At 60.8% G+C, this 56,372-nt stretch carries 55 protein-coding genes (2 of these 55 only partly in view); 26 read left to right on the forward strand and 29 right to left on the reverse strand.

What is annotated here, in order from left to right:
* Window positions 1-887 carry the 5' portion of a Gfo/Idh/MocA family protein gene (locus tag AKG12_RS13545; protein ID WP_052819197.1) on the reverse strand. 148 nt of this gene lie to the left of the window's left edge, so the window shows 887 of its 1,035 coding nt (coding positions 1-887); its start codon is at window positions 885-887; the stop codon falls past the left edge of the window.
* 139 nt (window positions 888-1,026) lie between these two features.
* Between AKG12_RS13545 and AKG12_RS13550 the strand changes: the two genes are divergently transcribed.
* Window positions 1,027-2,061, forward strand: a complete 1,035-nt coding sequence (locus AKG12_RS13550; protein WP_046800996.1) for a LacI family DNA-binding transcriptional regulator — start codon at window positions 1,027-1,029, stop codon at window positions 2,059-2,061.
* A gap of 25 nt (window positions 2,062-2,086) precedes the next feature.
* Here AKG12_RS13550 and AKG12_RS13555 read toward each other — a convergent pair whose 3' ends face one another.
* Together AKG12_RS13555 and AKG12_RS13565 are read right to left on the reverse strand one after the other, a co-directional pair.
* Window positions 2,087-2,965, reverse strand: coding sequence for a hypothetical protein (locus tag AKG12_RS13555; RefSeq protein WP_052819198.1), 879 nt, complete (start codon window positions 2,963-2,965; stop codon window positions 2,087-2,089).
* 185 nt (window positions 2,966-3,150) lie between these two features.
* Entirely contained in the window at window positions 3,151-3,924 is a 774-nt protein-coding gene (locus AKG12_RS13565) for an SDR family oxidoreductase (RefSeq protein WP_052819200.1), read from the reverse strand.
* Window positions 3,925-4,061: 137 nt separating this feature from the next.
* Here AKG12_RS13565 and AKG12_RS13570 point away from each other — a divergent pair, with 137 nt between their 5' ends.
* The 4 genes from AKG12_RS13570 (at window position 4,062) to iolG (ending at window position 8,281) form a co-directional block, all read left to right on the forward strand.
* Window positions 4,062-4,961 carry a LysR family transcriptional regulator gene (locus tag AKG12_RS13570; protein WP_052819201.1) on the forward strand — a complete coding sequence of 300 codons (900 nt, stop codon included), beginning with the start codon at window positions 4,062-4,064 and terminating at the stop codon, window positions 4,959-4,961.
* A 135-nt stretch (window positions 4,962-5,096) separates the two neighbouring features.
* Window positions 5,097-6,146, forward strand: a complete 1,050-nt coding sequence (locus AKG12_RS13575; protein ID WP_052819202.1) for a LacI family DNA-binding transcriptional regulator — start codon at window positions 5,097-5,099, stop codon at window positions 6,144-6,146.
* A gap of 127 nt (window positions 6,147-6,273) precedes the next feature.
* On the forward strand, window positions 6,274-7,290 hold the full coding sequence (locus tag AKG12_RS13580; protein ID WP_052819203.1) for a Gfo/Idh/MocA family protein: 1,017 nt from the start codon (window positions 6,274-6,276) through the stop codon (window positions 7,288-7,290).
* 1 nt (window position 7,291) lies between these two features.
* On the forward strand, window positions 7,292-8,281 hold the full coding sequence (gene iolG / locus AKG12_RS13585; RefSeq protein ID WP_052819204.1) for an inositol 2-dehydrogenase: 990 nt from the start codon (window positions 7,292-7,294) through the stop codon (window positions 8,279-8,281).
* A 49-nt stretch (window positions 8,282-8,330) separates the two neighbouring features.
* Here iolG and AKG12_RS13590 read toward each other — a convergent pair whose 3' ends face one another.
* The 3 genes from AKG12_RS13590 to AKG12_RS13600 all read right to left on the reverse strand — a co-directional run bounded on the left by AKG12_RS13590 (window position 8,331) and on the right by AKG12_RS13600 (window position 11,539).
* The gene (locus AKG12_RS13590; protein WP_052819205.1) at window positions 8,331-9,326 is read right to left on the reverse strand and encodes a LacI family DNA-binding transcriptional regulator; all 996 of its coding nucleotides are present in this window, start codon (window positions 9,324-9,326) and stop codon (window positions 8,331-8,333) included.
* 75 nt (window positions 9,327-9,401) lie between these two features.
* On the reverse strand, window positions 9,402-10,346 hold the full coding sequence (locus AKG12_RS13595) for a sugar phosphate isomerase/epimerase family protein (protein ID WP_052819206.1): 945 nt from the start codon (window positions 10,344-10,346) through the stop codon (window positions 9,402-9,404).
* 17 nt (window positions 10,347-10,363) lie between these two features.
* A complete protein-coding gene (locus AKG12_RS13600; RefSeq protein ID WP_052819207.1) occupies window positions 10,364-11,539 on the reverse strand; it encodes a Gfo/Idh/MocA family protein in 1,176 nt (391 codons plus the stop codon).
* Window positions 11,540-11,880: 341 nt separating this feature from the next.
* Between AKG12_RS13600 and AKG12_RS13610 the strand changes: the two genes are divergently transcribed.
* Entirely contained in the window at window positions 11,881-12,819 is a 939-nt protein-coding gene (locus AKG12_RS13610) for a sugar ABC transporter substrate-binding protein (protein WP_052819209.1), read from the forward strand.
* Window positions 12,820-12,876: 57 nt separating this feature from the next.
* On the opposite strand, the gene AKG12_RS13615 is transcribed toward AKG12_RS13610, so the two are convergent.
* From AKG12_RS13615 to AKG12_RS13635, 5 genes are all read right to left on the reverse strand, one after another.
* Window positions 12,877-13,878 carry an ABC transporter ATP-binding protein gene (locus tag AKG12_RS13615; RefSeq protein ID WP_052819210.1) on the reverse strand — a complete coding sequence of 334 codons (1,002 nt, stop codon included), beginning with the start codon at window positions 13,876-13,878 and terminating at the stop codon, window positions 12,877-12,879.
* Window positions 13,875-14,669, reverse strand: coding sequence for an ABC transporter permease (locus AKG12_RS13620; protein WP_046800985.1), 795 nt, complete (start codon window positions 14,667-14,669; stop codon window positions 13,875-13,877). The genes AKG12_RS13615 and AKG12_RS13620 overlap by 4 nt, the downstream gene beginning before the upstream one ends.
* Window positions 14,666-15,490: an ABC transporter permease gene (locus tag AKG12_RS13625; RefSeq protein WP_082178845.1), complete on the reverse strand. Its 825-nt coding sequence runs from the start codon at window positions 15,488-15,490 to the stop codon at window positions 14,666-14,668. Before AKG12_RS13625 ends, AKG12_RS13620 begins: the two co-directional genes overlap by 4 nt.
* Window positions 15,487-16,293, reverse strand: coding sequence for an alkaline phosphatase family protein (locus tag AKG12_RS13630; protein WP_052819212.1), 807 nt, complete (start codon window positions 16,291-16,293; stop codon window positions 15,487-15,489). The genes AKG12_RS13625 and AKG12_RS13630 overlap by 4 nt, the downstream gene beginning before the upstream one ends.
* A gap of 109 nt (window positions 16,294-16,402) precedes the next feature.
* Entirely contained in the window at window positions 16,403-17,446 is a 1,044-nt protein-coding gene (locus AKG12_RS13635; RefSeq protein ID WP_052819213.1) for an ABC transporter substrate-binding protein, read from the reverse strand.
* Window positions 17,447-17,572: 126 nt separating this feature from the next.
* Here AKG12_RS13635 and AKG12_RS13640 point away from each other — a divergent pair, with 126 nt between their 5' ends.
* Window positions 17,573-18,334 (forward strand): UTRA domain-containing protein, encoded by a 762-nt coding sequence (locus AKG12_RS13640; protein WP_082178846.1) that lies wholly within the window; start codon window positions 17,573-17,575, stop codon window positions 18,332-18,334.
* Between the two features lie 22 nt (window positions 18,335-18,356).
* Here AKG12_RS13640 and AKG12_RS13645 read toward each other — a convergent pair whose 3' ends face one another.
* Window positions 18,357-19,403 carry a GlxA family transcriptional regulator gene (locus tag AKG12_RS13645; protein ID WP_052819214.1) on the reverse strand — a complete coding sequence of 349 codons (1,047 nt, stop codon included), beginning with the start codon at window positions 19,401-19,403 and terminating at the stop codon, window positions 18,357-18,359.
* Window positions 19,404-19,488: 85 nt separating this feature from the next.
* Between AKG12_RS13645 and AKG12_RS13650 the strand changes: the two genes are divergently transcribed.
* The 5 genes from AKG12_RS13650 (at window position 19,489) to purU (ending at window position 25,625) form a co-directional block, all read left to right on the forward strand.
* Window positions 19,489-20,742 carry a sarcosine oxidase subunit beta family protein gene (locus tag AKG12_RS13650; protein WP_052819215.1) on the forward strand — a complete coding sequence of 418 codons (1,254 nt, stop codon included), beginning with the start codon at window positions 19,489-19,491 and terminating at the stop codon, window positions 20,740-20,742.
* A gap of 66 nt (window positions 20,743-20,808) precedes the next feature.
* The gene (locus AKG12_RS13655; RefSeq protein WP_052819216.1) at window positions 20,809-21,129 is read left to right on the forward strand and encodes a sarcosine oxidase subunit delta; all 321 of its coding nucleotides are present in this window, start codon (window positions 20,809-20,811) and stop codon (window positions 21,127-21,129) included.
* Complete coding sequence (locus AKG12_RS13660) at window positions 21,126-24,116, forward strand: sarcosine oxidase subunit alpha (protein ID WP_052819217.1); 2,991 nt, start codon at window positions 21,126-21,128, stop codon at window positions 24,114-24,116. Before AKG12_RS13655 ends, AKG12_RS13660 begins: the two co-directional genes overlap by 4 nt.
* Window positions 24,117-24,129: 13 nt before the next feature.
* A complete protein-coding gene (gene soxG / locus AKG12_RS13665; protein ID WP_052819303.1) occupies window positions 24,130-24,684 on the forward strand; it encodes a sarcosine oxidase subunit gamma family protein in 555 nt (184 codons plus the stop codon).
* 56 nt (window positions 24,685-24,740) lie between these two features.
* On the forward strand, window positions 24,741-25,625 hold the full coding sequence (gene purU, locus AKG12_RS13670) for a formyltetrahydrofolate deformylase (RefSeq protein ID WP_156316052.1): 885 nt from the start codon (window positions 24,741-24,743) through the stop codon (window positions 25,623-25,625).
* Window positions 25,626-25,652: 27 nt separating this feature from the next.
* Here the strand turns inward: purU and AKG12_RS13675 are convergent, their stop codons facing one another.
* From AKG12_RS13675 to AKG12_RS13690, 4 genes are all read right to left on the reverse strand, one after another.
* The gene (locus tag AKG12_RS13675; RefSeq protein ID WP_052819218.1) at window positions 25,653-27,746 is read right to left on the reverse strand and encodes a mechanosensitive ion channel domain-containing protein; all 2,094 of its coding nucleotides are present in this window, start codon (window positions 27,744-27,746) and stop codon (window positions 25,653-25,655) included.
* A complete protein-coding gene (locus AKG12_RS13680) occupies window positions 27,743-28,360 on the reverse strand; it encodes a ParB-like protein (protein WP_046800975.1) in 618 nt (205 codons plus the stop codon). Before AKG12_RS13680 ends, AKG12_RS13675 begins: the two co-directional genes overlap by 4 nt.
* A complete protein-coding gene (locus tag AKG12_RS13685; RefSeq protein WP_052819219.1) occupies window positions 28,344-29,975 on the reverse strand; it encodes a SulP family inorganic anion transporter in 1,632 nt (543 codons plus the stop codon). Before AKG12_RS13685 ends, AKG12_RS13680 begins: the two co-directional genes overlap by 17 nt.
* Window positions 29,976-30,217: 242 nt before the next feature.
* Entirely contained in the window at window positions 30,218-30,613 is a 396-nt protein-coding gene (locus AKG12_RS13690; protein ID WP_052819220.1) for a (R)-mandelonitrile lyase, read from the reverse strand.
* A 306-nt stretch (window positions 30,614-30,919) separates the two neighbouring features.
* Between AKG12_RS13690 and AKG12_RS13700 the strand changes: the two genes are divergently transcribed.
* The 11 genes from AKG12_RS13700 to AKG12_RS13750 all read left to right on the forward strand — a co-directional run bounded on the left by AKG12_RS13700 (window position 30,920) and on the right by AKG12_RS13750 (window position 42,586).
* The gene (locus tag AKG12_RS13700) at window positions 30,920-31,942 is read left to right on the forward strand and encodes a substrate-binding domain-containing protein (RefSeq protein WP_052819221.1); all 1,023 of its coding nucleotides are present in this window, start codon (window positions 30,920-30,922) and stop codon (window positions 31,940-31,942) included.
* 103 nt (window positions 31,943-32,045) lie between these two features.
* On the forward strand, window positions 32,046-33,539 hold the full coding sequence (locus tag AKG12_RS13705) for a sugar ABC transporter ATP-binding protein (RefSeq protein ID WP_052819222.1): 1,494 nt from the start codon (window positions 32,046-32,048) through the stop codon (window positions 33,537-33,539).
* Window positions 33,536-34,480 (forward strand): ABC transporter permease, encoded by a 945-nt coding sequence (locus AKG12_RS13710; protein WP_052819223.1) that lies wholly within the window; start codon window positions 33,536-33,538, stop codon window positions 34,478-34,480. Before AKG12_RS13705 ends, AKG12_RS13710 begins: the two co-directional genes overlap by 4 nt.
* Window position 34,481: 1 nt before the next feature.
* Window positions 34,482-35,450 (forward strand): ABC transporter permease, encoded by a 969-nt coding sequence (locus AKG12_RS13715; protein ID WP_052819224.1) that lies wholly within the window; start codon window positions 34,482-34,484, stop codon window positions 35,448-35,450.
* 3 nt (window positions 35,451-35,453) lie between these two features.
* Entirely contained in the window at window positions 35,454-36,476 is a 1,023-nt protein-coding gene (locus AKG12_RS13720; protein WP_052819225.1) for a LacI family DNA-binding transcriptional regulator, read from the forward strand.
* Window positions 36,477-36,509: 33 nt separating this feature from the next.
* On the forward strand, window positions 36,510-37,559 hold the full coding sequence (locus tag AKG12_RS13725) for a sugar phosphate isomerase/epimerase family protein (protein WP_052819226.1): 1,050 nt from the start codon (window positions 36,510-36,512) through the stop codon (window positions 37,557-37,559).
* 10 nt (window positions 37,560-37,569) lie between these two features.
* Window positions 37,570-38,739, forward strand: a complete 1,170-nt coding sequence (locus AKG12_RS13730) for a Gfo/Idh/MocA family protein (RefSeq protein ID WP_052819305.1) — start codon at window positions 37,570-37,572, stop codon at window positions 38,737-38,739.
* Between the two features lie 129 nt (window positions 38,740-38,868).
* A complete protein-coding gene (locus AKG12_RS13735; RefSeq protein ID WP_052819227.1) occupies window positions 38,869-39,723 on the forward strand; it encodes a sugar phosphate isomerase/epimerase family protein in 855 nt (284 codons plus the stop codon).
* 151 nt (window positions 39,724-39,874) lie between these two features.
* Complete coding sequence (locus AKG12_RS13740) at window positions 39,875-41,560, forward strand: GMC oxidoreductase (RefSeq protein ID WP_052819228.1); 1,686 nt, start codon at window positions 39,875-39,877, stop codon at window positions 41,558-41,560.
* Window positions 41,560-42,120: a gluconate 2-dehydrogenase subunit 3 family protein gene (locus AKG12_RS13745; protein ID WP_046800963.1), complete on the forward strand. Its 561-nt coding sequence runs from the start codon at window positions 41,560-41,562 to the stop codon at window positions 42,118-42,120. Before AKG12_RS13740 ends, AKG12_RS13745 begins: the two co-directional genes overlap by 1 nt.
* A 70-nt stretch (window positions 42,121-42,190) precedes the next feature.
* Window positions 42,191-42,586: a c-type cytochrome gene (locus AKG12_RS13750; RefSeq protein ID WP_052819306.1), complete on the forward strand. Its 396-nt coding sequence runs from the start codon at window positions 42,191-42,193 to the stop codon at window positions 42,584-42,586.
* Between the two features lie 72 nt (window positions 42,587-42,658).
* Here the strand turns inward: AKG12_RS13750 and AKG12_RS13755 are convergent, their stop codons facing one another.
* The 3 genes from AKG12_RS13755 to nirK form a co-directional block, all read right to left on the reverse strand.
* Window positions 42,659-43,360 carry a Crp/Fnr family transcriptional regulator gene (locus AKG12_RS13755; RefSeq protein ID WP_046800962.1) on the reverse strand — a complete coding sequence of 234 codons (702 nt, stop codon included), beginning with the start codon at window positions 43,358-43,360 and terminating at the stop codon, window positions 42,659-42,661.
* A 149-nt stretch (window positions 43,361-43,509) separates the two neighbouring features.
* A complete protein-coding gene (locus tag AKG12_RS13760; protein ID WP_052819229.1) occupies window positions 43,510-44,427 on the reverse strand; it encodes an SUMF1/EgtB/PvdO family nonheme iron enzyme in 918 nt (305 codons plus the stop codon).
* Between the two features lie 111 nt (window positions 44,428-44,538).
* Window positions 44,539-45,681 (reverse strand): copper-containing nitrite reductase, encoded by a 1,143-nt coding sequence (gene nirK / locus AKG12_RS13765; protein ID WP_052819230.1) that lies wholly within the window; start codon window positions 45,679-45,681, stop codon window positions 44,539-44,541.
* A 236-nt stretch (window positions 45,682-45,917) separates the two neighbouring features.
* On the opposite strand from nirK, the gene AKG12_RS13770 reads away from it, so the two are divergent.
* On the forward strand, window positions 45,918-47,150 hold the full coding sequence (locus tag AKG12_RS13770; RefSeq protein ID WP_052819231.1) for an NnrS family protein: 1,233 nt from the start codon (window positions 45,918-45,920) through the stop codon (window positions 47,148-47,150).
* 85 nt (window positions 47,151-47,235) lie between these two features.
* On the opposite strand, the gene AKG12_RS13775 is transcribed toward AKG12_RS13770, so the two are convergent.
* From AKG12_RS13775 to AKG12_RS13810, 8 genes are all read right to left on the reverse strand, one after another.
* Entirely contained in the window at window positions 47,236-47,769 is a 534-nt protein-coding gene (locus AKG12_RS13775; RefSeq protein WP_052819232.1) for a DUF2249 domain-containing protein, read from the reverse strand.
* A gap of 78 nt (window positions 47,770-47,847) precedes the next feature.
* A complete protein-coding gene (locus AKG12_RS13780) occupies window positions 47,848-48,153 on the reverse strand; it encodes a DUF2249 domain-containing protein (RefSeq protein WP_046800958.1) in 306 nt (101 codons plus the stop codon).
* A gap of 146 nt (window positions 48,154-48,299) precedes the next feature.
* A complete protein-coding gene (locus tag AKG12_RS13785) occupies window positions 48,300-50,198 on the reverse strand; it encodes a nitric oxide reductase activation protein NorD (RefSeq protein ID WP_052819233.1) in 1,899 nt (632 codons plus the stop codon).
* A gap of 67 nt (window positions 50,199-50,265) precedes the next feature.
* A complete protein-coding gene (locus AKG12_RS13790; protein ID WP_052819307.1) occupies window positions 50,266-51,078 on the reverse strand; it encodes a CbbQ/NirQ/NorQ/GpvN family protein in 813 nt (270 codons plus the stop codon).
* Between the two features lie 65 nt (window positions 51,079-51,143).
* Window positions 51,144-52,490, reverse strand: coding sequence for a nitric-oxide reductase large subunit (locus AKG12_RS13795; RefSeq protein ID WP_046800956.1), 1,347 nt, complete (start codon window positions 52,488-52,490; stop codon window positions 51,144-51,146).
* Between the two features lie 24 nt (window positions 52,491-52,514).
* Window positions 52,515-52,967: a c-type cytochrome gene (locus tag AKG12_RS13800; protein WP_046800955.1), complete on the reverse strand. Its 453-nt coding sequence runs from the start codon at window positions 52,965-52,967 to the stop codon at window positions 52,515-52,517.
* A 179-nt stretch (window positions 52,968-53,146) separates the two neighbouring features.
* Entirely contained in the window at window positions 53,147-53,437 is a 291-nt protein-coding gene (locus AKG12_RS13805) for a hypothetical protein (protein ID WP_052819234.1), read from the reverse strand.
* A 5-nt stretch (window positions 53,438-53,442) separates the two neighbouring features.
* Complete coding sequence (locus tag AKG12_RS13810; RefSeq protein ID WP_052819235.1) at window positions 53,443-53,976, reverse strand: cytochrome c oxidase subunit 3; 534 nt, start codon at window positions 53,974-53,976, stop codon at window positions 53,443-53,445.
* A gap of 137 nt (window positions 53,977-54,113) precedes the next feature.
* On the opposite strand from AKG12_RS13810, the gene AKG12_RS13815 reads away from it, so the two are divergent.
* Window positions 54,114-54,269, forward strand: coding sequence for a hypothetical protein (locus tag AKG12_RS13815; RefSeq protein ID WP_003504656.1), 156 nt, complete (start codon window positions 54,114-54,116; stop codon window positions 54,267-54,269).
* Window positions 54,270-54,281: 12 nt separating this feature from the next.
* Window positions 54,282-54,959 (forward strand): NnrU family protein, encoded by a 678-nt coding sequence (locus AKG12_RS13820; protein WP_052819236.1) that lies wholly within the window; start codon window positions 54,282-54,284, stop codon window positions 54,957-54,959.
* Window positions 54,960-54,963: 4 nt separating this feature from the next.
* Here AKG12_RS13820 and AKG12_RS13825 read toward each other — a convergent pair whose 3' ends face one another.
* Window positions 54,964-55,554, reverse strand: coding sequence for a UbiX family flavin prenyltransferase (locus AKG12_RS13825; protein ID WP_052819237.1), 591 nt, complete (start codon window positions 55,552-55,554; stop codon window positions 54,964-54,966).
* On the reverse strand, window positions 55,551-56,372 hold the 3' portion of the coding sequence (locus AKG12_RS13830) for a UbiD family decarboxylase (protein ID WP_052819308.1). Its footprint extends 705 nt past the window's final position; the window shows 822 of its 1,527 coding nt (coding positions 706-1,527); its start codon lies beyond the right edge, outside the window — the gene reads right to left on this strand; the stop codon is at window positions 55,551-55,553. Before AKG12_RS13830 ends, AKG12_RS13825 begins: the two co-directional genes overlap by 4 nt.

Here is a 56,372-nt window from a genome sequence, read left to right on the forward strand (position 1 = left end):
TGGCCGCGCGTATCCCGTTCAGAAACAGCATCGGAAACGTTTACGGTCGTAGAGCCTCGTAACAGGCCCTGTTCATCACCCGCCACGGAGGCCGAAAAACCGTCTTCTCCATCCCAGAGGATCATTCCCTTCGAACCGATCAAACGCCAGCGGGCTTCCCAGCTGGTTCTTTCACCCTCGGCGCACCAGGAGCCACGATAGGTGAAGACCACATCGTTGGAGAATTCGAAAATTGCATTTGCGCTTGCCCCATGGGCATACCAGGAACCAGCTGGATTCTTTTCCACGCAAAAGACGGAGAGGGGCTTTTCATTGGCAACAAAACGGGCGGCGTCAAAGGTATGGATCGCCATGTCGAGAAGCAGGACGTTCTTCATCTCCTCACGGAAACCACCGAAATGAGGACCAAGGAAAAAGTCGCAATGAATGGCCGTTAAGTCGCCGATGATGCCGTCTCCCACAGCGTGTCGTAGCCGCCGGATACCCGCCACAAACCGACGATTTTGCACCACCGCATGGACTTTACCGGCATTTTTGGCCAGTTCCACCAGGCTCGCAGCCTCTTCCATCGATGCCGCAAGCGGCTTTTCGCTGAGCACGTGGCACCCGGCCTCAAGGCCTGCTGCGACCACGGTAAAGCGCGCCTGCGGGATGACGACGTCAAATAATATGTCTGCTTTTGTTTGCGCCAGCACCTCACGGAGATCGGTGCCGATGACCGCGTCTGCCAGCCCGAATTCTTTGGCAAGCCCGCGGGCCGTGCTCTCATTCAGATCAACCAGCCCGGCGATCCTGATCGCGCCGGCAATTTCCGGCGTGGATTGAATGGCGCGCAGCCAGCCTTTGGCCATGGCTCCGCACCCGCATAAAACGGCATTGAATGTCATCTCATCTCCCCGGACTCTTTCGCAAACTCCTCTTTGCGCAGAGTATCGTAAACGTTTACGAGACTATGACGATGATGTTAGATATGTCAAGACCGTAGAGGGGCGCGTTGATGGCGCGCCGGGCTTTGGAGGGGATTGCATGAAAGGAATTCGTCAGCTTGCCGATTATCTGGAGATATCGATAGGCACCGTTTCCCGTGCCCTGAACGGCAAGCCCGATGTGAACGAGGAAACGCGCCGCCGTGTTCTGGAAGCGGCGGAAAAGCTTGGTTATGTCGCCAATCAATCGGGCCGCAGCCTGCGGCAAGGTACCACCAATGTTATCGGCCTGATGACCGGCAGCGACGCGCAGACGGTGGAGAATTCCGACAACTTCTTCATGGGCGTGACGGATGGTCTGCAAAGCGTGTTTTCCGGCCACAATCTCGATCTTATCGTTCTTCCCTGTCCGGGGGAGGAAGATCCGGACGAATATCTAAAGCGCATGGTGGCGCGCCGCATGGTTGACGCGATGATCATTTCCTCGACCCGTCGGATCGACAAGCGTGTGGATTTTTTGAAGCAGACCCGTCTACCTTTCGTCGCGCTGGGCCGCACCTCGTCCAGCACGGATCATGCCTGGATCGATCTCGATTTCGAAGGCGTGGCGAAAAGCGCCGTCGACCGGCTGGTGGCCGCAGGTCATCGTAGCATTGCGGTGGCGGCCGCCGATAACGACATCAATCTCGGTTATGTCTTTCTGGAGGCATATAAACGCGCCCTCGAGGAAAAAGGCATAACATACGATCCGTCTCTGGTTATCCGGACAAAATCGAGCGAGCAGGGCGGATATCATGCCGCCAGTGAGTGGCTTCAGATGCGCCCACGGCCGACGGCCATCGTGCTGATCTATGAGTTGATGGCTGTCGGTCTTTATCGGCGGCTTGCCGAAGTCGGCCTCAAACCGGGGCGCGATCTCGCCGTCATCGGCTTTCGTGATGGTCCACGCGGCCAGTTTCTGGAACCGCGCCTGACCAGTTTTCGCATGTCCCTGCATGATCTTGGCGTGACGGTTGCCCAGACGCTTCTATCGACCATGCCGGCCTTTGCGCCTTTCTATCCCGATCAGGCCCGCCATTGCATATGGCCGATGCTGCTTGTGGCGGGAGAGAGTGACCTTGCACCTGCACCTTAGGCGCCAGCGGCGGCTCGCCCTTATGTCAGAGTTTGTAGTCTTGAATGCTCACGACGCCGAACGGATTGAATTTGTAGCTATCGTCCTCATACCGCATGTCATTGGACAGGGTGGCCTGATGAGCCGTTACTGTCGTTTGCACACCATCGCGCGCCATCTGATCGGCAATATCGTCCATCAGCGCGGCGATCTTCAATTGCTCCGGATTGGTTGACGGCAGGTTTTCGTCTTTTCGGATGAAGCCCACCTCGACATCAGGCAGCCCGACCAGATGAAATCCGACGCTTGCCATGCCCTTGGCATCGTCGCCGATGGGGCGGCGTGCAAAAGCGAGACGGCAGGTTTTGGCGAGCGCCAGCAGATCACCGGAGGCGGCGTCGCTGCGCGACTGTTCGAAAAGCTCTTTCCAGCGTCGTGCTCCATGCGCGACGCCTGCGCTTTCGCCTTTGACGGCAATGGCGCCGTGGTCAAGCATATGTTGCACGAACTGCAAGGCCGTGGCGGATGTCATGACCGCGTTTTCTGCGGCCATCGACGGGCCAAGCACGTAAAGAACCGAGCCGTGTCCGGCGACAGCCTCTTCGTCAGCCTCCTGATAGGTGTCCGGATCAACACGGTCCCAGCAGACATTGAAGGAGCGCTCCATCCGGTCGTCCGGTTCATCCTGCGAATATTCTTCATCGATACTGAAATCGGCAGCAAATGTGTCGACTGCGGTGCGAGCGCTTTGTTGGAGCGCTGCCAGACCTTTTTCTGTTCCGAGGAAACACAGAACATGCCGGGGTTGGTACTCGGACCGGGATTCGGCAAAGGCCGAGGATTTGCTTGCCGCTTTGCTGAGGGATGGCGCTCCCAGAACAAGGCTGCCCAAAAAAGCGAGAACACCGCGACGCCCTGAATTCATCCGCTCCCCCTAAATGGCTCCGTGAACAGGATGGGGAGTTTTATATCGGTATATTCATTCAGGCCATATGACATATGTCTTTTTATGGTCCCGCGGCCGTCGAAATTGGTCATGCCCGCCAAAAGAAAGGTGGCGAAAACGTCTGCACGCTTCGCCACCACACCATCGAAGAAGATCAATCGAGATTATTTGGTGGTGTAACCGCCATTGACCAGAATGGTCTGCCCCGTCATCCACCAGCCGTCAGTAACGAGAAAGCGGATATAGGGAACGATGTCCTCGATATCGGTAAGGCCGGTTTTCGAGAAGCTGGAGAGTGCCGCGGCGCTCTTGTGATAGGCCTGCGCTTCCGGCGTCTCCTGCCCGTAGAAAAACGGTGTATCCATGGGGCCGGGGCCGATCGCCGTCACCGAGATGCCACGTTCGCCGAACTCCTTGGCGGCGGCGCGGGTGAAGTGCTCCACCGGCGCCTTGGTGCCGGCATAGCTGGCGTAAAACGGCGTGAATGCTCCAAGCAGGGAGGTAACGAGAGTGCAGATCTTGCCATTGTCATTGACGTGGCGGCCGGCCTGCTGGAGGAAAAAGAAGGCCGACTTGGCGTTGACGGCGGTCATCTCGTCATATTCGGCTTCCGATGTTTCGAGGATCGGTTTCTTCAGCACCTTGCCGACCGTGTTGATGGCGATATCCGGCCGGCCGATGGCGGCGACGGCATCGGCAAACAGTTTTTCGACCGCGCCTGCCGTGGTGAGATCGGCCTTAAGGGCAACGCCCTGCGCGCCGGCTGCCTTCACGGCCGCCACGGTTGCGTCGGCGTCGGCCTTTGTGGCGGGGCTGTTATAGTGGATGGCGATTGCGCCTGCGCCCTGGCTGGCGAAATCGCGTGCGATCAGCCCGCCGAGGTTTTTTGCGCCGCCGGCGATGATGATTGTTTTACCTTTGATGGAATGATCGGTCATGGGGTTGGCCTCCTTCTGTCGGTACACAGCGATGCCTGCTGCGCTTTCATGCAGCAAAGATATCGTCTAGAATTGCGTGATAAAGTCCGTCATTCTGACATGACTTGTCAGAAAATCCGCACAGTAAAGGATGTCCATTGGATCGCATCGACCTGTTCCGTATCTTCGCGCGTGTCGTAGACTGTGCGAGCTTCACGCGGGCCGCCGATACGCTTGGCATTCCGCGCTCCTCGGTTTCGGCAGCGGTGCAGGAACTGGAGGCGCGCGTTGGCGCACGCCTGCTTAACCGCACCACGCGCAAGGTCTCTCCGACCGAGGATGGGTCGGCTTTTTACGAGCGGTGCCAGCGGCTTATCGCCGATGTCGAAGATGCGGAAAACCTGTTCAGGCAAAGCGCGGCGCAACCCTCGGGGCGGCTGCGGATCGATGTGCCGGGCCGGATCGGACGCCTTGTCATCGCACCCGCCTTGCCGGAATTTCTCGACCTTTACCCGCAGATCGACATCAGTCTCGGCGTGACGGACCGGGCAGTCGATCTGGTGGAAGACAATATCGATTGTGTGCTGCGCGTCGGTGCGCTCAGCGATTCCGGTCTCATCGCAAGGCCGATCGGCAAGCTGCCGCTGATCAATGTCGCCAGCCCCGCCTATCTCGAGCGTCACGGCATGCCGCAGCTTCCCCATGATCTTTCCCGCCACTGGGCCATCAATTACGCTTCTCCTTCCAGCGGGCGCGTGGAAAACTGGGAATGGCTCGAAGGCGAGGCGCTGCATTCGGTTTCCATGCGCGGCCGCGTCACCGTCAATAGTGCCGAGGCCTATATTGCCTGCTGTCTGGCCGGTCTCGGCTTGATCCAGATACCCGCTTACGATGTCAGGCCGCATATCGAGAGCGGTGAACTGGTCGAGATCATGCCTGCCTATCAGGCCGAACCGATGCCGATGACGCTGCTTTATCCGCACCGCCGGCATCTGTCGCGGCGATTGCAGGTCTTTGCGGACTGGCTGGAAGCTCTGTTGCGGCAACGGCTTCTTTAGCCTGCCGGCACCATATTATTCGCGCGAGATTGTGCTGAAACAGTTGATTGATTTCCATCAGGAAGACGATAGTCGTTATAGCCGTGCGGGCGAAAATAATGACCGCACAGGCGGGCGATGCGGAGGAGCTTGGGGATGGTGTCGAAACGGCAGGGCAGGCGTGTCACGATCACGGATGTTGCCGAACGGGCAGGGGTCGGCACGGCAAGCGTCGACCGGGTCCTCAATGATCGCGGCAATGTCAGCGAGGCGGTCAGCAAACGGGTCCTCCAGGCGGCGAAGGAACTTGGCCTGCGTCGCATGTTGCCGCAGGCGCATCGCAGGCTTATCCGGATCGACGTCATCCTTGCCCGGCCGGAACTGCCGCTCATCGCCCGCATGGGGTTCGAGTTCCGGCGGATCGCAACCTCGCTCGACAGATCGATCGTTATTCACCGGACGGTGCTGGAGGATGAGCGGCCGGAAACCCTGGCGAAGGCGCTGGCAAAGACCGGCTGCGATGCGGTGGTTTCCTATATGCAGGATCGTCCGCTCGTTCATGCGGCGGTGGAGGAGTTGAGCGCGCGGGGCATTCCCGTCGTCACCGTCATCTCCGATGTTCCCGGCTCGGCGCGGATCGGTTATGCCGGAACGGATCACTATCGCGCCGGCCGCTCGGCCGGTTATTTCATCAGCAGGATGGCGCGCAAACCGGGGCCGGTCATCCTGTTGTGCAATCATCTCGGCTTCCAGTCACATGCCGACCGCGTGCGCGGTGTCACGCAGTTTCTGGCGGAAAAGGCGCCGGGCTGGCATGTGGCGTGTATCGTCGAAGGGGGCGACGACCGCGCTCGCTCGGAGCTTCATCTGCGCGAGGCCTTTCATGCCGAACCCGATACTGTCGCCGTCTATAATGTGGGGGCGGCCAATATCGGCGTGGCGCGGGCCATCCGCGCCGATATTCTCCCGGATCGCCCCGTCTTTGTCGGGCACGAACTGACGCGCAATACCGCCGCTTTTCTGCGGGAAGGACTGATGTCGCTCACGATCGACCAAAGCCCGGAACTGCAGGTGCGGCTGGCGGTGAACATCCTGCTTCGCCATTTCGAATTCTTCGATGCCGGGCAGGGATCCTTTCCGCCTGAAACGGAGGTGCCTGTCGTCCTTTACGGGCCGGAAAACCTCCCGAATCCGCTGCCTTTCTGAGAGGCCGCACGGCTGATGGTTTTCCATCAGCATGGCATTTGCCGGACATGATGCACCGGGGCATGTTTGCCGCGTCGGAGGGCTTGGTCGGCCGATCAAAGGCGGGTCCCTTCAGGGAGGATACATTATGAACGACACCATCGCCCCCGTTCGGTGGGGCATACTCGGCGCTGCGCGTATTGCGGACGGTGCCATCATTCCGGGTCTGGTCAAAAGCGCCACCTGCGAGCCGCTCGCCATCGGCGCGCGCAGCCTGGAACGGGCAAGAACCATGGCGGACCGGCACGGCATTCAGCGTGCCTATGGCAGCTATGAAGAGGTGCTTGCCGATCCGGATGTTGAGGCGGTCTATATCGCCCTGCCGAACCATCTGCATGTGGAATGGACTCGTAAGGCGGCGAAGGCCGGCAAGCACGTCCTGTGCGAAAAACCGGCAGCCATGACGGCTGCGGAACTCGATCAGCTCAGGGATATCGATCCGGTGTTGAAGATTTCCGAGGCCTTCATGGTTCGCCAGCAGCCCCGCTGGATCAGGCTACGGCAAATCCTTCAGGCGGAGGATTATGGCAGACCGCTTTCCTTCTCCTCGCTCCTGTCCTTCATGATGACCAATGAGGCGGATTTCCGCCAGAAACCGGAATTCGGCGGCGGTGCCTATTACGATCTTGGCTGCTACACCGCCATGGCGGCGCGTTATGTCTTTGGCTCCGAACCGAAACGCGCTTTCGCCGCCGCCGCCCATAATGCTGGCGGCATCGACATGTTCACCTCGGTCATCCTCGATTTTGGCGACGGCAGACACGCGACTTTCATGGTTTCGATGGCGCAGGCCTCCTCGCAATCGATCCAGATCGTCTGCGAAAGGGCCTTCATCTCGCTGCCGCAGGCCTATGTGCCCCCACGCGTCAGCCCCAACATCATCGCCATCGACACCTCGGCCGATCATGCGAATTCGGACATCCACACGCTCGAATTTCCGCCACTCGACCAATACGAGGAAGAGGTGACGAATTTTTCCCGGGCAATTCGCGGCGAGGCGGTGCCCTATTTCGACATGCGGGATGCGCGAGCCAATGCGGCCGTGGCCGACGCGGTTTTCGCCTCGGCAAAAAGCGGCGCATGGGTTGATGTGAAAGGATATTGAAATGACGATCAAACTTGCCCTCATCGGCGCAGGACGTATCGCAAAGGTACATGCCCGGGCCATTGCCGGCAGTGACGATGCCGAACTTGTGGCCGTTACGGATGCCCTGCCGGCCGCAGCGGAAGCTCTGGCGCGGGCATCGGGCGCGAGGGCGGCGGATGTGGATGCCATTGCGGCGGATCAATCCATCGACGCCGTGCTGATCTGCACGCCGACCGACACCCATGCCGACCTCATCGAAAAATTCGCGCGAGCCGGCAAGCACGTCTTTTGCGAAAAGCCTGTCGATCTCGATCTTGCCCGGGCCGAAGAGGTGGTCTCGATTGCCAGGGCGGCGGGAGTAACGCTGATGCTCGGCTTCAACCGCCGTTACGACCCGAATTTTGCCGGCGTGCGCGCCGCGATTGATGCCGGGCGCATTGGCGATGTTGAAATGGTGACGATCACTTCGCGTGATCCGGGTGCGCCGGATTTATCCTATGCTGCGCGTTCGGGCGGCATTTTCCGCGACATGACGATCCATGATCTCGACATGGCCCGCTTCCTGCTCGGCGAAGAGCCGGTTGTGGTGTCGGCCCATGCTTCGGTTCTCGTGAAACCGGAGCTGAAGGACATAGGCGATTTCGACAGCGCCACCGTCATTCTAGAAACGGCGTCGGGCCGCCAGGCAGTTATTACCAATTCGCGCCGCGCCACCTATGGTTATGACCAGCGGGTGGAAGTGCACGGTTCGCTTGGTGTTGCCCGTGCGGAAAACCACCATGAGAACACGGTCGTCATCGGCAATGCGGATGGTTATCGTAGCGCGCCCCTGCAGAACTTCTTCATGACGCGTTACACCGCGTCTTATGCCGGTGAAATTGCCGAGTTTATCGCGGCCCTCAAGCAAGGCAGGCAACCGGCCACCACCGGTGAAGACGGCGTGGTGGCCCTCAAACTTGCCAATGCCTGCGTTCAATCGGTGGAAACCGGAAAGCGCGTTACCGTTTAAGGCAAAACGCAGCAATTGCATGACGCGTCCCGACCCGGCGCGCCGTGCTTCAGATTTGCGGGCCGGAGGAGCGCCGGATAATCAGTTCCGGCGCTATGACGAGGTTGCGGATCGGTGCTGATGGGTCGGCGAGCCGCGTTGTCAGCGTTTCGACGGCAGCGGCAACCATGTCCGGCACCTTCTGGCGGATGGTGGTGAGTGAAATCGGTTCGGAGGCGGCCATGGGTATGTCGTCGAAGCCGACGACCGCCACCTCATCCGGCACCCGGAAGCCGTGCCCGGCAAGCCGGCTGATGACGCCAAGCGCAATAAGGTCGTTGGCCGCAAAGATTGCGGTCGGGCGGTCCTTTCGGGCCATCAGCGCATCGGTTGCCGCGCTGCCGGCGTCAACGTCATACCGGCCCTCGGCGATGATGGGTTTCAGGCCCTGCCGTTGCATCGTGTCGCGATAGGCGTTTGCGCGGCTGTTGGCGCCGGCGCCGCTGCCGCCGGTAATATGGGCGATGGCGCGATGACCGAGCCCCAGCAGGAACTCCGTTGCCAGCCGGGCGCCGAGCGCATCATCCGAGCTTACGCTTTCCACCGTCTCCGTTGCCAGATTACGGCCGATATAGACCGTCGGCAGCAGCTTCGAAACGGCGGCGATCTCTTCACGCTCCCCCGGTGCGCCGATGAGGACGAGGCCGGCAATGCGCTGGTCGATGAAGGCGCGCAGCGTGGCGGCCGTGCCGGAAACGGCCAGCATGGCGAAATAACCGGCATCCCGCAAAGCTTTATCGCATTCGCGCGCCAGCATTGCCTCGTAAGGGTTGAGCACATCGCCGACAACAAGGCCTATCGTGCGGCTCTGGCGGCTTGCCAGCGTCTGGGCGGCAAGGTTCGGCGTATACTTGAGGCTGGCGGCAGTGGCGAGGATATGCGCTTTCGTGTCGCCACGGACTCCGGGGTCGTTTCGCAGCGCGCGCGATGCCTGCGAGCGTGAAACACCCGCCGCCTTGGCGACATCTTCAAGCGTTACTCCGGGACGGGCGGGAAAGTTGCTCATGCTTTCCTATAAAGAAGGCTGATGGAAACTGGCAAGCGCCGGCGCTTTAATTTCGCGGTGCGACCCCAGCAGGCGTCATTTGACGCCCGCTGATTGTTCTATGCAGAAGCGCAGGGTGGTTGCCGATGTGGCGACGGCTTCGAGCGGCGGCATGGAGTAGTCCTCGTTCTCGATGCTGATGACGTCATCATAACCGGTCTTGCGCAACGCCCTGATAATATCGAGCCAGCCATGCACGGCGGTGCCGTGGCCGAGCGAGACGAAATTCCATGAGCGGCCTTCGACTGGCATCACATGTTTCGTGTCGAGCAGGCCGTCGATCCGGGCGCGCAGTTCGATGCGCGAATCCTTGCCATGGACATGGTAGATGCACTCACCCAGCGCCTCGATGGCGGAGATCGGATCGCCGCCCATCCAGATCAGGTGGCTGGGGTCGAAATTGACACCGACGGTCGGCCCGACTGCGTCGCGCAGGCGGAAGAAACTCTCGCTATTATAAACGCACTGGCGTCCGTGCTGCTCGACGCAGATCTTCAGGCCCTTTTCGGCCGCGGCTGCTGCGAATTTTCTCCAGAAGGGCAGAACCCTTTCGCTCCATTGCCATTCCAGCATTTCCATGGCCTCGAGCGGCCAGGAAGAGGTGATCCAGTTCGGGTTCCGGTCCTCCGCCCCGCCGGCGGGAAGGCCGGACATCATGACGATCCGTTCGACGCCGAGCAGGGCGGCCAGCTCCAGCGTGTCATAGGCAAGTTTGCTGTCGTCGATCCCGATCTTTCCCGGATGCAGCGGATTGCCCGAGCAATTGAGCGCCGATATTTGGAGGTTACGTTCCTTCAGCATGCCCTTCAGGCGATCGCGCGAGGCCGTATGGGCAAGCAGATCAGCGATATCCACATGAGGTGCGCTCGACCAGCCGCCAAGCCCGAATTCGACATGGGTAAGGCCAAGCTCGGCGATCTGGTCGAGGCAGGCGGCAAGCGGCAGCGCGCCGAAGCCGTCGGTATTGAGACCAATTTTCATCATTTGCTCCTTTGGCTTCAGACGGAGATGTGTCTGACCTTAACGGGCCGGTTGGTATCCGCGCTTTGCTGGATCGCATCGAGGATTTCGCTGGCGCGCAGCCCATCGAGGATGGAGCCATTCGTCATCGGCCCGCCCTTGGCGATGGCGTCGAGGAATTCATGGATCATGAAACCGAAGACCTCGGCATAACCGATGGCGACGCCGTCATGCGGCACCGGCAGCAGCGCGGCGAAAGGCAGGGCCGGATGGTTGGCGACGATGGTGAAGGGCGACTGGCCTGAACCGTCGAAACGGGCGATCTCGTAATGCGCCGGCGTACGGGAGTTGTAGCGAACCGTACCTTTCGTGCCGGTGATCGCAACGGTCAGGCTGTTGCCCATGCCCACGGCAACGCGGCTGGCAAGAAAAGTGCCTTGGCAACCATTTTCGAAGCGTAGCAGGGCGGACATGACATCGTCATTGTCAACCAGGCGGCTTTCCGTGCTCAACGCTACATGGTTGTGGCCGATGCTGGCGCCGGCCGGCAGGAAACGCTGCTTGATGGAAATGGTCGCGATTGCACCGGCGATCTCCTCGACTTCGCCGCACAGGAAACGGGCTAAGTCGACGGCATGGGTGCCGATATCGAGTAGCGCGCCCGGTCCGGCCCGGTTGCGCTCGTAACGCCAGCTATGGGGCAGCTGCGCATCGGCGGCATATTCGCTTTCATACTGGACGAGCGCGTTGACCGGTTCGCCGATCTCGCCGTTCTGGATCAATTGCCGGATTGCCGCGATGGCGGGAATGCGGCGATAGTTGAAGACGGTTGCGGAAACGGTGGGGGTCGCTCTCGACGCCTCGTAGATACGGGCCGCCGTTTCCGCATCAAGCGCCAGCGGCTTTTCGCAGATGACGTGTTTGCCGGCCGCGAGTGCGGCCAGCGTGACTTCCGCATGCAGGAAATTCGGCAGGCAGATGCTGACAATGCCGATTTCCGGATCTGCAAGCACGTCTTTCCAGTCCGAAGCGATGGTTTCGAAACCCCAGTTTGCCGCCATCGAGGCGGCAAGCTCACCATTGGCGTCGCAGATGGTCTTCAGGCGCAGGCCGGGGAGCCGGCCCGAGATCCGATCGATATTGACCTTATAGCCGAAGGCATGCGCAGCGCCGATCATGCCGGCGCCAATGACCGCGATTGCCGATCCTGTCATATGTTCCTCCCAGAGACGGATATGTAATCTGCAATTTTGATATGAGAGCGCTCCCATATTGTCAATATCACTGTGAGTTCCATCAAGGATGGGCTGGTTGTCGTTAGATTGTCTGGATTCTGCAGGGTTTTGATATCTAGCGCCAAGGTCGCTATTTTGTTTTGGAATATAGATGCTCGAGAAATAATTGTGATGGGATTCAATCAAGCGCTGCGGTGCAGACCCTTCGCCAAGATTATCGAGGTTGACAGACTGAGAGCGCTCCCATTATTACTGGCGGCGAGGGTTGAGGAGCCCTTGGTCAACATGGCGCCGCACGCTGGCGTATTGAGGAGGAACCGATGAAATCCCTACTGTCCGCACTGCTTTTGTCGTCCGCGCTTTTTACGACGGCGAATGCCGCCAATATCGGCGTTGCAATGTCGAGTTTCGATGACAACTTCCTGACGATCCTGCGGCTTGCCATGCAGAGTTCGGCCGAAGGCAAGCCAGATATTCAGCTGCAATTCGAGGATGCCCAGACCGATATCGGCAGGCAGCTTGATCAGGTCAATAATTTCGTCGCCCAGGGGCTGGATGCGATCATCGTCAACCCGGTGGATGCCTCCGCGACCCAGCCGATCACGGCTGCTGCTGCGGCCGCCGGCATTCCGCTGATCTATGTGAACCGTCAGCCGGTCGAAAAACTGCCGGAAAGCGGCGTCAGCTTCGTTGGCAGCGATGAATATCAGGCCGGCACCCTGCAGATGACCGAAGTGTGCCGGTTGCTTGGTGGCAAGGGCAAGGTCAATATCATTATGGGTGATCTTGCCTATGAGGCTGCCCGCGTCCGCACCAAGGCGGCCGAGGATGTGCTGAAGAAACCGGAATGCGCCGGCATCACGGTTGCCGACAAGCAGGCCGGCAAGTGGACCCGTATTTCCGGTGCAGACCTCGTCACCAACTGGCTGAGCGCCGGCCTCGACGTCAACGCGATCATCGCCAATAATGACGAGATGGCGCTCGGCGCGATACAGGCGCTGAAGGGTGTAAAAAAGCCGCTTGGCGCCGGCGAAGGCAAGATCGTGGTCGGCGGCATAGATGCGACGCAGGATGCGATGAAGGCCATGAAGGCGGACGAGCTTGCCGTCACCGTGTTTCAGGATGCGGCGGGGCAGGGTAAGGGCGCATTGGAAACCGCCCTCAAGATGATCGCCAAGGAGCCGGTCGAGCAGAATGTCTGGATTCCGTTCGAACTGGTCACCCCCGCAAATCTGGCCACCTACGACAGCCGCAACTGACGCTCTGGCAGAATAGATGCATGGCGGCGGGCGCGCCGCCATGCGGTGCCGTTTTGGTCAGATGTAGTGCAGCTGACGTTCGGCGACGCTAAGAGTGACATGTTGGCCGGGTGGCGGGTAAAGCGCATCCTGAGCGCTTGCATGTTCGACCTTGAGCGCCACGCCGGATGCATCAAGTTGATAACGGACCGTGGGGCCGACGATGCTGATGTCTTTCACCTCGGCGGTGAAAGCCACGCCATTCCCGTCTGCCGCGTTGCCGATCGTGAAGGCATGTGGCGGGATGATGCAGGTCCGTTCGAAGTGGTTGCCGGTGATGCGTGACATGTCTTCGGCGGTGATGATATTGGCGTCACCGATAAAACCGGCCACGAACAGGTCGGCCGGCCGATAATAGAGCTCCTGCGGCGACGCTGTCTGGGCGATGCGGCCGGCATTCATCACCGATATGCGGTCGCCCAGCGACAGGGCCTCGTCCTGATCATGGGTGACGAGGATGCTGGTGAGGCCGCTTTCGCGCTGGATGCGTTTCAACTCATCGCGCAGGCGCTTGCGGATCTGGGCATCGAGTGCGGAAAGCGGTTCGTCCAGCAGAAGCAGCTTGGGTTCGAGCACCAGCGCGCGGGCAAGTGCCACACGCTGTTTCTGGCCGCCGGAGAGCTGATGCGGCCGCCGGTCGGCGCGATCGCTGAGGGAAACGGTTTCGAGCGCGGAGGAGACTTTGTCGTCGATGGTCTTTTTCGCGAGCCGGCGCTGTTCCAGACCGAAAGCGAGGTTCTGCCGCACCGTCATATTGGGAAAAAGCGCATAATGCTGGAACACCATGCCGATGCCACGATCCTTCGGCGGCAAGGTGTCGATGCGCCGGCCATCCAGCATGATCGAGCCGGACGAAGGCGAAACGAGCCCGGCAATGGAGCGCAGCAATGTCGTCTTGCCGCAGCCGGACGGCCCCAGCAGCACATGCATCTCACCCGTGTCTATGCCAAGCTCGATAGCGTCGAGAACGGTGGCGTTGCCATAAATGGCGCTGATATTATGGATCGCGAGATGGGTCATGATGCACGCTCCGTTTCCCGGACCATCCGAAAGGCAATCAGGGTAAAGGCAAGAATGAGCAGGAAATAGAGAATGACGATGACGCTGGTGATGCGGCCGCTGAGGCTGCGCTGGGCGAACATGTACATTTGCAGGGTTTCGAAATTGCCGCCGACCAGCATCTTGGCGTAGACGAATTCGCTGAACAGCGTCGCGAAATTCAGCACGATGGCGACCGCGATGGACGGCAGGATGCTGGGCAGGACGACGCGCCGTAAAATGGCGAGGTCGCTGGCGCCGATCAGCCGGCCGGCATCCAGAAGCTCGTTGATGTCGAGGTTGCGCAGGCCATTCTTCACGGCGATGTAAAACATCGAAAAGCAGAGCGGCACATAGGTCAGCACCAGTACCAGCGGCGAACCGCCGATCTGCAGCGGCGGGGCGGAAAATATCCTGAGATAACCGACCACGAGAATGATGCCGGGTGCGGCATAGGGCAATATCACCAGACGTGCGAACCAGCGGTCAAGTGCTGGCCAGTAGATGTGGGCGGAGACGACGGCCGGGACGATGATGATCGTCGCGATCGTCAGGGCGGCTGCGGCAACCAGCGTGGAACGCAACAGGGCCGCATGGAAACGTGGGTCCGACAGGATGGTGACGAAATTATCCCCCGTCAGCCCGGCCGGCAGCAGGGTTCCGGACCAGTCGGTCGCCACCGCATTCATCATCGTCGCCAGCAGCGGTGATATCATGATGAGCGCCATCAGCCACAGAAACAGGCTTGTGCCTTTGAAACCATGCCTTGTCATCGGTGCTTTTCTCCCGCCAATATCTGGCTTGCGGTGATGGGCACGAGAAGCACGACCAGAAGGCATATGGCGATGGCATTGGCGAGATTGGGATCGGAGAAAATGTCGCCGGATACCAGTTCGCTGATGCGGATGGTGACGACATTGATGCTCGTGCCGGTCAGAGCGAAGGTGGTCGCGAAAGTGCCCATGGCATTGGCGAAGAGCAGAATGGCGATCGCCACCAGTTGCCGGGCGACGGTGGGCAGGCCGACCCTTAGCCAGAACCGCAGCTTGCCGACGCCGATCAGCGCTGCCGCCTCTTCGATGTCCTGTCCAACGGCGGCAAGTGCCGGCGTAATCAGCAGCGTGGCGAGCGCCACCTGAAAATAACAATAGGCGATGATGAGCCCGGTAAATGAATAGACGTTGAAATCGTCGATCAGCCCCAGTTCCTTCAGCAAAAGCGTGAACATGCCGTTCAGCCCGAAAAGGAAGATGAGCGCCATGGCGAGCGGCACGCCGGCGAAGTTGGCGCCAATATTGGCGAAGGCCATGACGGTGCGGCGGGCGGCGCCAGACCTTGCGCGGAGTGCTACCGCCACCAGAAAGCCGAAAACGAGGCCTGTTGCCGTGCTGATGAGCGAGATGACCGTCGTTGTCGCAAAGGACTGGAGGTAAAAGGCATCCGTGAGAATGGTCCGGTAATTCGCAAGCGACAGCGCACCGGCGGCGAAAAAGCTGTCACTGATGACGCTCGCCAGCGGCCAGATGACGAGAATGGCGATCACGCCCAGAAACGGCGCTGCCAGCAGCCGCATTTTGCGGTTCTGCACGCTCATGCGGACAACAGCCCCGGCGGTACCGGCAGGCCATGATCGGGAATGGCGAGAAGCGCGCAGAGCAGCCCGGCAATATCCGTCTGCGCCAGCTTTGCATCCGCAGCCGGCGTAAAGGCCTCACCGAATGTATAGAACGGCACCAGAGCCTCAGTCTCATGCGGCCCGCCGTGATTGCCATCATCGCTCATGCCGTGATCGCTGGTGACGATGATGCTGTAACCCGCAGCGTGCCAGGCCGGCAGATAACGCGCCAGCAGGTCACCGGCGTTACGGGCTGTATTGCGATATTCCCGCGAGCTGCCGCCGTGCCTGTGGCCTTCATTGTCGATATTCATCGGGTGAATCAGCAGGAAATCCGGGCTGTGCCGGCGCAGCAGAACATCCGCATCGGCAAAGACATGGTCGTCCGGATAATGATCGGCCCAATAAAACGAGCCGTGATGAATGCCGCCATCGAAATTCTCGATATGGCGGAATTCCGGGGAGAAGGGAGCCTGATTGTAAAGTTCGAAATACCAGTGATAGGCGGAGGCGGCGGTGGTGCGGCCGGCAGCAGTTGCCAGCGAGAAGACATTCGGAAAACGGGAGCGGCGAACAACGCCGTTACTGGTGACACCATGAACCACCGGCGGTAGCCCGGTCATCAGCGTTTCGTAAAGCGGCCGCGAAATCGACGGCAATTCGCTGCGCACGGCGTGGATACCGGCCTTTCCGGCCACAACCAGCCCTTCCATATATCCGAGGCAATCCCTTGCTGTCGCGTATCGGAGGCCATCCAGCAGGATGAAGATCGTCTTGTGCATCGCTTTCGCCTCATCTGTTTGTGGTTCGGTTTGCCCGAGCACTTTTTAGCACGTTCCGCGGGCTCGTTGCCCGCGGAACAGTCGTTTGGTTTTCAGGGCGGTTGCCAGATTACATCTTCGGGGCGACGCTGGCGCGCCAGAGGTTGACCAGCTTGCCGGCGGCCTGGGTCCAGACGGCGGCATTGATCGGGCGGGCCTTGGCATATTGTTCCGACGGCAGCAGGCGTTCCTTCGCCTCGGCCGGCAGGGTGATGCGGTCAACGCGGATCGGACGGGCGTAACCATTGGCCAGGTTGATCTGGCCGGCATCGCTGAGGATATATTCGCGTGCCAGCTTGGCGGCGTTGGGTTGCTTGGAGAATTTGTTGATGATGGTGGCGTAACCGCTGGTCACCGAACCATCAGAAGGAATGACGACCTTGAACTTCTCGCGGCCAACCACGTCGCGATAGTTGAGGGCGTTGAAGTCCCACATCGGCGCGACCTGTATTTCGCCCTTTTCCATCGTGGCGGGGTTTGCGCCATTGGCCAGCAGGCGGCCTTTTTCCGCAAGCTTGGCAAAGAGATCGACGCCCGGCTGGAGGTTTTCCTCACCGCCGCCCATGGCGATGGCGGCGGCCAATACGGCGGCGTTGTCCTGTGCGCCGGAACCGACATTGCCGAGCGAGACCTTGTAGTCGCCCTTCAGCAGATCGGCCCAGGACGCGGGTGGGTTCTTCACATCGGCGGAGATCAGGAAGGCGATGGTACCGGTATAACCGATGACCCAATGGCCGTCCTTGTCCTTGGCCCAGTCGGGGATCTGGTCCCAGGTCGTGGTCTTGTAAGGCTGGGTGACACCGCGGGCGACAGCAATCGGGCCGAATTCGAGACCGACATCGCCGATATCTGCCGTCGCACTGGCGCCTTCATTGGCGAACTTGGCGATCTCCTCGCCGCTGCTCATGTCCGTATCGGCGTGTTTCAGGCCGTATTTTTCGGTCAGCTGGTTCCAGGTGTCCTTCCAGTTCGCCCAGCCGTCCGGCATGCCGACGCTGTAGATGGCGCCTTCTTTGCGGGCGGCGGCTTCGAGGGCCGGAACGTCCTGCGCCTGAGCGGTGAGGGGAAGGGAAAAAACGGTGAGAAGGGAGAGGGAGAGAAGGGAATTTTTCACGGGGCTTGCTCCTTGGTCTAGACCAGTTGCATGCTCATTATCGGTTCGCTATGACAGGCCAATGACGTTTTCGGCGCGGACATAACGCGCCCGTTATTTTTTGACGGCCATGCAATGAGGGCGGCGATGCCAGCCAGAGAAACGACAGGCGGTCACCGCGATATCGAAGCTGGCCGGCGCGGCGGGCTGGAGCAGCAATTGCGCCGGGCCATTGCTGCAGGCGAGGTGGTGAAGGATGGTCGGCTTTTTTCCGAGCGGCAATTGATCGCGAAATATGCCACCACGCGCATTACCCTGCGCGAGGCGCTTTTCCATCTCGAGATCGACGGGCTGATCTTTCGCGAAAGCCGGCGCGGCTGGTTCGTTTCCGGACCACGCCTTGTCTACAGCCCGCTGCACCGCTCCCACTTCCATCGCATGGCCGCCGAACAGGGACGCTCTGCCGAAACCCTTCTGGTGGAAGCGGAGGCCACAGCGCTGCCCGAGGAGCTTGCGCCCCTCATGCGCTGTGCGCCGGGAACGCCGTTCTGGCGCATCCGCAGAAAGCGCAGCATCGACGGACGGCTGGTGCTTTTCGTCGAGCACTATCTTTCCATGGAGATTTTCCCCGATATCGTGCAGCACGACCTCACCCGGTCACTGACTACGATTTACCAGGACAGTTACGCCGTCACCTATGGTCCGGCCTATTTCGAAATTAATCCGGTCGCGTTGCGGGGATATCCGGCTCATCATCTCGGTTGCAGCGAAGGGGCTTACGGTCTGAAAATCACGCGTGTCAATCAGGACCAGCATGGTCGCATCATCGATTGTGATCTCGAATATTGGCGCCATGACGCCATATCGGTACGGGTCGAGACCGGCCAGCCGGATCAGCCTGCTGGTTGAAGCTCCGGCGGTTGGAATATCTTCAGGATTGCGGCAGCAGCACGCCGACGGCGAATTCCTCATCCGTCGCTATGTGGCCGATCTGCGTCTTGCGATATTCACTGGGGCTGAAACCGCGCTCGGCCCGCAAGGTGCGTGAAAGATGCGGCGCGTCGCAAAACCCGGTGGCAAGCGCGATCTGGGTGATCGTGTCTTCGGTCTTGCGAAGCAGGGACAGGGCGCGGTCCAGCCGCAGTTCGAGATAGACCTTTGATGGCGTTGCCTTCAGGTCGCTGAGAAAACGCCGTTCGAGGCTGCGGCGACCGAGGCCAAGGTCACGGGCAAGTTCAAGCACGGTTCTCGGCACTTCAATATTCTGCTGCATGCGCAGGATCGCCTTTTTGACCAGCGGGTCCGTGGCTCTGCGTGCGCTCTGCTGGCCGGGTTGGGGTTTTTCGCCGCTCAACGCGCTGTCGATCATCATGATGTTGAGGCTCTTGATGGCGGCGGACTGACCGACATGACGCTCCACCAGGAAGGCCGCCAGATGCGCGGAGCCGTGGCCGCCCGAACAGGTCAGCCGGTCGCGGTCGATGACGAAAATCTGGTCGGAGACCATCTGCACCGTGTCGAAACGGTCGAGAAAATCCTGATGGTGGAACCAGCTCACACAGCAGCGATAACCATCGAGCAGACCCGCCTCGTGCAGAATGAAAACGCCGGTGCAGAGCCCGATAATGGGAGTGCCGGTCGCCGCACGCTGTTTGAGGAACCGCAGCGCTTCCGGCGGCAGGGCGCTGTGATCGCTGATCAATCCGCCGGCAACGACGATATAGTCATAATGCCCGGCGTCGATCAGCCGCGTATCGGGCTGCACCTTCACACCGCAGCTCGATTGAACGCTGCCCATGGTCGCCGACAGCACCGACCATTCGCAGAGAATTGGCCGCGAGCGGTCAGCCTCGTCGGCGGCAAGGCGCAGCACATCGACGAAATTCGCAAAGGCCGACAGCGTGAACCGATCGGCAAGCAGGAAAGCGACGCTGAGGCGTTTCTTGGCGCGGTGAGAGGTCATGGCGCAAATATTCATGCAAAGAGACGCGATTGTCCAGCCGTCGCAACGCAAATCTTCATAGCTTTTGCGACACGAGATTTTCCAACCATCGGGTCCGCTCATGACGCGTTTTAATGCTTTCAATCTTTTGAAGAACGCCCTGACCGGCCATAAGAACTGGGATGAGCAATGGCCCGACAGCCAGCCGAAGGCCGAATATGACGTGGTCATCGTCGGCGCCGGCGGCCATGGTCTGGGGGCTGCCTATTATCTCGCCAGCCAACACGGCATCACCAACGTCGCCGTCATCGACAAGGGCTGGCTCGGCGGCGGCAATACCGGCCGCAACACGACCATCATCCGCTCTAACTATCTCTATGATGAAAGCGCCCGTCTTTACGATCACGCCGTCGACCTGTGGGAGAACTTGAGCCAGGAACTGAACTACAACGTCATGTATTCAAAGCGCGGCGTGCTGATGCTGGCCCATAACGTTCACGACGTGCAGAGTTTCAAGCGCCATATCCATTCCAACCGCTTGAACGGCGTCGACAATCGCTGGCTCACGACTGAGGAATGCAAGGAATATTGCCCGCCGCTCAGCATTTCCCCCAATGCCCGTTATCCGGTCATGGGTGGTGCGTTGCAGGAACGGGCCGGCACGGCGCGCCATGACGCGGTCGCCTGGGGTTATGCGCGCGGTGCCGCCGCCCGCGGTGTCGATATCATCCAGAACTGCCCTGTTACCGCCATTCGCCGCAATGCCGATGGTTCCGTCGCCGGTGTCGAGACGGCGCGAGGCTTCATCAAGGCGAAGAAGGTCGCGGTTTCCGCCTCCGGCCACACATCCGTCGTCATGGACACAGCCGGCGTGCGCCTGCCGCTGGAAAGCTATCCGCTGCAGGCGCTGGTGTCGGAGCCGATCAAGCCGATTTTCCCCTGCGTGGTCATGTCCAACGCGGTTCATGCCTATATCAGCCAGTCCGACAAGGGCGAGCTGGTGATCGGTTCGGGTACGGACCAGTACACCTCCTATTCGCAGCGCGGCGGCCTGCCGCTGATCGAACATACGATTGCGGCCATCGTCGAAATCTTCCCGATCTTCAACCGCATGCGGATGCTGCGCAAATGGGGTGGCATCGTCGATGTCACGCCGGATCGTTCGGCCATTCTCGGCAAGACGCCTGTCGACGGGCTTTACGTCAATTGCGGTTGGGGCACGGGCGGTTTCAAGGCGACGCCGGGCGCTGCCCACACCTTTGCCTGGACCATCGCCAAAAACGAACCGCACCCGATCAACGCGCCGTTTACGCTGGAACGTTTCCGTTCCGGCCGCCTGATCGACGAGGCCGCCGCCGCCGCCGTGGCGCATTAATTTCACGCATTTTCCGGACGTAAAACCGCTTCGCACTTTTACTGGAAATGCTCCGAGGACAAGACCATGCTTTTGATCCGCTGCCCCTATTGCAACGAAACATTGCCTGAAGCCGAATTCACCTATGCCGGACAGGCCCATGTTGTCCGCGCCGCCGATCCCTCGTCGCAGACGGACGAACAGTGGGAAGAATTCCTGTTCATCCGCGAAAACGTGAAAGGTCCGCATTTCGAGCGCTGGCGGCACCTGCATGGCTGTGGGCGCTTCTTCAACGCCGTGCGCGACACGGTCAGCGACCGGTTCCTCACGACCTATCGGGCGGGCGAGCCGCGTCCAGAGCTTTCTTCCCTGACCCGCGCAGCAGCCAGTTCCGAGGTGTCGAAATGAATTCCTATCGTGTTTCCGGCCGTGGCCGTGTGGATGCCGCCCGCTCGGTAAGCTTTACCTTTGACGGCAAGACCTATCGCGGCGTGAAGGGCGATACGGTCGCCTCGGCACTTCTGGCCAATGGCGTGCATCTTATGGGCCGCTCGTTCAAATACCACCGCCCGCGCGGCCCGGTGGCGGCGGGTTCCGAGGAGCCGAATGCGCTGATCGGCACCCGCCGTGGCGCCGGTCAGTTCGAGCCGAACACCCGCGCCACCGTGCAGGAAATCTGGAACGGGCTGCAAACCACCTCCCAGAACAAATATCCGAGCCTGAAATTCGATATCGGCGCGGTCAACGACATGGCCTATATGCTGTTTTCGGCCGGCTTCTACTACAAGACCTTCATGTGGCCGAAGAGCTTCTGGAACAAGGTCTATGAACCCTTCATCCGCGCGGCGGCTGGTCTCGGCGTTTCGCCGACGGAGGAAGACCCGGACACCTATGCCTCGCGCAACCTGCATTGCGACGTGCTGATCGTCGGCGCTGGTCCTGCCGGCCTCGCTGCGGCGCGGGCGGCGGCGGTCGATGGCCTTAAGGTTGTGCTGGTCGATGAAAATGCAGAAGCCGGCGGCACGCTTTTGTCCGAACCGCAGGCGAATATCGACGGCAAGCCCGCCTGGACCTGGCTGGCGGATGAATTGAAGGCGCTGAAGGAGCGCGGAGTCAGGATCATGACCCGCACGACGGCCATTGCCTATTACCACCAGAACATGATTGGCCTCTGCGAAAAGCTGACCGATCATCTCGAAACCGTGCCGAAGGATACGCCGCGCGAGCGCCTGTGGCGGGTCAGGGCACGTCAGGTGGTGCTGGCGCAGGGCGCGCTGGAAAAGCCGCTGGTCTTCCACGGCAACGACCGTCCGGGCGTGATGCTGGCGGGCGCCGCCCAGACCTATCTCAACCGCTATGGCGTCAAGGTCGGTAACAGCCCGGTGGTGGTGACAAGCCATGACAGCGCCTGGTATGCGGCCTTCGATCTTCACGGCGCGGGCGCACGTGTTCAGGCCATTATCGATACCCGCGCGACGGTGCGTGAAGAGCTTGTCAACGAGGCGCGCGCGCTCGGCATTCCGGTGAAGCTATCACATACGGTGACGGCGACCTCCGGGCGGCTGCGGGTCAAGTCGGTCCGAGTCAACCCGGTCAAGGGCTCCTCGGTCGGCGCGGGACAGGAGATCACCTGTGATGCGGTGCTGATGTCCGGCGGCTGGACGCCGTCGCTGCATCTGTTCTCCCATACGCAGGGCAAGCTCGCCTGGGATGACGAGCGGACCACCTTCCTGCCTGCCCTCACCAATGAGGATTGCGCGATTGCCGGGGCCGGCCGCGGACTGTGGGGCATCGAGGCGGCGCTGAAGGACGGCGCGGAGCGGGGGCGTGAAGTCGCCGAAGCACTCGGCAAGGCCGCCAATGCTTTCAGCCATGCGGTGGAACATGATCGCACTGGCAGTGGTGTGTCGCACACGGAACTGCCGAGCGACCGCGATGCCGGCAAGGCCAAGGCCTTTGTCGATTACCAGAACGATGTGACCGCCAAGGATCTGCGACTTGCCGTGCGCGAAGGCATGCGCTCCATCGAGCATGTCAAGCGCTACACCACCAACGGCATGGCGACCGATCAGGGCAAGATGTCGAACATTAACGGCCTGAACATTGCGGCGGAAGCGCTTGGCAAACCCCAGCCGCAGGTGGGGCTGACCACCTTCCGCCCGCCCTATACGCCAACGACCTTCGGAGCCTTCGCCGGTTATCACCGTGGCGCGCATTTTGAAGTAACGCGCAAGACGCAGATCGATGGCTGGGCTGAGGCGCATGGCGCTGTTTACGAGCCGGTCGGGCAATGGCGTCGCGCCTGGTATTTCCCCAAACCGGGCGAAGATATGGACGCGGCGGTCGGCCGCGAATGCCGGGCGGTGCGTCAGAGCGTGGGCATTTTCGATGCTTCGACACTAGGCAAGATCGAAGTGGTCGGTCCTGATGCGGTCGAGTTCATGAACCGCATGTATACCAATCCGTGGTCGAAGCTCGCCCCCGGCCGTTGCCGTTACGGCCTGCTGCTTGGCGATGACGGCTTCATCCGTGATGACGGCGTCATCGGTCGAATGACCGAAGATCGTTTCCACGTCACCACCACGACAGGCGGTGCCGCCCGGGTGCTGAACATGATGGAGGATTACCTCCAGACGGAATGGCCCGATCTCAATGTCTGGCTGACCTCGACGACAGAACAATGGTCCACCATCGCACTGAACGGCCCGAATGCGGCAAAGCTGCTGGCTCCGCTAGTCGAAGGTGTGGAACTGACGGAAGAGGCGTTTCCGCATATGTCCTGCGTGGAATGCACGGTCGCCGGCATGCCGGCGCGGCTGTTCCGGGTCAGCTTCACCGGCGAGATCGGCTTTGAGGTCAATGTGCCGGCCCCGCTTGGCCGCAAGCTCTGGGAAATCCTGTGGGAAGCCGGTCAGCAATACGGCATCACCGCTTACGGCACTGAAACCATGCATGTTCTGCGCGCCGAAAAGGGTTACATCATCGTCGGACAGGATACCGACGGCACCGTGACGCCCTATGATGCGGCGATGGGCTGGGCCGTAGGCAAGGCGAAGCCCGATTTCGTCGGCAAGCGCGGTCTTGCCCGCCCTGATCTCGTCGCCAAGGGCCGCCGCCATCTCGTCGGCCTTCTGACTGAAGACCGCTCGAAGCTGGAGGAGGGGGCGCAGATCGTCTTTGATCCGAAACAGCCGCTTCCGATGAAGATGGTGGGGCATGTGACCTCCTCCTACCATTCGGATGCGGTTGGCCAGCCGATTGCGCTGGCGCTGGTCGAGGGCGGTCATGAGCGGATGGGCGAGACCGTCTATATCCCGATGCTGGACCGTACCATTGCCGCGAAAATCACCGGGATGGTGTTTGTCGATCCCGAAAACACCCGCCTGAAAATCTGATCCGGAGATGACAATGAACATGCGTGTTTCCTCCCCCATTTCCGGCACCTTGGCCGAAAGCAAGGCGGCGCGGGTCAGCATCCTGCCTGTGCAGGCGCGGCTGTCGCTGCGCGCGCGTGGTGATGTCGGGTCACTCGGCGCAGCACTTGGCCTCACCCTGCCAGAGCGGATCGGCGCCCGCGTCTCCGCCGGCGAAAGGCAGGCCCTCCGCCTTGGTCCCGATGAATGGACGATCCTTGCCCCTGCCGGTGAAGTCGGCGAGTTGGTTGCGGCCTGCGCCGGCGTTTATGCCAGCCATCCGCACAGCCTTGTCGATATTTCCGGTCGGGAAGTGACGCTGCTGATCGAGGGGCCACGAGCCGCTGAACTTCTGACGCTCGGCTGCGCCCGCGATATCGACACGATTGCGGTGGGCGAGGCACGCAGGACGATTTTCGACGGCGTGACCGTGGTGCTGTGGCGCGATGCGGAAGACCGTTTCCGGATGGATATCTGGAACAGTTTCGTGCCGCATCTTGGCCATTTGCTTGAAACCGGCTGCAGGGAACTTGCCGCTGAAATCGCCTGAACTCGCCACGGTTTCAAAACTGTCCGAGTACTGATCCATCAAGGGGGAGCAGGATTTTGACCATCTATGTCATGAAAGTCTCGTGCCCGGCGCGCAGCGGCATCGTTGCCGCTGTATCCGGATATCTCGCGCGGTCCGGCTGCAACATCAACGACAGTTCGCAATTCACCGATCAGGAGACAGGCCGTTTTTTCATGCGGCTGAGCTTCGTTTCGGAACAGGGGCTGGAGCGTGACGCCCTTTTTGAAGGCTTCGCTCCGGTCGCTGCCGATTTCGACATGGACTACGATTTCCATGATCTCTCCCGCAAGACCAAGGCGGTGATCATGGTGTCGCGCTTTGGTCATTGCCTCAACGATCTCTTGTATCGCTCCCGCATCGGTGCCCTGCCGGTGAAGATCGTTGCGGTGATCTCCAATCATCTCGATTACCAGAAGCAGGTGGTGAATGAGGATATTCCCTTCCACCACATCCGCGTCACGCCGCAGACGAAACCGGAGGCTGAAGCGGAAATCCTGCAGGTGGTGCAGGATACCAGTGCTGAACTCGTGGTTCTGGCACGTTACATGCAGGTACTGTCGGACCGGCTCTGTCAGGAAATGTCGGGCCGCATCATCAACATCCATCATTCCTTCCTGCCATCGTTCAAGGGCGCCAACCCTTACAGGCAGGCCTATGAGCGTGGTGTGCGGCTGATCGGCGCGACTGCCCATTACGTCACCGCCGATCTCGATGAGGGGCCGATCATCGAGCAGGATACGATCCGCGTGACCCATGCCCAGAGCGGTCTCGATTACGTCTCGCTTGGCCGCGATGTTGAAAGCCAGGTGCTTGCCCGCGCAATCCACGCCCATATTCACCACCGGGTCTTCCTGAACGGCAACAGGACAGTGGTGTTTCCCGCCTCGCCGGGGGAATATGTGTCAGAGCGCATGGGGTAAGTGCACCAGAGCGTGAGAGCGGGAACTCTATTCTTCGGGTGGCGGCTGCATTTCGCCACCCTGTTCCTGCTCCGGCGGTCTCGCGGACCGGGCGGCGGCGGGATAGGCGCCTGTCATGCTGGCGAACTGAATGTCGTTTTCAGCAAATGCATCCTTCAACATCGAATAGGCCTTGCGCCGCACCACTGAGGATTGCCCACCGGCGCGCAGCATCATGCCGAAGCCGAGCGTCATGCCATATTCGCCAAAGTGCTCGACACCCTTCAACTTGACGGTCTCGATGAGGAACGGCCCGAATTCCGGATCCTCCTTCAGCGCCTTGCCGATCTCCTTGGTGATGGCCTTGACCTTGGCGATATCGGTATCGAAGGCGACGGTGACCATGAATTTGTCGATCGACCAGTCACGGCTCATGTTTTCGACCGCGCCGAGCGACCCGAACGGCACGGTGAAGATGGGCCCACGATGGTGGCGCAGTTTGACCGAGCGGATGCTGAAGGATTCCACCGTGCCGCGATAAGAACCGCTCTGAATATATTCGCCGACGCGGAAGGCGTCGTCGATCATGTAAAACACGCCACTGATGATATCTTTCACCAGCGTCTGCGAGCCGAAACCGATGGCGATGCCGAAAATGCCGGCGCTCGCCAGCAGCGGCCCGATATTCACGCCGAGTTCCGAAAGCGCCGTCATGACGGCGACGGCGGCGATGATGATGCCGAGCATGTTGCGCAGGATCGGCAGAATGGTCAAAAGCCGGTCGTCCTGCGGCTGGCCGCCGGAGTGGCCGCTCATTGCGTCGCCGGCAGGGGCGCTCAGCTCCAGCCGCCGGGCGATCATCGACTTGATGGCGATCCATATGAGATCGGCAAGCAGCAGGATGAGCGCGCCGTGCAGGATGCCGACGACGATGGAGGTGAGCAGCGCGCCGTCGGGCAGGGAATCCGGATGGGCGCGAACAAGGAAGATCAGCCATACGATGGCCGCTCCCACGATGGCGAGCCGCACGCCGCGCTCGGCCAGAACGGGGCGAAGGTCGCTTTCGCCGTAACCGCCAATATCGGTTGCGAGTTTCCGTGCGGCGATGCCGAGCGTCGAGGCAAGGCCCGGCAGGACCAGCGCATAAAACCCGATCCAGAACAGCACGCCTGCGCCGGCAAGGCGCAATCCGAAGAGGATGATAAGGCAGAAGATCAGCGCGACATCGATCGCCCGTGTCCGTTCAGAACCCGGATCACCGCCGGGCCGCCGCCATATCCAGAGGCTGGCGAGCAGAAACAGGAAACCGACCATGCCGGTGGACAATAGACCGAGCGTATCGCGCGGGACACCCAGATTTTCGAGTGTCCTGAGCAACGCCCAGAAAAACCCGGCAAGCGTTGCAAGCCATGTCCAGCGGACGATCCAGAAATCGCGCCGCGGGCTGGCTTCGCGGCCAACCACCTGCCGCAACAGGCCGGAAACGGCAAAAAGCACCGGCAGGAGAATGCTCATCACGAGCCAGGGCAGCAGAACGGCGCTCAGCAGGGGCGGCCACTGGATGCTGAGGAACATGGCGGTTGCGACAAGGCCGTATCCGAAAAGGGGCAGAAGCCGCCCTGAGACGACGGCTGAGGCATATCTGCCGATATCCCCGCCGTTTTTGCGGGATGCGTGCATGACGATGATACGGTTTGTGACAATGCCGCCCGCAAGGCCTGCCCCGAACAGGACCAGGACATGCTGCAAAAAGATAAAAGGACCGTAGGCGTGGACCGCATCGCCAAGCCTTTGCCATGCGGAAGCGATCTGCGAGAACATGACGGGCAGGTCGCCGATGATGCGGGCAAGATGTTCCCGCCGCTTGCTTGCCCATTGGTCGAGATCGCTCAACTGACTTTGTGACGCCGTCTGCGGCTGCGGCTCCGCGCCAGTTGTCGCAAGTTTCTGTGCAAGCAGGGCACGAACGTCGTCCTGCCCGAGAAGTTGCAGCAACTGGTCGACCTTCTGCTCCGTCGTTTGTGCGGGGGAAGGTGCTTTTACCGGCGGCGGCTCCTGTGCGGAAAGACCGGTTGTTCCAAGCACGAAAAGTGCGATGACGACCGCTGCAATCCACCTGAAAAGGAAGGGAAGGGTTGTCATTCGGTTCTCCCGCACCAGCCGGGAAGATGCCGGGCATCGTGTGAGCGCGCCAGTTCCACTGCCTCGGCCATCGTCTCATCGAAGGAATGCCGCAGGTCTTTGCTGCTTACCCGGCGGCGGAAAAAATCCGCCCAGAGAAATTCGGTAAAAGGCGCTTCGATCTTGGCGAAACCGCCGGCATCGCGAACCGCGCCGGCCAGAGAGCGGAAAGGGTCGTCTTGAAGGTCAGTGATCTGCTTCGGCAGCTCGTCGACTGGGCGGCGCGCACCTTCGACATCGAAGGGATAAACCAGGTTGCGATGATCCATCACCGACCAGAATTCCTGCCTGCCAAGATGAGAAAGATCGGCCACGATGCTGGTCAGCACATGTTTCACGCCCTCGTCATGTAACGCCAGAGCAAGGTGGTGATGGTCGACCAGATAGAGACGCTGTTTATAGCCAATGACGACGGGCACCATGTGGTGGCCGAGAAAATCTGGCCCCTTTTTCTCCCGGATGGCGGCCCATTGTTTGCGTTTGTTTTCCACCTCGCGAAGGCCAACCGTCATCTGGGTCGGCCTGAGCGAGGTGATTTCAACCGGGCTGAGGTGGGGTTCAAGAGGCTGTGGCATGGTTGTTCTCCCGACCCATGGCCGTGGTTACGGCATCATCGACGCTGAAACTGCTGCGCGCCACCAGATCGCTCCCGCCGCCGGCGAGCAGCAGATCCCGTACATGGTCGTGCACGCGGGCATAATAGACCGTGGTGCCGCCGTGCTGCATCGCTGCATCGAATTCCAGCAGCGCATCGAGCGCGGTGGAATCCAGTTCGAAGCTTTCCTCAAGACTGATGATCGCGACATGCAGTTCCGGCCTTGCGGCGATGCGTTTGGTGACGGCGGCAAGGATCGGTTCGGCATTGCCGAAAAAGAGTGGCTGCGCCGGCCGCAGGATAATCATGCCAGATATGTCCTGCGCATCGGGATGGCGTTCCATATCGACGAAATCGTGGCTGTCGCCAAGCCTTCCGAGATGCATCACATGCGGCAGGGAAAGCCGACGGACGAAGACGGCGAAGGAAAGCGCGACGGCAACGAGCATTCCGTTCAGAACGCCGAATGCCAGCACGCCGGCGGCGGCGGCAAGTGCCAGCCAGGCATCGTTGCCAAGCCGCCACAGGCGGATGATCGGCGTCGGATCAAGCGCGTGCAGCAGGGCTACGGCAATGATGGCGGCGAGCACGGCCTGCGGAATGAAGGCGAACCAGGCGGAAGCGAGCAGGCTGAAGATTGCAAGGCCGATTGCGGCGATGGCCGAGGCGAGGCGGCTCTGCGGCCCGACCGCTTCGCTTGCCGCACCGGCGGAAAAACCGGCGCCGACCGGCATTCCCTGCACAGCGGCGCTGGCGATATTGGCAAGCCCGAAGGCCCGCAATTCGCGATTGGAATCGACATTCTCACCGTGGCGCAGCGAAAAGCTGCGGATCGTACCCCAGGATTCCGCAAAGAGAATGAGCACCAGCGGCGGCGCAAAGCGGGCGACATGCGCGACATCATCGAGCGATACCGAAAGCGGGCCGGCCCATATTCCGGCAAGATCGATGGTGCCGACAATGGCGACGCCGCGGCTTTGCAGATCAAGCAGAATCGAGACGGCAATACCCGCCACGATCACGACAAGGCTGCCGGGAAGGATCGGGCGTTTACGCAGGAGCAGCAGTACAGCAAACGCCGCGAGGCCGACGGCGATGCTTTCGAGGCTCCAGTCTCGCGGATGGGAGACTATCTGCAACAGGATTGCCAGCGGTTCGCCCGTTTGCTCCTTGATTCCAAAAAGGCTCGGCAGTTGCTTGATCGTGATCAGAATGGCGAGGCCGAAAGCAAAACCGCGCAGCACCGGCCGCGAAATCACGCTCGACAGCGCGCCGAGCCGCGTGGCCGCCGCCACGAGAAACAGGATGCCCACCAGTGCGACCGAAATGGCGACAAGCAGCATCTTCTGCGCCGGCGTGACGGAAAGCGTCGCGAGCATCGCGGCCAATATTGCTGCGGAAGAGGATGTGGGCGAGACGACGGCAAACCGGCTCTGGCCGAAAACGGCATATACAATGCAGCCCATGATGGCCGCAAGAATGGCGTGCTGGGCTGGAACGCCGGCAATTCCCGAATAGGCGATCGCTTCCGGCAGCATCAGGCCGGCGATCGACAACCCTGCAATTACATCACGCCTGTCGAATATCACGGACATTGGGTTGCGACCGTATCGACGCCGATGGAGGCGATAAAACTTTCACCCGCTAAGATCACGATTCTCCACCTTGTATCCGCGATGAGATGAAGGTTTCACCCAATGCGGATACAAGTCAAAGTTTAAATCGCGCGCCTGAAATATTTCGGTCTTTCCGGGTTTGGCCATCACCGCCCTTCGTTCGGCGGATGATGCGGACGTGCCTGTTTCAGGCGGGTAACTGTCCCCCCGGAATGGCGGTGTCAGCCGCCATATTGGTCGTCCGTCACCTTCTCCATCCAGTCCACCACCTTGCCGTCCTTGACTTCCTGAAGTGCGATATGGGTCATGGCGACATTGGGAGCCGCGCCGTGCCAATGCCTTTCGCCGGGTGCGAACCAGACGATATCGCCGGGACGGATTTCTTCCACCGGGCCACCCTCGCGCTGCACGCGGCCAAAGCCGGAGACGACGATCAGTGTCTGGCCCAGTGGATGGGTGTGCCAGGCGGTACGGGCGCCGGGCTCAAAGGTGACCTGTGCACCCTGAACCCGCTCCGCATCGAAGGGATTGAACAGCGGATCAATGCGGACCGTGCCGGTGAACCAGTCCTCGGGTCCCTTGGCGGATGCCCGGGTTCCTGCGCGCAATATTTCCATGGTCATTCTCCTGATTGGAATCGTGTGGTGATTTGAGGCGGGAATTCCCCTGTTGTCCACAGGGGCGTTCAAACCTGGTCGGGCGAAGAGGCTGCAGACATTTTTGAAGCCACCGGCTTCGATCATTTTGAAGGGTTATCGCACTCTTTTGCGCGTATTTTGCGACACTGTCAGCATTGATTTTGCCTTCCTTCCAGACGCCGCGAGAAAAATCGCGCTCGGGATTGACTCGATTATGAAAACGGTTACATTCGCTCATGTAAACGGTTTCATTAGTTAAAAACCGTGCTTGGAGGAGCAAATTTCATGTTTAGACATTTGATGGCTGCCGCCGCTTTGGTGCTGGCGGCCGGCACGTCGGCGTACGCCCAGGAGCAGAGCTTCAAGATCGGTCTTTCCAACTCGTTCGTCGGCAGCGAATGGCGCACGCAGATGATCGAGGAAGCTCAGGCTGCCGCAAAGGCATGGGGCGAAAAGGGCGTCAAGGTCGAAGTCGTCGTTCAGAGCGGCAATGTCGATGTGCAGGGGCAGATCGGTCATATCCGCAATTTCATGAACCAGGGCGTTGATGCGATCCTCATCAATCCCGGCAGCCCGACGGCTTTCGATCCGATCTTCGCACAGGCCAAGGCACGCAACATTCTCGTCATCGCAACCGACGCCGAAGTGTCCTCGAAGGATGCGCTCTATGTCGGCATCGACCAGAAGGCATGGGCGGCGCAATCCGCGCAATGGCTTGCGGATGCGCTGAAGGGCAAGGGAAGCATCGTCGCCATCAACGGCATCGCCGGCAACCCCGCCAACGAAGCCCGCGTTGCCGGTTATCGCGAAGTGTTCAAGAAATACCCTGACATCAAGGTGCTGAACGAAGCCAATGCGAGCTGGGATCAGGCGCAGGGCCAGCAGGCCATGCAGAACCTGCTTGCCACCTATCCTGATATCAGCGGCGTCTGGGTGCAGGACGGCATGGCAGACGGCGCGTGGCGCGCCATCGAAGCCGCCGGCAAGACCAAGGACATTGCAGCGACCGGTGAAATCCGCAAGGACTTCATGACCCGCTGGGAAAAGGAAAAGTTCAACTCCGGCGCTTCGGTCAATCCTCCCGGCGTCATGGCCAGCGCGCTCAACGTCGCTGTCCTGAAGCTGCAGGGCAAGGAATTCAAGGACGGTGTTTTCGGCGGCACCTATGGTAACGCCATCTATATTCCGATCCCCTTCGTCAGCAACGATAACCTCGCGGACAACATCAAGTCCGCCGATGGCAAGCCGGGCTACTGGTCGGTCACGGCAACCGTGACGCCGGAACAGGCCGGCGAGTTCTTCAAGTAAGAGCCGTTTCGGGTCGGCGACAAGCGCCGGCCCGAACCAGAATTTCGAGTGCGGACCGGGCCTTGGCCGGCCGCCTGTGACAAGCACAATTCGGGGACATGCGATGGCGAACGCTCTGGAAGCGGCCGGCATAACGAAGAATTTTGGCGCGGTTCGCGCGCTTTCCGACGGCAGGCTGACAGTTGGTCGCGGTGAAATTCACGCATTGCTGGGCGCCAATGGCTGCGGCAAGAGCACGCTCTGCAAGATCGTTGCGGGTGCGGTGGCTCCAACCAGCGGTACCATCAGGTTCAACGGCGAAAACGTGCGATTCAAAAGCCCGCGGGACGCCGAAAATGCCGGTATTGCGCTGTTTTATCAGGAACTCAGCCTTATTCCGCAGCTTTCCGTCGCCGACAATATTTTCCTCGGGCGCGAGCCGAAACGCGGCGTCTTTGTCGACGGCAAGACGCTGAAGGCCGAAGCGGCGAGACTGATCGCGCTGTTTGACGGCGTGGCTGGCGAAGGGCTGGAGCCGGATGCGATCGTCGGCAATCTGCCGCCGGATCAGCGGCAGCTCGTCGAAATCCTCAAGGTCTTCGCCCAGAACGCCAGCCTGATGATCATGGACGAGGCGACAGCGGCGCTCGATGGCCGCCAGTCCCAGCGCTTTTTTGAGATACTCCGGGCCAAGAAGGCCGACGGTGTCTCCACCATCATGATTTCCCACCGTCTCGACGAGGTTTTCTCCGTCTGCGACCGCATCACCGTCATGCGGAACGGCGCGACGATTTCCGAACTCGATACGGCGGCAACCACGCGCGAAGCTGTGGTGCATGACATGGTTGGCGATGTTCGGGCCGCTCCTGCCCGTCAGAAAGGGCGTTCGGCTGCTGCACCGAGCCTGAAGCTGGCGGATGTGGCGGGTGAGGGCGTTCGCGGTGTCACTCTCGAAGCCTATCCGGGCGAAATCGTCGGTCTGGCCGGCCTGCAGGGTCAGGGCCAGTCGGCCTTGCTGAAGGGTCTTTTCGGTGCCAACCCATTTGCAGCCGGACAAATCCGGTTTGAGGGCCGTGAAATCACCATCGGCAAACCTTCGCAGGCGGTTCATAGCGGCTTTGCCTATGTCTCTGGCGACCGTGGCCGTGACGCGTCCCTTCAGGGCCGGTCGATCTTCGAAAATCTCGTTGCGGCGCTGATGGTGCGCGAAAAGATGCGGCTGGTCCGTCCCGCGACGCTGAAGCCGCGCGTGCAGAAGGTCGCGGACGATATGAAGACGAAGTTCGCCGGCCTGGATATGCCGATAGGCACGCTATCGGGCGGCAACCAGCAGAAAATCTTTATCTCCCGCTGGCTCGCCACCGCACCGAAGCTGCTGCTGCTCGACGATCCGACCAAGGGCATCGATCTTGGCGCGAAGGCGGATCTCTTCGCCCTGATGCGCCAGCAGGCCGATGCCGGCGCGACCATCCTTCTTTATTCCTCTGAAGATGCGGAAATCCTCGAATATGCCGACCGCATTCTTGTGTTCAACGGTGGACGCATTTCTGCGGAACTGACCGGAGCCGACATGACATCCGTAAACATGACCCGCGCCGCCTATGGAGATGCCGCATGAGCGCCTCCGGTTTTCTGCGCAGACAGCCATGGGTCATCACCCTCGTCGTACTGGCGCTTCTCATCGCCGTGAACACGTTTCTGCAACCCTCCTTCGTTCAGCCCTCCGTGCTGCAATCGAACCTGACGACGTTTCTGCCGCTGATCCTGATCGCCATCGGCCAGACCTATGTCATTCTGGCGGGCGATATCGATCTGTCGGTCGGCAGCATCGTGGCGCTCGCCAATGTCGCCACCGTCAGTGTCATCGCAGCACTTGGCGGCACGACGGGGGCCGTCTTCGCCGGCATGGCGGCGGGTGTGGCCGTCGGGCTGCTCTGCGGACTGGTCAATGGCCTCTTCATATCCGGCCTGCGCTTCCAGCCAATCGTCACCACCTTCGCAACCGGCATCATCTTCGCCGGGCTGGCGATCTGGGTGCTACCGCAGGCCGGTCTTCCGGTGCCGGAAGCCTATTGGCAAACCTATTCCGGCAGCTTCATCGGCTTGCCCTTCGTGCTGTGGGTGCTGATTGGGGGCATCGCCTTCACCCTCATCGTGTCGCGTATTCCGTTTCACACGCACCTGCTGGCCGTTGGCGGCAATCGCACCGGTGCCTTCCAGACGGGTCTGCGCCTCTCGGGCATCCGTATCGGCGCATATATGATCTCCGGTCTGTTTTCGGCGCTTGCGGCGCTGTGCCTGACGGGAGAGACCGCTTCTGGCGACCCGTTGCTGGGCGCAAGTCTGGCGTTGTCCTCCATCTCGGCCGTGGTTTTGGGCGGCACCGCACTTTCGGGCGGCTTCGGCAGCTCGACAGGGTCGATTGCCGGCGCGCTGGTGCTCGGCATGATCGGTAATGTGATTTTTTTTGCGGGCCTGCCTTTCGAGTACCAGACACTGGTGCAGGGTTTGATCGTGCTGACGGCGCTGGCCGGCGGTGTTCTGGTGACGAGGCGTTGATATGACCAATCCCGGCTTGCAACTCAAATCTATCGTCACCGATCCCCTGACCATCGCCATTGGTGCATCGGTCTTCCTGCTTCTGGTCGGCGAATTGCTGTCCCCCGGCTTCGCGCAAGGCTCGCAGATCGTGCGGCTGCTGACGATTGCCGCCATTCTCGGCATCGTCGCGGCGGGCCAGAACCTCGTCATCCTCGGTGGACGCGAAGGTATCGATCTTTCCGTCGGCGCGATGATCTCGCTTGGCGCGGTCCTTGCCGGCAACATGATGAACGGCCAGAATGCGGGCATTCCGCTCGCCATTCTCGTTGCAGGCGGCATTCCCTTCCTGATCGGTCTCATCAACGGTCTCGGCATCACCTTCGTGCGCATTCCGCCACTGGTCATGACGCTTGGCATGACGGCGGTGATCCAGGGCGGGTTGGTCGTTTATTCGCAGGGCGTTCCCTCCGGTGCTGCCGCACCGCTGCTGGCGGGCTTCATCAACCGCCCGCTCATTTTCGGCATCCCCGGCGTGCTTTTCGTCTGGCTGGGCATTGCCGCGATCATGCTGTTCGTGCTGCGCCGCACGGCGTTCGGCTTCGCCATTTACGCCATCGGCTCGAACGAGCGGGCGGCGACGCTCACCGGTTTGCCCGTGTCGCTGATCCGTACGCTGCTTTATGGCCTCTCCGGTCTGTTTGCCGGGCTGACCGGCGTCTGCGTGATCGGTTACACCGGCACCTCCTTCATCTCCGTCGGTGACCAATATGTGCTTCCGTCGATCATCGCAGTCGTCATCGGCGGCACTTCGCTTGCCGGCGGTGCGGGCGGATATGTCGGAACCATGGCCGGGGCGGTTGCGCTCACCATTCTGCAAAGCGTACTGATAACGCTCAACCTCGATGTATGGGCACGGCAGATCATATTCGGTGTCACGTTGCTAGCGCTGATGCTGCTTTATGGCCGCCAAAAGCAGTTGCGTGTGTGACAGATGAGCAAAGACCAAGGTTCGAATATCAGGGAAGTGGCAGCTCTCGCGGGCGTTTCCATCGCGACCGTATCGCGGGCGCTGCAGCAACCCGACAAGGTTCGCCCGGAAACCCGGAAGAAGGTTTTCGACGCCGTGCGGCAGGCCAACTTCGTCCCCAATGCGCAGGCGGCAAGCTTCCGGCGTCAATCCAACAACACCGTCATCCTTCTCGTTCGCGATATCGGCAACCCGTTTTATCTCGAAATCTACAAGGGTGTTGAGGAAGCGGCGGGCGAAGCGGGCTTCAAGGTGCTGATGGGCGATGCCCGCAACGACGAGAACCGCGTGGCGACCCACATCGATATGGTTCGCCAGAAACATGCCGACGGCCTTATCCTGATGACCGGACAGTTTCCCGCCGAGCTTCTCGATCAGGGCGACGCGCTGCCGCCGATCGTGATCGCGTCGGAAACGGTGCCCGGCCTCGCGCTGCCGACCGTCAAGGTGGACAACCGCGCCGCCTCCAAAAACGCCATGCGCCACCTCATCGAGGCGGGACATCAAAGGATCGTGCATCTGGCCGGTCCGGTCCCGGAAAGTCTGGCGCAGGAGCGTTTCGATGGCTATCGCGCGGCACTTGCCGAAGCCGGCATCACTTACGCCGACGAACTGGTGGTGACGGGCGACTACAGCATCGAGGCCGGCCGTCAGGCAATTGGCAGCCTTCTCGAAGGCGGCATTGCCTTCACCGCGATTTTCGCCTCGAGCGACCAGATGGCGATTGGTGCGATCAGCGAATTGCGTGCGCGTGGCGTTTCGGTTCCGGCCGATGTCTCCGTCATCGGCTTCGACGATATCATTTTTGCCAATGCTTTCGAACCGCCGCTGACGACGGTGCGCCAGCCCCGCCAGGAAATGGGTCGCAGGGCCATGGCGCTGATGGTGGACCGGCTGAACGGCAAACGCACGGCCGAAACCATCGTGCTGGATACGGAACTGGTGGTGCGCGGCTCGGTCGCGCCCTGCCGCCCGCCGCATCGGTAGCGGCCAGACTGTGAATGCAAGGAGTGTAAGGACATGAAGACGATCAAAGGCCCGGCGATTTTCCTCGCGCAATTTGTCGGGGACAAAGCGCCCTTCGACACGCTCGACAATCTCGGCCAATGGGCGGCTTCCCTCGGTTACAAGGGCATCCAGGTGCCGACCGATCCCAAACTCTTCGATCTTGAGAAAGCCGCTGCGTCCAAGACCTATTGCGACGACATCAAGGGCCGGCTTTCCGAGATGGGTATCGAGATCACCGAGCTTTCGACCCATATTCAGGGCCAGCTCGTCGCCGTTCACCCGGCCTATGACGAAATGTTCGACGGTTTTGCACCCGCCGAACTGCGTGGAAAACCCAGGGCGAGGCAGGAATGGGCGGTCAACCAGCTGAAATATGCGGCGAAAGCCTCGCAGCATCTCGGTCTCAAAAGCCACGCCACCTTCTCCGGCGCACTCGCCTGGCCCTTCGTTTACCCATGGCCGCAGCGCCCGGCCGGTCTTGTCGAAATGGCCTTTGCCGAACTTGGCAAGCGCTGGACACCTATTCTCGATGCCTTCGAGGAGAATGGCGTCGATCTCTGCTACGAGTTGCATCCGGGCGAGGACCTGCATGACGGCGTGACTTTCGAGCGCTTTCTCGAGGTCACCGGCAATCACTCGCGCGCCAACATCCTCTACGATCCCTCCCACTTCGTCCTTCAGGCGATGGACTATCTCGATTTCATCGACATTTACCACGAGCGCATCCGCGCCTTTCACGTCAAGGATGCCGAGTTCAATCCGACCGGCCGTTCCGGCGTTTATGGCGGTTATCAAAGCTGGGTCGACCGGCCGGGACGTTTCCGCTCGCTGGGCGACGGGCATGTCGATTTCGGCGCGGTGTTTTCCAAGCTCACCCAATATGATTTCGACGGCTGGGCGGTGCTGGAGTGGGAATGCGCGTTGAAACATCCGGAAGACGGCGCGCGCGAAGGCGCTGGCTTCATTGAAAACCACATCATCCGCGTGACCGAGCGGGCCTTCGACGATTTCGCCAAAAGCGGTGTCGATGATGCCGCCAACCGCCGCCTTCTCGGTCTCTGAAAGGAACATCATGTCCTCCACAACAGCAAAATTTAACAGCCGCCGCATCCGTCTCGGCATGGTCGGTGGTGGTCAGGGCGCCTTTATTGGTGCCGTGCATCGCATCGCGGCCCGGCTGGATGACCGCTACGAACTGGTGGCCGGCGCGCTTTCTTCCGATGCTGCGCGTGCTGCCGCTTCGGCAACCCTGCTCGGCATTGCACCGGAGCGTTCCTACGCCTCGTTCGAGGAAATGGCAGCGGCCGAAGCCGGCCGGGAAGATGGCGTCGAGGCAGTCGCCATCGTCACGCCAAACCATCTGCATTTCGCCCCGTCCAAGGCCTTTCTCGAAGCCGGCATCCACGTCATCTGCGACAAGCCGGTTACCGCGACGCTGGAGGAAGCGAAGGCACTGGCCGAGATCGTCAGGGCATCCGACAGCCTGTTCGTTCTGACGCATAATTACACCGGCTATGCGATGCTGCGGCAGATGCGCGAGATGATCGCTGATGGCTCCATCGGCAAGCTGCGCCACGTTCAGGCCGAATATGCGCAGGACTGGCTGACCGAAGCGGTTGAAAAGACCGGTGCCAAGGGCGCGGAATGGCGCACCGACCCCAGCCGTTCCGGCGCTGGCGGCGCAATCGGCGATATCGGCACGCACGCTTTCAACGCCGCGGCCTTTGTGACGGGCGAAATCCCCGCGAGCCTTTATGCCGATCTGACCTCTTTCGTTCCGGGCCGGCAGTTGGATGACAGCGCCAATATTCTGCTGCGCTATGCAAGCGGCGCAAAAGGCATGCTCTGGGCGAGCCAGATCGCGGTCGGCAATGAAAATGCGCTGTCGCTCAGGGTCTATGGCGACAAGGGCGGGCTTGAATGGCACCACAGGGTGCCAGACGAGCTGTGGTTTACGCCTTACGGGGAGCCGAAGCGGCTTATCACCCGCAACGGTGCGGGTGCCGGTGCGGCCGCCAACCGTGTCAGCCGCGTGCCGTCAGGGCACCCGGAAGGATATCTCGAGGGTTTTGCGACGATTTACCGCGAAGCCGCAGACGCAATCATCGCAAAAAGGGAGAGAAAGACAGCTGCCGGGGAGGTGATTTACCCCGGCATAGAGGACGGCCTTGCGGGTCTCGCATTCATCGATGCGGCCGTTCGGTCCAGCCGGACCTCGTCCTGGGTCGGGATCGACATCTAGACCACTGGATATCGGGGACTGACGACGCAGGGCACAGGAGGTGGTGCCCGGCATAACCCGGCCAGAAGGCCCGGAAAGGCGTGGGCACACGTGTCGTCACATTGATCAAACGGAAAGGGAGTTACGCGTTTGAAAACGTTCAAGTCAAAATTCGCAAGCATGGCAGTCGTTGTCGCATTGGCGGCCGGCATCGCAAACCCGGTTCTGGCGCAAGACAGCAAGACGCTGCCGATTGCCGCGCAGATGTACACATTGCGTAATGCGGGAACACTTGAGGAGCAGCTTGCCATCCTCAACCGCGCGGGCGTTTCGGCCGTGGAAACGGTGGATATGCAGAAGGTCAGCGCCAGCGAACTGAACGCGCTGCTGGAAAAGCACAAGATCAAGGTCATTTCCTCGCATGTGCCGATCGACAAGCTGCGCGGCAACCTCGATGAGGTCATCACCGAGCAGAAAGCCGTCGGCAATCCGGTCGTGACCGTGCCGTTCCTGAAGCCCGAAGACCGGCCGAAGGATGCCGCAGGCTGGACCGCCTTCGGCAAGGAACTTGGTGGTTACGCGGACAAGCTTTCCGCGGCGGGCCTTTCCATGGCCTATCACAATCATGATTTTGAAATGGTCAAGTTCGACGGCAAGACGGCGCTTGAGCTGCTGCTTGATGCGGCCGGCCCCAAGCTGCAGAGCGAACTCGATGTCGCCTGGGTGGCGCGCAGCGGCAATGATCCCGCCCAGTTTCTCGGCACATTGAAGGGCAAGGTTTTTGCCATCCACGCCAAGGACAATGCACCGGCCGGCACGGCGGAAAACGAGCGAGGCTTTGCCACACTCGGCACCGGCGTTCTCGACTGGAAGGCAATTCTGCCGGCGGCCAAGCAGGCCGGCGTCAAGTGGTTCATCCTTGAACACGACCTTCCGCTCGATGCCGAAGCTGTCGTGACCAAGGGCAACGCGTTCCTCAACGAACGCCTGCCGACCCTTCAGTAATCACTGCCAGTAAAACCAGAACCGCTCCCCGGCGGCCGGTTTCGCCGGGGCGCATGAGGTTCGACAGACGCATGACCAGTTTCCGCCGCACCGCGACGGGAAGCGCTTCGTCTCGTCGTTGTTTTTCCAAGTACACATCGGAGGAATTATCATGGCAGACAATCATTATGATGCGATTGTTGTCGGCTCGGGTATCAGTGGAGGCTGGGCCGCAAAGGAACTCACGCAAAAGGGCCTGAAGGTCCTGATGCTGGAGCGCGGCCGTAACATCGAGCACGTCACCGACTATCAGAATGCCGACAAGGAAGCCTGGGATTATCCCCACCGCAACCGCGCCACGCAGGAGATGAAGGCGAAATACCCCGTTCTCAGCCGCGATTACCTGCTGGAAGAGGCGACGCTCGGCATGTGGGCCGATGAGCAGGAAACGCCCTATGTCGAGGAAAAACGTTTCGACTGGTTCCGTGGCTATCATGTCGGCGGCCGCTCGCTGCTCTGGGGCCGCCAGACCTATCGCTGGTCGCAGACCGATTTCGAGGCCAATGCGAAAGACGGCATCGCCGTCGACTGGCCGATCCGCTATGAAGACGTCTCTCCCTGGTATGACTATGTCGAACGTTTTGCCGGCATTTCCGGCAGCCGCGAGGGGCTGGATATTCTTCCAGATGGCGAATTCCTGCCGCCCATTCCGCTCAATTTCGTGGAACAGGACGTGGCCAGCCGGCTGAAGAAGGCTTTCAAGGGCACGCGCCATCTCATCAATTCGCGCTGCGCCAACATTACCCAGGAACTTCCGGATCAGGAACGCACGCGCTGTCAGTTCCGCAACAAGTGTCGGCTGGGCTGTCCCTTCGGCGGCTATTTCAGCACGCAGGCATCGACCCTGCCTGCGGCGGTCGCTACCGGCAATCTCACCCTTCGGCCTTTCTCCATCGTCAAGGAAATCCTCTACGACAAGGACACGAAGAAGGCGCGCGGTGTTGAGATCATCGATGCAGAAACCAACCTGACCTATGAATACACCGCCGACATCATCTTCCTCAACGCCTCGACGCTGAACTCGACCTGGGTGCTGATGAATTCGGCCAACGATGTCTGGGAAGGCGGCCTCGGCAGCAGCTCCGGCGAACTCGGCCATAACGTGATGGACCACCATTTCCGCATGGGCGCCACCGGCCAGGTGGAAGGTTTCGAGGACTTCTATTTCAAGGGCCGCCGCCCGGCGGGCTTCTACATTCCGCGTTTCCGCAACACCGGCGACGACAAGCGCAAATACCTGCGCGGTTTCGGTTATCAGGGCTCCGCCAGCCGTTCGCGCTGGGAGCGGGAGATCGCCGAACTGAATATCGGTGCCGATTACAAGGAGGCGCTGACCGAGCCGGGCGGCTGGACCATCGGCATGACCGCCTTCGGCGAAATGCTGCCCTATCATGAGAACCGCGTGAAACTGGATCATGAGAAAAAGGACAAATGGGGCCTGCCGGTCCTGTCGATGAATGTCGAGATGAAGCAGAACGAACTCGACATGCGCGAAGACATGGTCAATGACGCCGTCGAGATGTTCGAGGCGGTCGGCATCAAGAATGTCAAACCCTCCAGGGGCAGCTATGCGCCGGGCATGGGCATCCACGAAATGGGAACGGCCCGTATGGGGCGCGACCCGAAAACCTCCGTCCTCAACGGCAACAACCAGGTCTGGGATGCACCCAACGTCTTTGTCACTGACGGCGCCTGCATGACCTCGGCCTCCTGCGTCAACCCGTCCTTGACCTATATGGCGCTGACGGCGCGTGCGGCTGATTTTGCCGTCTCCGAACTGAAGAAGGGGAACCTGTGATGAACAGACGCGAACTGCTGAAACTGATAGCCATCGCCACTGGCCTTCCACTGATCGGCGCGGATGTGTTGACTGCTGCGGAGAATGCCGCAAAGCCAGCCGGCGGCAGCCATGTGTTCAGCCCGGAGGATATCCGGTTTCTGGATGAGGTGGCGGAAACCATCATTCCCCGCACCTCCACGCCTGGTGCGAAGGATGCCGCTGTCGGCGCATTCATGGCGGTTTACGCGGCAGATTGTTATACCGACGAGCAGCGGGCACTTTTCCTTTCGGCGATCCCCGAAATCGAAAAGCGCAGTCAGGCCGAACACAAAAAGGCTTTTGCGGATTTGACGCCAGAACAGCGGCAGGCGTTGCTTGCCACGCTGGACAAGCAGGCGAAGGCGGAACAGACACCGGCAAAACCGCACGCCTTCACGCTGGTCAAACAGCTGACGCTGCTCGGTTTCTTCACCTCGAAGATCGGCGCAACGGAAGTTCTCGTTTATGACGAAATTCCCGGCGGTTTCGAAGACCGCGTTCCTTACAAGAAGGGCACGCCCGCGTGGGGCACGACCTGAACAGAGCAACCTCCGGCCCGTCCGCTTTTACGGGCGGGCCGTATTTATGCGGCAAGACAAGGATGACACGATGCGCAATACAATAATCATCGCGACGGCAATGCTGACCGCAAGCGCCATTCCCGCGCTCTCGGAGGGCGATGTTGCCAAGGGAGAGGCAGTCTTCAAGCGCTGTTCCGCCTGCCACGCCATTGGCGAGGGCGCGAAAAACCGGGTTGGCCCGCAGCTTAACGGCATCATTGGCCGCGCAGCGGGCGGCGTGCCCGACTATAATTATTCGAGCGCGATGAAAAAAGCGGGCGAGGACGGTCTCGTCTGGACACCGGAAGAATTGCGGGATTTCCTGAGCGCGCCGAAAAAGAAAATACCCGGAAACAAGATGGCGCTGGACGGCATCAGCAAGCCGGAAGATCTGGACAATCTCATCGCCTATATCGAAAGCGCGGCTTCGAAGCCGGTTGAGTGAGGGCGGCGGGACTACCTGCTCGAGGCGCGGCTCTTGGCGAAGGCCAGACGCATGGCGGCAGGCCCCTGCGCGCTATACCTGGCTTGCTTCGCCTTCCGCCAGCTGGGCAAGGCCCGGCAGATTGCAGACGAGAAGCTTCTGCCGTCCTCCCTGCACCAACCCCTTGGTTTCCCAGCTGCTGAGAATGCGTGAGACCGTGTGCAGCGTCGTGCCGGTCATCTCGGCGATATCCTGCCGCGAGATCGGGAAATCGATACGGATGCCGTCTTCCTCCTTGCGTCCGGCCTGCTGCGAAAGGCGCAGCACGGCATGAGCCACCCGGCGCTCCACTTCCTGCGTCGACATTTCGCGGATGCGCGTATGGGCTTCCTCGAGACGCTGGCCGATGGTCTGCATGGCGGAGACGGCAAGATGCGGGTTCTGTTCGACGAATTGCGGCCAGAGGTCCGTTTGCCACGACAGGATCACGCTTTCGGCAGCCGTGGTGGCTGTGCCGGGATAATCGGACCGTTGCAGTGCTCTTGCGAAACCGAAGAGATCACCGGGATGCACCATGCGCACGATGATCTGCTGGCCATCATGGGTCACCTGGGTCACCTTCAGGCGGCCGTGGATGAGCAGGAAGAAATGCGTGGCTGATTGGCCCTGCTCGAAAATGGCTTCGCCCGGCGGCACCAGCCGGGATGTGGCGTGGGTCAGCAGTCCGTCCAGCTCATCGTCGGCCATCTTGGCAAACAAGGCCAGCGACCGGATGACGCTTCGGTCAATCTTCACTTGCACCCTCTCCGGTGATCGGACGATCCTCAAGGTGATTGCATCGGCAATCGAGGAACGGCCTTTTCTGTATTGTCAGCATACAGCACTATCACCGGCGGCAGAAGATCAAATGATATGAATCAAGCACTTGTTTTAATTGATGATTGTCAAGAAAACAGGGTAGTGGCGCGAAGCTTTTCGAGAAGCGGCGCGTACCAGCGTGTGTCTCTCACGAGCCTGAACCCGAGATTATCAGGCGGCACGCCGACGGCACATCCGCCGCTTTTGGGGTTTTTGACGAAGGCGCTCATCGCCGCCCGGTGTTTGCCCGAGGCGACGGGAATGCCGCAGGAGGCGACGCTATCGATCGCCTCACCATCCTTGCCAAGTGTCACACGGTGGCTGCAGCTCGAGGTCCATTCCCAGACATTGCCACCGAAATCGGCAAGTCCATATTCGTTTTCGCCGAAGCTGCCATAGGATTGCGGAACGGGATTGCCAGAGGCCTTGCGACTGGTCTGCCGTTCATAATCGGCCAGCCAGCGTAAAGCCGGGTTTTCACTGTCCGCGGCGACACCGAGTGTCTCGTCCGGGAAAAGCGACCCGGCGGCAAAGGCGAGTTCAGCGTCGCTCGGCAGGCGCCAGACAGCGCCTGTCCGCTCACTTAGCCACTTTGCATAGGCGCGGGCGTCGTCCTGGCTGATGCCGGTTGCCGGTATTTCGCCGCCGACCGGAGCCGCAAAGCCGGGTTCCGGCTGCTGGCAGCCGCCCTCCGCCACGCAGCGCGCATAATCCGCGCTCGATACCTGATATTTCATGATCGTCAGATTTTGCTGCATCGCCACGTCGACCATCGGTCCATCGACGGCATAACCATTGCGGAAATATTCGCCCTCCGCCCGGTATGTGAAATGTCCGGCGGGCACGGTGACGACCTGCGGTGCCGTCAAGGCCGCGCGGTCATCAGCGCCGCTGCGGATGATCCCGGACTGGAAACCGATGGCCGTTGCCAGCAGCGTTGCAATAGAGAGCGGCAAAAGAAGCGAGACGGCATTTGGAAAGTGGCTGTTGCCGGGAATGCCCATGGGAACCTGCCTGCGTCGAGAAGACGCCAAAGTTCGGGCCTGCCTTCAGGCCGCGGAGAGCAGAAGGGGGAGCGCGCCGCGACCGTTGTCGGCGGCGCGCTTCCGTCTGTGTCAGATGCTCGAGGGGGCGAGCACCGCCTGCATCAGGGTGTTGTTCCACTCACCGGTCACCTTGAAGTGAGCGGCTGCACCCAGCTCGAAGGCCTCAATGAGGTTGTGGTTGACATAAGCGTAGATGCCGGGCTGCTCGAAGGTATAGAAGGCAGCGCCCGCCGTGCCGCCGGGAATGAACCAAGTTTCCTGGTCGAGATCCGGCGGGTTGCGGAATTTGCCCGTCGCCCAGACATAGTCGCCATGGCCGCCGATGAGATGCGGGCGGGTATCACGGTTTGCCTGCGAATGGACGATCAGCACCTTCTCGCCAACGGCGGCCTGAAGGGCATGTTCCCCGGTCAGGGCACCGACTGCGCCGTTGAAGACGATATGGGTCGGCGTCAGCTTGCGCATCACCTCCAGCGTGTCGGCCATGGCGTCGCCGGCGCTTTCATATTTCTTGAAATTGCCGTTCTCGTCGCGCGGGATGTAGAAGTCCTGCTCGCCGACATAATAGACCTTGTCATAAACAAGCTCCTTGCCGTGGCCGTCCGTCAGGCCCTCACGCGGCAGCACCATGATCGCGCCATTCATGCCCGAGGTAACATGCCACGGCACCATGCCGGGAGGTGCGCAGTGATAGACGAAGACGCCGGCCTTGGTGGCCTTGAAGCGCAGAATCGCCTTTTCACCGGGGTTGACGATGGTGAGCCCGCCGCCGCCGAGCGCGCCGGTGGCCGAGTGGAAATCGATATTGTGCTGCAGCTCGTTGGTATCGGGGTTGATGAGGGTCAGCTCGACATAGTCGTCCTGATGCACCACCATCAACGGGCCGGGAACCGAGCCGTTGAAGGTCATGGCGTGGACCTCGGTGCCCTTGTCGTCGAGAACCATCTTCTGCTCTTTGATCGTGAGCGTGAACTCGACGATCTTCGGTCCGCCTTCGGCTTTCTGCGTGTGGGCGTGCACGAAGGGCGGTTTGACGAGGTCAACCTTTACGCGAGGTAGCGCTGCAATCTCCGCGCTCGTCAATGGCTTTGCCGCGGCCTTCTTTTCCTCTGCCGCGCCCGCTGCCGATGGCATGATGACGGGAGCTATAGCCCCTGCAAATGCTGCGCCTGCGAGAATATTACGCCGTGTGATGTGGAAGGTTTCCGTCATCATTTTTCTCCTATCCCTCTTGGGGCAGAGCATGTTTCGCTCTGTCACAGCATTTGTAGCGGAGGGACGGAAATACAATTTGAGATGGAGCAAACTTCGCTTCCGGCACCCTGCGACATTTTGGCAGGCGGCTGAAGGCTGCTGCGGAGGCGTCACACCTCCTCTTTGCCTGTTCGCAAAGAAGCCGGACGGGCTTGGGTCTAGACATATGTCAAGACCAAACCAGGAGCATTATAATGAGTGGCAGCGAAACCGTTCTCACCGAAGGGCGCAGCCGGCCAAAGGGCGGCATTCCAAGAGGGCTGGGGCGCACCGGCCCGGTTATCTTTTCTTACGGCTTCCGGCCGTTTTTCCTCGGCGGCGCCATCTGGGCCATCGTGGCGATGGTGTTGTGGATCGCAGCCCTTTCCGGCTTCATCGACATTGGCGGGGACTATGGTGCGCCGAACTGGCATGCCCATGAGATGCTGTTCGGTTTCGCTTCGGCGGTGCTGGCCGGTTTTCTTTTGACGGCTGTGCCGAACTGGACGGGGCGACTTCCGGTATCGGGCAAACCGCTGGTCTGGCTGTTTGCGCTCTGGTGTGCTGGCCGGCTTTTCCTGCTTGTGCCGGACACGGTGGGCGTGGTCACCGCCGCAGCCGTGGACGGGCTTTTCCTGCCGGCGCTTCTCACGATCTGCGCGCGCGAGGTCATTGCCGGGCGCAAATGGAAAGACCTGAAGGTGCTGGGCGGGCTGCTGGCGCTTTCCCTCGCCAACATCATATTCCACGTTGCGGTGATTGGGGGCGATCATAGCCAGATCGCGACCCGCCTTGCGGTCTCGGCCTATACCGTGCTTGTCATTATCGTCGGCGGCCGCATCGTGCCGAGTTTCACCCGCAACTGGCTGAACCGGTTCGGCCGCACGGATTTTCCCGTGCCCTATAACGGCTTCGATACAGCCGCTATCCTGACCGGTATCGCGGCGCTGGCCGTCTGGACAATAGAACCCGAGAGCATCATGGCAGTGCCAACGGCGCTTCTGGCCGCGTTCATGCATGCGGTGCGCCTGATCCGCTGGCGTGGCTGGACGACATGGCCGGAGCAGGTGCTGGTGGTGCTGCATGTGGCCTATGCCTTCATTCCCGTCGGTTTCATCACCATTGCGCTGGCGGCGCTTGACGTGATGGACACGCGCTCCGTCCTGCATGTCTTCACCGTCGGCGTTATCGGCTGCATGATGCTTGCGGTGATGACGAGAGCGAGCCTTGGCCATACCGGACGCAAGCTCGCGGCCAGCAGGGTCACTATTGCCGCTTATGTGGCGCTGATCGCCTGCGCGCTCTTGAGACCGGCGGCCGAGTTCTTCCCCGGTGCGATGATGCACCTTTATGCTTGCTCGGCGTTTCTCTGGATCGTGGGCTTCGGTCTTTTCTGCATCGAATACGGACCTATCCTGATGCGCGAGCGCAAACCGCTGAAAGCCTAGAAGGCTTGCTTGCGATACTGCCAAAAACGAAACGCCCCGGAGGTAATTTCCGGGGCGTTTCGGTTTCGGGGATTTGATATCTGGCTTAATGCGCGCCGGCGCCGGCGCGGATGAAGATGCGAAACGCCGTGCGAGCGTCGTCGAAATTGCCGGCCCATTGATGGCCCCGAGCCAAAAGTTCCGGGTAAAGAAAAGTCGGCTCCTGCGGCATCAGCACGAAGATCACGGCGCCCGGCGGAAGACGGTCGAGCGCTGTAAGCGTACGGCTCGCCTGGCCTTCGGCCGTCTCGTCGCTGAGGTCGAGATAGATGACCGGGTCCGGCCATATCTGCGGCTCCTCGGCATTGCCCGCAAGCGCCGGCGAAACGGAAATCTGTTCGGTTTCAGCGGATTGCGGCGTGAACAGCACTTCCCAGTCGCCGCCGCCGATTTCCCGGACCTGATGGTCGAAACCGCGCTCGGCCATCACCTTGAACAGCGGGATGGGCCGGAAGGTGGAGTATAAGCGCAGCGCCTCACCGGGAGCAAGCCCGGCCACGGCTTCCATGATGGCCGGAAAGGGCTCGCCACCGCTCAGCAAAAGCGGCCGGACATCGAGTTCCCTGATCATTTCCGTCATTGCATCACCTCATCTGTCGGCTGGCGGCGGCATGGGCCGTCCGCCAGAGGTCTTTTCACCACACCGCCGGGGCAGGGGTCAATGTTCGGATCCGCAGCAGCATTCGCAGCCGGACATATCGTCCTCGGAACCTTCGGCCTGTTCTTCCAGCCGGCCGATATCGAGACGCCAGACTTCCGGACCCTGTTCGAGATATTCCCAGCCGAACTGGCCGGGGAAATTGGTGGCCAGCTGGTAAAGCAGCGGACGGGGATCGTGATCACTGGTGATCTGCAGCGATTGCCCCTCGGTCAACGCGCCGAGCGCACCGAAAATGCGCGGATGGCGCTCGCGATGCGGAATGATGCGCACATCGATATTGGTTGCGGATTGGGCTTCGGACATAGGCTGGCTCCATGGCCGCGAATACTGAAATGTCCGGCGGTGCGGCCGGCCGGCGGACTGGAAAAACCTATCCGCCGTGCCGTTGGGAGACATTGTCGCCGCGCAAACAAACCTGAGATTCGTCAGGTTCGTCTGCGCGACATGCTTCAGCCCGCAAGGCTGCGATAGATCGCCGGCAGCGCCGATGGCAGCTTGGCGATCCTGCTGACGATGGCATAACCGTTCTGGCCGAACATGGCCGGAATATAGGATTGCGCCTTGCTGTCGACCGTTACGCCGAAGACGCTGACGCCCGAGCGCCGCGCCTCGGAAACCGCACGGCGGCTGTCCTCTATGGCGAAGCGGCCCTCATAGTGGTCGACATCGTTCGGCTTGCCGTCCGTCAGCAGCAGAAGCAGCTTGCGGCGCTCCGGCCTCTCATGCAGCTTGGCGCTGGCGTGGCGGATGGCGGGGCCGATGCGGGTGTAGAAACCGGGCTTCAGCGCCGCGATGCGACGCTCGACAGTGTGGCCCATCGGCTCGTCGAAATCCTTCACCGTCTCCACCCGCACCCAGGAACGGCGGCGGGAGGTGAAGGTCAGGATGGAGTGGCTGTCGCCGCAGGCCGAAAGCCCGTGGGCAAGCACCAGCAGGGCCTCCTTTTCCACATCGAGAACCCGGCGATTGTCGAACCAGGCATCGGTCGAAAGCGATACGTCGACGAGGATCGTCACGGCAAGATCGTGCGCCTGCGGGCGGCTTGCCATATGAATGCGGTCGCTGCCCTGTCCTCCGGCGGCGATATCGCTTCTGGCGCGAACCACGGCATCAAGATCGAGATCGTTGCCGTCAAGCTGGGCGCGCAGCATTTCGTGGCGTGGCCGCAGCACCTCGAATTGCCGCCTGACCCGGCGGATGAGGCTTTTGGTGTCCGGGCCGGGTTCCGGTGCCGTTTCGGCGTCCTTCGCCGGACCGGCGATGACCCGGCAATGGTCGGCGAGATAGGTACCGCTGCGATAATCCCATTCGGGATATGTCAGCTCCGCTGTCATCGGGGTATGTTTCAGTGCTTCAGGAGGCAGGTCGAGATCGAAGCGGAAGCGGGCGGAAGGCCGTCCCTTTCTTTCACCCAGCGTCATATCGTCAAGCTCGTCGGCCGCACTGCCGTCGGCATCGTCGCTGTCGTCACCCGGACGGTCGACATTGACCATCTCCGCCATGGCGAGGATCTTTTCGAAACGGTTGAGGATGAAGGGGCTGCGTTCGGTCTGGCGGTTCTCGGCCTTTTCGCGCACGGCGATATGGCGGGCCGCTTCCGCGCCCTGCGGCGCGGCGCCCGCTGCCGGCTGGTCTTCGCTCTGCCTGGCCTCGGATGTTTCGCGCAGCAGCGTGTCCGGCCAGAGCGGCACCGGCAGCATCGGCAGGTAGCGTGGCGGCGCTTTTTTCGGAAGACCGGCGGGCGGCGGATAGCCCTCGATCCCTGCCGCATCGGCCAGCATGGAAAGCACCCGTTGCTCCACCTGCTGTTCCGCCTGCGGCAACGGTCGTTTCTGCCGCACCGCGAGCATGGCGGCGCATAGCCGGCGATAACGGGTCTTCATGCCGGGAAAAGCATGGGTTACGGTCTCCGCCAGTTCTGCGGCGCGGTCGAGCCGGGCAAGATCGTTGCGCAGCGGATCGGCAGCTACGACCGGTTCAAGCGGCATCAGCGCCATGGCGGCAGCGAGCCAGAGATAGAGATCGCGGTTGAGGCGGCGGTCGGGAAATAGATCCAGCACCGGCGGCAGCATCAGCGTGGCGTGATCGCGCCCGGGCTGGGCCAACTTTTCTTCGCCAAGGCCCATGCGCTGGCGCAGCCTCAGCCGGTGTGTGGAGGTGCGGGCGCGGGCAGGGGCGATCTGCACCGCATGTTCACCGCCAAAACCGCGGAAACAGATGGCCAGCACGGCCTGCATCTCCTCCAGCTTCACGGCATGATCCGGGAAGCGCAACCATGTGCCGGTTTCGCCGATCAGCCTGTGCCAGGCGCGGCCGACGGTTTCTTCCAGTTCCAGAAAGTCCAGCATGGTTTATCCTCATGGCATCGGACCGGACTGCGCGGGGCCGCGCAATCCGGTGTGGATATCAAAGCGCCTATCGAATGATCGCATCCGCGACTTCATGCAGCGCGGCTTTCACATCCGGCTCGTCGGTCAGCGGTTCGATCATGGTTGCGCGCACGGCCTGGCGGGCGGGAAGGCCCGTATCGATGAGGCTGGCGCAATAGACGAGCAGCCGGGTGGAAACGCCTTCTTCCAGATCGTGGCCCTTCAGGCCGCGCAGCCGGTGGGCAAGATCAACAAGCGGCTCGACATCGCGCGCATCCAGCCCGCTTTCATGAGAGACGACGGCGATTTCCTGTTCCTTGGGCAGAAAGTCGAATTCGATGGCGACGAAACGCTGGCGGGTGCTGGGTTTCAGACTTTTCAGAAGGTTCTGGTAGCCGGGGTTATAGGATACCACGAGCATGAAGCCGGATGGCGCTTCCAGCACTTCGCCGGTGCGCTCCAGCGGCAGGATGCGGCGGTCGTCGGTGAGCGGATGCAGCACGACAGCCACATCCTTGCGCGCCTCGACGATCTCGTCGAGGTAACATATGCCGCCCTGGCGCACGGATCGCGTCAGCGGGCCGTCCATCCACATGGTTTCGCCGCCTTTCAGCAGGTAACGACCGGTCAGGTCGGCGGCGGCAAGATCGTCGTGGCACGAAACGGTGGAAAGCGGCAGGCCGAGTTTCGCCGCCATATGGCTGACGAAACGGGTCTTGCCGCAACCGGTCGGGCCTTTCAGCAGAAGCGGCAATTGCCGCACCCAGGCGCTTTCAAACAGCGTGCATTCATTGCCGAGCGGTGTGTAAAAAGGCGCGTCCGGTTGCGGCTGCGGCGCGGGACGGAAAATCGTGTTCATGGTCATCTCCATGGTTGGTGGCAAGGAACCGGCTCTCCGGGGGAAAAGGAGAGCCGGTTCGTTTCTCATTCGGCGGGCTGCACGAGGCGGGCAACGTCGCCCTGTTTCTGCTTGCCCGGTACCAGGATTGCCCAGATGAACATGACCGCCGAAATGAGAACCGCGAAACCGGAACCGAGACGGATCCAGTAGAAGATCGCCAGCTGGTCCTGCACATCCATGAAGCTTTCGCCCATGACCCGCTGCAGCTGGATCTGCACCACGCCGGCGAATGTCAGCGCAAAGGTCATGACCGACATGGCCGTGCACATGACCCAGAAGCTCGTCATCGAAAGCCACTGGTTGTAAGGCGCACGCTTCTTCATTTCCGGGATGGCATAGGCCATCATGGCAAGGTTCAGCATCACATAGGCGCCGAAGAAGGCGAGATGCCCGTGGGCGGCGGTAAGCTGCGTGCCGTGGGTGTAATAGTTCACCGACGACAGCGTGTGCAGGAAGCCCCAGACGCCGGCGCCGAAGAAGGCCATGACCGAGCAGCCGATCGACCATAACAGCGCAGCGCGGTTCTCATGCTTGCGGCCGGCCTTCCAGGTCATGACGAAGGTGAAGATGACCATGGTGAAGAAGGGGGCCACTTCCAGTGTCGAGAACAGCGAACCGATCCACTGCCAGTAACCCGGTGCGCCGATCCAGTAATAGTGGTGGCCGGTGCCGAGGATGCCTGAGAAAAGGGCGAGGCCAACGATGACATAGAGCCATTTTTCCACCACTTCGCGGTCGATGCCATTGAGCTTGATCATCAGGAAGGCAAGGATCGACGCCATGATCAGTTCCCACACACCTTCCACCCAAAGATGGATGACGTACCACCAGTACATCTTGTCGAGCGCGAGGTTCATGGGGTTATAGAAGGCGAAGAGGAAGAAGATCGCCAGACCCCAGAGACCGAAGAGCAGGATGTTGATGACGGTGGTCTTGCGGCCCTTAAGCGCCGTCATGGTGATGTTGAACAGGAACATCAGCACCACAAGGACGATGCCGACCTTGATGGCGAAGGGCTGTTCGAGGAATTCGCGGCCTTCATGGATGCGGAACATATAGCCGACCACGGCGACGGCGGCGGCCACAAGGAAGATCCAGAACTGCGCGATGGCGAGCTTGGGGCTGTAAAGCTCCGTTTCCGTCTCTTCCGGCAGAAGATAGAAGGTCGAGCCCATGAAGCCCATCAGCAGCCACACGACCAGCGCATTGGTGTGGATCATACGCACGATGTTGAAGGGCAGAAGCTCGGAAAGCGTATTGGGCAGCACGTAGATCGTCGCGGCGACGACGCCGAACAGGATCTGCGCCACGAACAGCCCGATTGCGCCGTAAAAATACAGCATGGCGACTTTTTGCGTCTGGTATTTCATCTTGTCATCTCCTTGCCGTCAGCCTCAACCCGCATCGTTCGGCGGCCAGTTCTGCGTCTTGATCCGGCTCGTCCATTCGAGGAAATCGACGAGATCATCGAGTTCCTGTTCGGTGAGATTGAATTGCGGCATCTGGCGCCGGCCTTCGATGCCGGTGGGCTGGGCGGCCATCCACGCCTTGATGGAATCGCGGGCCGTTTCCTTGTCTTCCACGCCGCCATAACGCTTCCAGACATTGCCGAGTTCGGGCGCGAAATAGGCACCTTCGCCGAGCAGCGTGTGACAGTTGATGCAGGAATTTTTCTCCCACACGTGTTTGCCGCGCGCGACGCTTTCCGTCAGCGTGCTTTCATCCGTCGAGGTGGTGCGCATGTAATAATGGCTATGGGCCGTCAGCCCGACGAATATGGCGAAGAAGAAGATGGAGCCGCCGTAAAAGACGTTTCGCGCTCCTGTTTTGGTCAGGCGTTCTGCCATGCCAATGGTCCTTTCCATCCGGAAGACCGCTTATGCGGACTGGCTTGATCGAACCCTCTTGCCGGGATTTGCCAGCAAGCTGGCGAAATGCGGTGGGGTCTGAACCCTTTCTAGCCGCTGGCCGCCGGCGTTCTTTGCCATTTGGCAAACAAGCGGCGAGGTGGGGTGGCCTGCCCCTTTCAGAGCGACAAAATGCCCTGGAGGAACGCTCGCAAAAGGGCTGCGGCGGCGAAGATGGCGGGCCATGCCAGAAGCGCCGTGCGTAGCAGGCCGCGCTCTTCGCGAAAGCCGAGAAAGTCGTCGATGACGCGTCTGGATTTCATAAGTGCGAAAAGCAGCATCAGGCAGGCGGTGGCAACCGGCGGCAGAAGCGCCGCCTTCCATGATGTGACGACGGCCGTGCCGGCGAGAACGAGAATGGCAAGCACTGCAAAACTTCTTGCAAGCTGGTGGGAGGTGCGTTGGATCATGATTGTCAAACCAGATAAATAACGGGAAAAATGACGATCCAGACCAGATCGATGACATGCCACAGCGTCGTCACCAGCGTAACGTTCTCGTTTTTCGGCAAGACTGCGACGATGAACAGCAGCACGGCCACGAAGACGACATGCAGCAGGTGGAAGCCGGTGAGCAGGAAATAAAGCTCGAAGAACGCGCCATAGGCGGGATCGGAGGCGAAGGCGATTTCGGTGGAGTATTCATAGAGTTTTACGCCGACGAAAGCGAAGCCCAGCAGGCCGGCAAGCACAAGTGCCCGCCTTTTGCCCGGCAGCGCGGTGTGGCGGCTGGCCGCAACGGCCGCCTGCCAGCCGCTCGCCAGCAAGATCAGCGTATTGAGACCGGCAAGCTGCGGCTGTAGATGTTGGCGGCCAGCGGCAAATCCCTCAGCATCGAGGGCAAAAGCGATGATGAACGCCCCGGTGAGCGCACCGAAGGCGGCAAGCTCGCTCCAGACCAGAATCCACAGGAGCAGGTTTCCGCTTTCCTCTTCCGTATTGATCGCCATGGCCTTGTCCGTAATTGTAAAACAGCAAGACACGCTTAGGCGTCCTCAAACCCCGCTTCTTTGCGGTCGGTCAAAGAAGGGAGCGCGCAAAGTCCTATTGTCCTGACAAAGCGCAACTCTGGAAAATGGAGCTTCCCATGAACGACGCGCAGGTCGGGCTGATTGTCGCAACCCCTGTTATCATTGGCTTTGCGGTGCTGTTGTACCGTATGGGTGTGTTGCAGCGCATGGGCGCGGTTTCCGCCGTACTTGCCTCCGTGGCCATTGCTTCGGTGCTGTTCCTGAACCAGTGAGAAGACAGTCGCATGCTTGAACTTGTCGCCGCTCTTTCGCTTTTTGTGGCGCTGCATTCCATTCCCGCCGTGCCCGCCGTGCGTGGCTGGTTGATCGCGGCCATCGGCCGGCCCGCCTATTTCGGGGCTTATTTCTTGGTGTCGCTTCTGGCGCTGGGCTGGGTGTTTTATGCCGCGCTGTCGGTCGATTATATTCCGCTCTGGGATGTCGCGCCCTGGCAGGCGCATGTCACCTTTCTCGCAGCGCCGATTGGTCTGTTTTTCGTGCTGGCCGGTCTTCTCAGCGTCAATCCGCTTTCCATTTCCGTGCGGCAGGGAGATAAACCGGGGGCAATCGTGCGCATCACGCGGCATCCGGTGCTTGTCGGTTTCCTGTTCTGGTCGCTCGGCCATGTCGTGCCGAATGGCGACCTGCGTTCCGTCATTCTCTTCGGCGGTTTTGCCCTGTTTTCGCTTGGCGGAATGGCGATGACGGAAAAACGCGCGCGGAAAAGACTGGGTAATGCATGGAGCACGGCGGCTGCTAAAAACGCAACGATCCCTTTCGCAGCAATCCTTTCCGGCAAAACACGCCTCGCCGTGGACGGGCCGATGATACTAGCCGCGGCGCTGACAGGGTTGACGGTCTGGTGGCTGCTGGCCGGCGGCCATGCCATGCTCTTCGGCGCAGACCCCATGGCCTATTTCTGAAGAGTTACGACGTCTTCACCACATGCGGCTGCCATATCGGCGCCTGCGGTGCGGAGCTGATGCCGAGCTGATCAATGGCGCGAGCTGCGAGCTGATCGACAATATCGAAGACACTCTGCGGCTTGTTATAAAAGGCCGGCACCGGCGGCATGACGATGGCGCCAGCCTCCGTCACCGTGCACATGTTGCGCAGATGGATGAGATGCAGCGGCGTCTCGCGCGTCATCAGCACAAGTTTCCGCCGTTCCTTCAGATGCACATCGGCGGCGCGGGTGAGGAGATTGTCCGAAAGTCCGGTTGCGATGGCCGCAAGGGTGCGCATGGAGCAGGGGGCGACGATCATGCCGGCCGTTGGGAAAGAGCCGCTGGCGATCGCCGCGCCGATATCGTCGATGGCATGGTTGAAGCCGGCGAGCGAAAACATCCGCCCCATGGCTTGCGCCCCTTCCTCATGCAGCACGGTGCGTTTGGCAGATTGCGACAGGACGAGATGGATTTCGACGCTTTTTATCGCCGCGAGGCGCTCGATGATGCGCAGGGCGATGCCGGCACCCGAGGCACCGGTGACGCCGACCACAACGCGGCACGCGGTCATGGCCGTTCTCCAAGGCCGAGGTCACGCCACATCATATCCACCTTGGCGACGACGTCTGGCGTCATGGACAGCACGCGCCCCCATTCGCGCTCCGTCTCCGGCGAAAGCTTGCGGGTGGCGTCCAGCCCCATCTTGCCGCCAAGGCCGGCTTTCGGCGAGGCGAAGTCGAGATAATCGATCGGCGTATCATCGATGATCGTTGTATCGCGCGAGGCATCGAAACGGGTGGAGAGCGCCCAGATGACATCCGCCCAGTTGCGCACATCTATATCGGGATCGACCAGAATGATGAGCTTCACATAGCTGAACTGCGGTAACATCGACCACAAGCCCATCATCACCCGCTTTGCCTGGCCGGGATAACGCTTGTCGATGGAGGCGACCATGACGCGGTAGGAACAGGCCTCCGGCGGCATCCACAGATCGACGATTTCCGCAAACTGCTTTTTCACGAGCGGCAGGAAAATCTCCAGCATGGCTTCGCCGAGAACCGAGGGCTCATCCGGCGGCCGGCCGGTATAGGTGGAAAGATAGATCGGATCGCGGCGCGTGGTGATGGCCGACAGCGTCATGACCGGAAAGGATTCGACCGAATTATAATAGCCGGTATGATCGCCATAGGGCCCTTCGAGCGCCGTTTCCGTTGCTGAGACGGTGCCTTCCAGCACGATCTCGGCATTGGCGGGTACCGGCATCGGCACGGTCAAGGCTCTGGCGATGCGGCTTTTCGAGCCGCGCAGCAGGCCGGAAAAACCAAGCTCGCTGATATGCTCGGGAAGCGGTATGACGGCGGAAAGAATGGTGGCGGGATCAGCGCC

It is taken from the genome of Agrobacterium sp. SUL3 (assembly GCF_001263295.1).
GTDB classification, from domain to species: Bacteria; Pseudomonadota; Alphaproteobacteria; order Rhizobiales; family Rhizobiaceae; genus Agrobacterium; species Agrobacterium tomkonis.

Bases quoted from the DNA above. Each gene is read 5' to 3' on its own strand.
- AKG12_RS13550 (WP_046800996.1), top strand. From the start codon at position 1,027: ATGAAAGGAATTCGTCAGCTTGCCGATTATCTGGAGATATCGATAGGC.
- AKG12_RS13555 (WP_052819198.1), bottom strand. From the start codon at position 2,965: ATGAATTCAGGGCGTCGCGGTGTTCTCGCTTTTTTGGGCAGCCTTGTT.
- AKG12_RS13565 (WP_052819200.1), bottom strand. From the start codon at position 3,924: ATGACCGATCATTCCATCAAAGGTAAAACAATCATCATCGCCGGCGGC.
- AKG12_RS13575 (WP_052819202.1), top strand. From the start codon at position 5,097: ATGGTGTCGAAACGGCAGGGCAGGCGTGTCACGATCACGGATGTTGCC.
- AKG12_RS13580 (WP_052819203.1), top strand. From the start codon at position 6,274: ATGAACGACACCATCGCCCCCGTTCGGTGGGGCATACTCGGCGCTGCG.
- iolG (WP_052819204.1), top strand. From the start codon at position 7,292: ATGACGATCAAACTTGCCCTCATCGGCGCAGGACGTATCGCAAAGGTA.
- AKG12_RS13590 (WP_052819205.1), bottom strand. From the start codon at position 9,326: ATGAGCAACTTTCCCGCCCGTCCCGGAGTAACGCTTGAAGATGTCGCC.
- AKG12_RS13595 (WP_052819206.1), bottom strand. From the start codon at position 10,346: ATGAAAATTGGTCTCAATACCGACGGCTTCGGCGCGCTGCCGCTTGCC.
- AKG12_RS13600 (WP_052819207.1), bottom strand. From the start codon at position 11,539: ATGACAGGATCGGCAATCGCGGTCATTGGCGCCGGCATGATCGGCGCT.
- AKG12_RS13610 (WP_052819209.1), top strand. From the start codon at position 11,881: ATGAAATCCCTACTGTCCGCACTGCTTTTGTCGTCCGCGCTTTTTACG.
- AKG12_RS13615 (WP_052819210.1), bottom strand. From the start codon at position 13,878: ATGACCCATCTCGCGATCCATAATATCAGCGCCATTTATGGCAACGCC.
- AKG12_RS13620 (WP_046800985.1), bottom strand. From the start codon at position 14,669: ATGACAAGGCATGGTTTCAAAGGCACAAGCCTGTTTCTGTGGCTGATG.
- AKG12_RS13625 (WP_082178845.1), bottom strand. From the start codon at position 15,490: ATGAGCGTGCAGAACCGCAAAATGCGGCTGCTGGCAGCGCCGTTTCTG.
- AKG12_RS13630 (WP_052819212.1), bottom strand. From the start codon at position 16,293: ATGCACAAGACGATCTTCATCCTGCTGGATGGCCTCCGATACGCGACA.
- AKG12_RS13640 (WP_082178846.1), top strand. From the start codon at position 17,573: ATGCCAGCCAGAGAAACGACAGGCGGTCACCGCGATATCGAAGCTGGC.
- AKG12_RS13645 (WP_052819214.1), bottom strand. From the start codon at position 19,403: ATGAATATTTGCGCCATGACCTCTCACCGCGCCAAGAAACGCCTCAGC.
- AKG12_RS13650 (WP_052819215.1), top strand. From the start codon at position 19,489: ATGACGCGTTTTAATGCTTTCAATCTTTTGAAGAACGCCCTGACCGGC.
- AKG12_RS13655 (WP_052819216.1), top strand. From the start codon at position 20,809: ATGCTTTTGATCCGCTGCCCCTATTGCAACGAAACATTGCCTGAAGCC.
- AKG12_RS13660 (WP_052819217.1), top strand. From the start codon at position 21,126: ATGAATTCCTATCGTGTTTCCGGCCGTGGCCGTGTGGATGCCGCCCGC.
- soxG (WP_052819303.1), top strand. From the start codon at position 24,130: ATGAACATGCGTGTTTCCTCCCCCATTTCCGGCACCTTGGCCGAAAGC.
- AKG12_RS13675 (WP_052819218.1), bottom strand. From the start codon at position 27,746: ATGACAACCCTTCCCTTCCTTTTCAGGTGGATTGCAGCGGTCGTCATC.
- AKG12_RS13680 (WP_046800975.1), bottom strand. From the start codon at position 28,360: ATGCCACAGCCTCTTGAACCCCACCTCAGCCCGGTTGAAATCACCTCG.
- AKG12_RS13685 (WP_052819219.1), bottom strand. From the start codon at position 29,975: ATGTCCGTGATATTCGACAGGCGTGATGTAATTGCAGGGTTGTCGATC.
- AKG12_RS13690 (WP_052819220.1), bottom strand. From the start codon at position 30,613: ATGGAAATATTGCGCGCAGGAACCCGGGCATCCGCCAAGGGACCCGAG.
- AKG12_RS13700 (WP_052819221.1), top strand. From the start codon at position 30,920: ATGTTTAGACATTTGATGGCTGCCGCCGCTTTGGTGCTGGCGGCCGGC.
- AKG12_RS13705 (WP_052819222.1), top strand. From the start codon at position 32,046: ATGGCGAACGCTCTGGAAGCGGCCGGCATAACGAAGAATTTTGGCGCG.
- AKG12_RS13710 (WP_052819223.1), top strand. From the start codon at position 33,536: ATGAGCGCCTCCGGTTTTCTGCGCAGACAGCCATGGGTCATCACCCTC.
- AKG12_RS13715 (WP_052819224.1), top strand. From the start codon at position 34,482: ATGACCAATCCCGGCTTGCAACTCAAATCTATCGTCACCGATCCCCTG.
- AKG12_RS13720 (WP_052819225.1), top strand. From the start codon at position 35,454: ATGAGCAAAGACCAAGGTTCGAATATCAGGGAAGTGGCAGCTCTCGCG.
- AKG12_RS13725 (WP_052819226.1), top strand. From the start codon at position 36,510: ATGAAGACGATCAAAGGCCCGGCGATTTTCCTCGCGCAATTTGTCGGG.
- AKG12_RS13730 (WP_052819305.1), top strand. From the start codon at position 37,570: ATGTCCTCCACAACAGCAAAATTTAACAGCCGCCGCATCCGTCTCGGC.
- AKG12_RS13740 (WP_052819228.1), top strand. From the start codon at position 39,875: ATGGCAGACAATCATTATGATGCGATTGTTGTCGGCTCGGGTATCAGT.
- AKG12_RS13745 (WP_046800963.1), top strand. From the start codon at position 41,560: ATGAACAGACGCGAACTGCTGAAACTGATAGCCATCGCCACTGGCCTT.
- AKG12_RS13750 (WP_052819306.1), top strand. From the start codon at position 42,191: ATGCGCAATACAATAATCATCGCGACGGCAATGCTGACCGCAAGCGCC.
- AKG12_RS13760 (WP_052819229.1), bottom strand. From the start codon at position 44,427: ATGGGCATTCCCGGCAACAGCCACTTTCCAAATGCCGTCTCGCTTCTT.
- nirK (WP_052819230.1), bottom strand. From the start codon at position 45,681: ATGACGGAAACCTTCCACATCACACGGCGTAATATTCTCGCAGGCGCA.
- AKG12_RS13770 (WP_052819231.1), top strand. From the start codon at position 45,918: ATGAGTGGCAGCGAAACCGTTCTCACCGAAGGGCGCAGCCGGCCAAAG.
- AKG12_RS13775 (WP_052819232.1), bottom strand. From the start codon at position 47,769: ATGACGGAAATGATCAGGGAACTCGATGTCCGGCCGCTTTTGCTGAGC.
- AKG12_RS13780 (WP_046800958.1), bottom strand. From the start codon at position 48,153: ATGTCCGAAGCCCAATCCGCAACCAATATCGATGTGCGCATCATTCCG.
- AKG12_RS13785 (WP_052819233.1), bottom strand. From the start codon at position 50,198: ATGCTGGACTTTCTGGAACTGGAAGAAACCGTCGGCCGCGCCTGGCAC.
- AKG12_RS13790 (WP_052819307.1), bottom strand. From the start codon at position 51,078: ATGAACACGATTTTCCGTCCCGCGCCGCAGCCGCAACCGGACGCGCCT.
- AKG12_RS13795 (WP_046800956.1), bottom strand. From the start codon at position 52,490: ATGAAATACCAGACGCAAAAAGTCGCCATGCTGTATTTTTACGGCGCA.
- AKG12_RS13800 (WP_046800955.1), bottom strand. From the start codon at position 52,967: ATGGCAGAACGCCTGACCAAAACAGGAGCGCGAAACGTCTTTTACGGC.
- AKG12_RS13805 (WP_052819234.1), bottom strand. From the start codon at position 53,437: ATGATCCAACGCACCTCCCACCAGCTTGCAAGAAGTTTTGCAGTGCTT.
- AKG12_RS13810 (WP_052819235.1), bottom strand. From the start codon at position 53,976: ATGGCGATCAATACGGAAGAGGAAAGCGGAAACCTGCTCCTGTGGATT.
- AKG12_RS13815 (WP_003504656.1), top strand. From the start codon at position 54,114: ATGAACGACGCGCAGGTCGGGCTGATTGTCGCAACCCCTGTTATCATT.
- AKG12_RS13820 (WP_052819236.1), top strand. From the start codon at position 54,282: ATGCTTGAACTTGTCGCCGCTCTTTCGCTTTTTGTGGCGCTGCATTCC.
- AKG12_RS13825 (WP_052819237.1), bottom strand. From the start codon at position 55,554: ATGACCGCGTGCCGCGTTGTGGTCGGCGTCACCGGTGCCTCGGGTGCC.